The organism is Dietzia sp. NPDC055340 (assembly GCF_053645335.1).
The window spans coordinates 1-56,647 of record NZ_JBSHML010000019.1 but is presented as its reverse complement, the minus strand read 5'-3'; the positions used below and the strand labels follow the sequence as shown (position 1 = coordinate 56,647).

General features: G+C 70.8%; 51 protein-coding genes and 1 tRNA gene (1 of these 52 cut by a window edge). 37 read left to right on the top strand and 15 right to left on the bottom strand.

Translation table 11 applies throughout. The features are described 5' to 3' along the window. Together ACWIFB_RS14010 and ACWIFB_RS14005 are read left to right on the top strand one after the other, a co-directional pair. Positions 1–149, top strand: partial view of an NCS2 family permease gene (locus tag ACWIFB_RS14010; protein ID WP_452099109.1) — the 3' portion only. It extends 1,321 nt beyond the left edge of the window; 149 of the gene's 1,470 nt are visible here — the last part of the coding sequence; its start codon lies off the left edge, out of view; its stop codon occupies positions 147–149. Positions 150–201: 52 nt separating this feature from the next. Next, on the top strand, positions 202–1,038 hold the full coding sequence (locus tag ACWIFB_RS14005; protein ID WP_452099110.1) for a TrmH family RNA methyltransferase: 837 nt from the start codon (positions 202–204) through the stop codon (positions 1,036–1,038). A 31-nt stretch (positions 1,039–1,069) separates the two neighbouring features. Here ACWIFB_RS14005 and ACWIFB_RS14000 read toward each other — a convergent pair whose 3' ends face one another. The 4 genes from ACWIFB_RS14000 to serC all read right to left on the bottom strand — a co-directional run bounded on the left by ACWIFB_RS14000 (position 1,070) and on the right by serC (position 4,705). Continuing rightward, positions 1,070–1,399, bottom strand: coding sequence for a YnfA family protein (locus tag ACWIFB_RS14000; protein WP_454058573.1), 330 nt, complete (start codon positions 1,397–1,399; stop codon positions 1,070–1,072). Next, positions 1,396–2,370: a DUF6928 family protein gene (locus ACWIFB_RS13995; RefSeq protein WP_454058572.1), complete on the bottom strand. Its 975-nt coding sequence runs from the start codon at positions 2,368–2,370 to the stop codon at positions 1,396–1,398. Before ACWIFB_RS13995 ends, ACWIFB_RS14000 begins: the two co-directional genes overlap by 4 nt. A gap of 9 nt (positions 2,371–2,379) precedes the next feature. Next, on the bottom strand, positions 2,380–3,426 hold the full coding sequence (gene sepH, locus ACWIFB_RS13990) for a septation protein SepH (RefSeq protein ID WP_454058571.1): 1,047 nt from the start codon (positions 3,424–3,426) through the stop codon (positions 2,380–2,382). A gap of 154 nt (positions 3,427–3,580) precedes the next feature. Further along, positions 3,581–4,705, bottom strand: coding sequence for a phosphoserine transaminase (serC, locus tag ACWIFB_RS13985; protein WP_454058570.1), 1,125 nt, complete (start codon positions 4,703–4,705; stop codon positions 3,581–3,583). A gap of 86 nt (positions 4,706–4,791) precedes the next feature. On the opposite strand from serC, the gene pdxH reads away from it, so the two are divergent. From pdxH to ACWIFB_RS13970, 3 genes are all read left to right on the top strand, one after another. Continuing rightward, positions 4,792–5,514, top strand: a complete 723-nt coding sequence (gene pdxH / locus ACWIFB_RS13980; RefSeq protein WP_452099115.1) for a pyridoxamine 5'-phosphate oxidase — start codon at positions 4,792–4,794, stop codon at positions 5,512–5,514. 154 nt (positions 5,515–5,668) lie between these two features. Further along, the gene (locus tag ACWIFB_RS13975) at positions 5,669–6,958 is read left to right on the top strand and encodes a citrate synthase (RefSeq protein WP_452099116.1); all 1,290 of its coding nucleotides are present in this window, start codon (positions 5,669–5,671) and stop codon (positions 6,956–6,958) included. Positions 6,959–7,082: 124 nt separating this feature from the next. After that, the gene (locus tag ACWIFB_RS13970; protein ID WP_230930133.1) at positions 7,083–7,439 is read left to right on the top strand and encodes an FKBP-type peptidyl-prolyl cis-trans isomerase; all 357 of its coding nucleotides are present in this window, start codon (positions 7,083–7,085) and stop codon (positions 7,437–7,439) included. Positions 7,440–7,884: 445 nt separating this feature from the next. Here the strand turns inward: ACWIFB_RS13970 and ACWIFB_RS13965 are convergent, their stop codons facing one another. Both ACWIFB_RS13965 and ACWIFB_RS13960 read right to left on the bottom strand, forming a co-directional pair. Next, entirely contained in the window at positions 7,885–9,807 is a 1,923-nt protein-coding gene (locus tag ACWIFB_RS13965; RefSeq protein WP_454058569.1) for an acetate--CoA ligase, read from the bottom strand. 63 nt (positions 9,808–9,870) lie between these two features. After that, positions 9,871–11,427: a carboxyl transferase domain-containing protein gene (locus tag ACWIFB_RS13960; protein ID WP_454058568.1), complete on the bottom strand. Its 1,557-nt coding sequence runs from the start codon at positions 11,425–11,427 to the stop codon at positions 9,871–9,873. Positions 11,428–11,547: 120 nt separating this feature from the next. Here ACWIFB_RS13960 and ACWIFB_RS13955 point away from each other — a divergent pair, with 120 nt between their 5' ends. The 8 genes from ACWIFB_RS13955 to ACWIFB_RS13920 all read left to right on the top strand — a co-directional run bounded on the left by ACWIFB_RS13955 (position 11,548) and on the right by ACWIFB_RS13920 (position 20,927). After that, on the top strand, positions 11,548–12,294 hold the full coding sequence (locus tag ACWIFB_RS13955) for an enoyl-CoA hydratase (RefSeq protein ID WP_452099119.1): 747 nt from the start codon (positions 11,548–11,550) through the stop codon (positions 12,292–12,294). Between the two features lie 180 nt (positions 12,295–12,474). Further along, positions 12,475–14,112 (top strand): substrate-binding domain-containing protein, encoded by a 1,638-nt coding sequence (locus ACWIFB_RS13950; protein ID WP_452099120.1) that lies wholly within the window; start codon positions 12,475–12,477, stop codon positions 14,110–14,112. Between the two features lie 290 nt (positions 14,113–14,402). Further along, on the top strand, positions 14,403–14,693 hold the full coding sequence (locus ACWIFB_RS13945; protein WP_452099318.1) for a DUF485 domain-containing protein: 291 nt from the start codon (positions 14,403–14,405) through the stop codon (positions 14,691–14,693). Next, a complete protein-coding gene (locus tag ACWIFB_RS13940) occupies positions 14,693–16,312 on the top strand; it encodes a solute symporter family protein (RefSeq protein WP_295649163.1) in 1,620 nt (539 codons plus the stop codon). Before ACWIFB_RS13945 ends, ACWIFB_RS13940 begins: the two co-directional genes overlap by 1 nt. A 138-nt stretch (positions 16,313–16,450) precedes the next feature. Next, the gene (locus ACWIFB_RS13935) at positions 16,451–17,011 is read left to right on the top strand and encodes a hypothetical protein (protein ID WP_295649165.1); all 561 of its coding nucleotides are present in this window, start codon (positions 16,451–16,453) and stop codon (positions 17,009–17,011) included. 212 nt (positions 17,012–17,223) lie between these two features. Next, on the top strand, positions 17,224–18,654 hold the full coding sequence (locus tag ACWIFB_RS13930; protein WP_454058567.1) for an aldehyde dehydrogenase family protein: 1,431 nt from the start codon (positions 17,224–17,226) through the stop codon (positions 18,652–18,654). Positions 18,655–18,769: 115 nt separating this feature from the next. Next, positions 18,770–19,885, top strand: coding sequence for an NDMA-dependent alcohol dehydrogenase (locus ACWIFB_RS13925; protein ID WP_452099122.1), 1,116 nt, complete (start codon positions 18,770–18,772; stop codon positions 19,883–19,885). 79 nt (positions 19,886–19,964) lie between these two features. After that, a complete protein-coding gene (locus ACWIFB_RS13920) occupies positions 19,965–20,927 on the top strand; it encodes a tyrosine-protein phosphatase (protein ID WP_452099123.1) in 963 nt (320 codons plus the stop codon). Positions 20,928–20,954: 27 nt separating this feature from the next. Here the strand turns inward: ACWIFB_RS13920 and ACWIFB_RS13915 are convergent, their stop codons facing one another. The 3 genes from ACWIFB_RS13915 to ACWIFB_RS13905 are packed head-to-tail and all read right to left on the bottom strand — an operon-like array spanning position 20,955 to position 23,144. Then, the gene (locus tag ACWIFB_RS13915; protein ID WP_452099124.1) at positions 20,955–21,458 is read right to left on the bottom strand and encodes a hypothetical protein; all 504 of its coding nucleotides are present in this window, start codon (positions 21,456–21,458) and stop codon (positions 20,955–20,957) included. Between the two features lie 57 nt (positions 21,459–21,515). After that, entirely contained in the window at positions 21,516–21,698 is a 183-nt protein-coding gene (locus tag ACWIFB_RS13910; RefSeq protein ID WP_454058566.1) for a hypothetical protein, read from the bottom strand. Between the two features lie 9 nt (positions 21,699–21,707). After that, positions 21,708–23,144, bottom strand: a complete 1,437-nt coding sequence (locus ACWIFB_RS13905; protein ID WP_454058565.1) for an NAD-dependent epimerase/dehydratase family protein — start codon at positions 23,142–23,144, stop codon at positions 21,708–21,710. A 239-nt stretch (positions 23,145–23,383) separates the two neighbouring features. Between ACWIFB_RS13905 and ACWIFB_RS13900 the strand changes: the two genes are divergently transcribed. From ACWIFB_RS13900 to ACWIFB_RS13885, 4 genes are all read left to right on the top strand, one after another. Then, the gene (locus tag ACWIFB_RS13900; protein WP_452099126.1) at positions 23,384–23,863 is read left to right on the top strand and encodes a cupin domain-containing protein; all 480 of its coding nucleotides are present in this window, start codon (positions 23,384–23,386) and stop codon (positions 23,861–23,863) included. A 380-nt stretch (positions 23,864–24,243) separates the two neighbouring features. Beyond that, positions 24,244–24,957: a YncE family protein gene (locus ACWIFB_RS13895; RefSeq protein WP_454058564.1), complete on the top strand. Its 714-nt coding sequence runs from the start codon at positions 24,244–24,246 to the stop codon at positions 24,955–24,957. Positions 24,958–25,083: 126 nt separating this feature from the next. Next, positions 25,084–25,803, top strand: coding sequence for an alpha/beta fold hydrolase (locus tag ACWIFB_RS13890; RefSeq protein ID WP_454058563.1), 720 nt, complete (start codon positions 25,084–25,086; stop codon positions 25,801–25,803). A 113-nt stretch (positions 25,804–25,916) separates the two neighbouring features. Further along, positions 25,917–26,342, top strand: a complete 426-nt coding sequence (locus ACWIFB_RS13885; protein ID WP_454058562.1) for an organic hydroperoxide resistance protein — start codon at positions 25,917–25,919, stop codon at positions 26,340–26,342. Between the two features lie 6 nt (positions 26,343–26,348). Here the strand turns inward: ACWIFB_RS13885 and ACWIFB_RS13880 are convergent, their stop codons facing one another. Next, entirely contained in the window at positions 26,349–27,824 is a 1,476-nt protein-coding gene (locus ACWIFB_RS13880; RefSeq protein WP_454058561.1) for an alpha-L-fucosidase, read from the bottom strand. Further along, entirely contained in the window at positions 27,821–28,252 is a 432-nt protein-coding gene (locus tag ACWIFB_RS13875) for a hypothetical protein (RefSeq protein ID WP_452099133.1), read from the bottom strand. The genes ACWIFB_RS13880 and ACWIFB_RS13875 overlap by 4 nt, the downstream gene beginning before the upstream one ends. Before the next feature lie 158 nt (positions 28,253–28,410). On the opposite strand from ACWIFB_RS13875, the gene ACWIFB_RS13870 reads away from it, so the two are divergent. Further along, entirely contained in the window at positions 28,411–30,942 is a 2,532-nt protein-coding gene (locus ACWIFB_RS13870) for a helix-turn-helix transcriptional regulator (protein WP_454058560.1), read from the top strand. Positions 30,943–31,074: 132 nt separating this feature from the next. Here ACWIFB_RS13870 and ACWIFB_RS13865 read toward each other — a convergent pair whose 3' ends face one another. Both ACWIFB_RS13865 and ACWIFB_RS13860 read right to left on the bottom strand, forming a co-directional pair. Further along, a complete protein-coding gene (locus ACWIFB_RS13865; protein ID WP_454058559.1) occupies positions 31,075–31,575 on the bottom strand; it encodes an excalibur calcium-binding domain-containing protein in 501 nt (166 codons plus the stop codon). Positions 31,576–32,017: 442 nt separating this feature from the next. Then, positions 32,018–32,090, bottom strand: a tRNA-Arg gene (locus tag ACWIFB_RS13860). Between the two features lie 200 nt (positions 32,091–32,290). Between ACWIFB_RS13860 and rplM the strand changes: the two genes are divergently transcribed. From rplM to glmM, 3 genes are all read left to right on the top strand, one after another. Beyond that, positions 32,291–32,734: a 50S ribosomal protein L13 gene (gene rplM / locus ACWIFB_RS13855; RefSeq protein WP_454058558.1), complete on the top strand. Its 444-nt coding sequence runs from the start codon at positions 32,291–32,293 to the stop codon at positions 32,732–32,734. After that, positions 32,731–33,264 (top strand): 30S ribosomal protein S9, encoded by a 534-nt coding sequence (rpsI, locus tag ACWIFB_RS13850; protein WP_454058557.1) that lies wholly within the window; start codon positions 32,731–32,733, stop codon positions 33,262–33,264. Before rplM ends, rpsI begins: the two co-directional genes overlap by 4 nt. Positions 33,265–33,485: 221 nt before the next feature. Further along, positions 33,486–34,856: a phosphoglucosamine mutase gene (gene glmM / locus ACWIFB_RS13845; RefSeq protein WP_454058556.1), complete on the top strand. Its 1,371-nt coding sequence runs from the start codon at positions 33,486–33,488 to the stop codon at positions 34,854–34,856. Positions 34,857–35,038: 182 nt separating this feature from the next. Here glmM and ACWIFB_RS13840 read toward each other — a convergent pair whose 3' ends face one another. Further along, the gene (locus ACWIFB_RS13840; protein WP_452099136.1) at positions 35,039–35,911 is read right to left on the bottom strand and encodes an alpha/beta fold hydrolase; all 873 of its coding nucleotides are present in this window, start codon (positions 35,909–35,911) and stop codon (positions 35,039–35,041) included. A 74-nt stretch (positions 35,912–35,985) separates the two neighbouring features. On the opposite strand from ACWIFB_RS13840, the gene glmS reads away from it, so the two are divergent. From glmS to ACWIFB_RS13780, 12 genes are all read left to right on the top strand, one after another. Next, positions 35,986–37,845, top strand: coding sequence for a glutamine--fructose-6-phosphate transaminase (isomerizing) (gene glmS / locus ACWIFB_RS13835; RefSeq protein WP_454058555.1), 1,860 nt, complete (start codon positions 35,986–35,988; stop codon positions 37,843–37,845). 49 nt (positions 37,846–37,894) lie between these two features. Further along, positions 37,895–39,508 (top strand): bifunctional ADP-dependent NAD(P)H-hydrate dehydratase/NAD(P)H-hydrate epimerase, encoded by a 1,614-nt coding sequence (locus tag ACWIFB_RS13830; protein ID WP_454058554.1) that lies wholly within the window; start codon positions 37,895–37,897, stop codon positions 39,506–39,508. 259 nt (positions 39,509–39,767) lie between these two features. After that, on the top strand, positions 39,768–40,946 hold the full coding sequence (gene alr / locus ACWIFB_RS13825) for an alanine racemase (RefSeq protein ID WP_454058553.1): 1,179 nt from the start codon (positions 39,768–39,770) through the stop codon (positions 40,944–40,946). Then, entirely contained in the window at positions 40,943–42,295 is a 1,353-nt protein-coding gene (locus ACWIFB_RS13820; protein WP_454058552.1) for an alpha/beta fold hydrolase, read from the top strand. Before alr ends, ACWIFB_RS13820 begins: the two co-directional genes overlap by 4 nt. Beyond that, a complete protein-coding gene (gene tsaE / locus ACWIFB_RS13815; RefSeq protein ID WP_454058551.1) occupies positions 42,292–42,801 on the top strand; it encodes a tRNA (adenosine(37)-N6)-threonylcarbamoyltransferase complex ATPase subunit type 1 TsaE in 510 nt (169 codons plus the stop codon). The genes ACWIFB_RS13820 and tsaE overlap by 4 nt, the downstream gene beginning before the upstream one ends. Positions 42,802–42,805: 4 nt before the next feature. After that, complete coding sequence (gene tsaB, locus ACWIFB_RS13810; protein WP_454058550.1) at positions 42,806–43,600, top strand: tRNA (adenosine(37)-N6)-threonylcarbamoyltransferase complex dimerization subunit type 1 TsaB; 795 nt, start codon at positions 42,806–42,808, stop codon at positions 43,598–43,600. Positions 43,601–43,686: 86 nt separating this feature from the next. Next, the gene (gene rimI, locus ACWIFB_RS13805; protein WP_454058590.1) at positions 43,687–44,205 is read left to right on the top strand and encodes a ribosomal protein S18-alanine N-acetyltransferase; all 519 of its coding nucleotides are present in this window, start codon (positions 43,687–43,689) and stop codon (positions 44,203–44,205) included. Between the two features lie 8 nt (positions 44,206–44,213). Continuing rightward, positions 44,214–45,239 carry a tRNA (adenosine(37)-N6)-threonylcarbamoyltransferase complex transferase subunit TsaD gene (tsaD, locus tag ACWIFB_RS13800; RefSeq protein ID WP_454058589.1) on the top strand — a complete coding sequence of 342 codons (1,026 nt, stop codon included), beginning with the start codon at positions 44,214–44,216 and terminating at the stop codon, positions 45,237–45,239. A 196-nt stretch (positions 45,240–45,435) separates the two neighbouring features. Continuing rightward, on the top strand, positions 45,436–45,723 hold the full coding sequence (gene groES, locus ACWIFB_RS13795; protein ID WP_017837219.1) for a co-chaperone GroES: 288 nt from the start codon (positions 45,436–45,438) through the stop codon (positions 45,721–45,723). A gap of 122 nt (positions 45,724–45,845) precedes the next feature. Next, positions 45,846–47,468 (top strand): chaperonin GroEL, encoded by a 1,623-nt coding sequence (gene groL, locus ACWIFB_RS13790; RefSeq protein ID WP_295649210.1) that lies wholly within the window; start codon positions 45,846–45,848, stop codon positions 47,466–47,468. Between the two features lie 309 nt (positions 47,469–47,777). Further along, positions 47,778–48,359 (top strand): sigma-70 family RNA polymerase sigma factor, encoded by a 582-nt coding sequence (locus ACWIFB_RS13785; protein ID WP_344987803.1) that lies wholly within the window; start codon positions 47,778–47,780, stop codon positions 48,357–48,359. Then, positions 48,356–49,384 carry a hypothetical protein gene (locus tag ACWIFB_RS13780; RefSeq protein WP_454058549.1) on the top strand — a complete coding sequence of 343 codons (1,029 nt, stop codon included), beginning with the start codon at positions 48,356–48,358 and terminating at the stop codon, positions 49,382–49,384. Before ACWIFB_RS13785 ends, ACWIFB_RS13780 begins: the two co-directional genes overlap by 4 nt. A 147-nt stretch (positions 49,385–49,531) precedes the next feature. Here ACWIFB_RS13780 and ACWIFB_RS13775 read toward each other — a convergent pair whose 3' ends face one another. After that, positions 49,532–49,957 (bottom strand): DUF5319 domain-containing protein, encoded by a 426-nt coding sequence (locus ACWIFB_RS13775; RefSeq protein WP_452099144.1) that lies wholly within the window; start codon positions 49,955–49,957, stop codon positions 49,532–49,534. 134 nt (positions 49,958–50,091) lie between these two features. Here ACWIFB_RS13775 and guaB point away from each other — a divergent pair, with 134 nt between their 5' ends. The 4 genes from guaB (at position 50,092) to guaA (ending at position 56,426) form a co-directional block, all read left to right on the top strand. Next, positions 50,092–51,627 carry an IMP dehydrogenase gene (guaB, locus tag ACWIFB_RS13770; RefSeq protein ID WP_452099145.1) on the top strand — a complete coding sequence of 512 codons (1,536 nt, stop codon included), beginning with the start codon at positions 50,092–50,094 and terminating at the stop codon, positions 51,625–51,627. A gap of 7 nt (positions 51,628–51,634) precedes the next feature. After that, positions 51,635–52,774, top strand: coding sequence for a GuaB3 family IMP dehydrogenase-related protein (locus tag ACWIFB_RS13765; RefSeq protein WP_230930161.1), 1,140 nt, complete (start codon positions 51,635–51,637; stop codon positions 52,772–52,774). A 207-nt stretch (positions 52,775–52,981) separates the two neighbouring features. Continuing rightward, a complete protein-coding gene (locus ACWIFB_RS13760; protein ID WP_454058588.1) occupies positions 52,982–54,745 on the top strand; it encodes an FAD-dependent oxidoreductase in 1,764 nt (587 codons plus the stop codon). A gap of 76 nt (positions 54,746–54,821) precedes the next feature. After that, entirely contained in the window at positions 54,822–56,426 is a 1,605-nt protein-coding gene (gene guaA / locus ACWIFB_RS13755) for a glutamine-hydrolyzing GMP synthase (RefSeq protein WP_454058548.1), read from the top strand. Positions 56,427–56,647: the final 221 nt, after the last annotated feature.

Below are 56,647 nucleotides of genomic sequence, written 5' to 3'. Positions count from 1 at the left end.
CCAACGGCATCGGCATCGGGTTCATCGCCTGGGTCGTCATGGCCACCGCGACCGGGAAGGCGCGAACCGTGCACCCGATCCTGTGGATCGTCGCGGCAGCGTTCGTGGTGTTCTTCGGCATCGGGCCGATCACCGACGCGCTGGCCTGAGGGACTGAGTGACTGAATTACCGAAGGTCTCGGCGGGGTTGGAGTGACCGGGATGCGAGTCGTCGACGTCACCGACCCCGCCGACCCACTTCTGGATGACCTGCGGGATCTCAACAAATCCGACCGCCGGCCCGATCTGCCCGGCGGCCGCGGCCTGGTGATCGCCGAGGGCACCTACGTCGTGGGGCGGATGCTGCTCTCGCGATTCGACCCGCACGTCATACTGGGAACCGACTCGCGACTGGCGCAGCTGCGACGCGAGGCGGCCGCCGAGGGCTGGGACGCCGACGAGCGGGCCGGCGACGCGATCTACCTGCGGGCGTCGAAAGATCTGATCAGTGAGGTGATCGGGTTCCGGTCCAGTCGCGACATCCTCGCCGCCGCCGACCGGCCCGAGCCACTGTCCGTCGAGTCCGTGGTGGACGGGGCGCAGACGCTCGTCGTGCTCGAGGGCGTCAACGATCCCGAGAACCTCGGCGCCATCTTCCGCAACTGCGCGGCCCTCGGCGTGGACGGCGTGTTGTTCGGCGCCGCCGCCGGGGACCCGCTGTACCGTCGGGTGGTCCGGGTGTCGATGGGGCACGTGCTGCGGCTGCCGTTCGCGCACCTGCCGGGTACCCCCACCACGTGGCAGCGATCACTCGAGGGACTGCACGAGCAGGGATTCAGGACCGTCGCGCTGACGCCCTACGCCGATACACCGCTGTCCCGGGCCGTGGACGCCGAGAAGGTCGCGTTCCTGCTCGGCGCCGAGGGGCCGGGGCTCACCGAGCACGCGATGAAGGCCTGCGACGTGCGGGCCGCGATCCCGATGGCCGACGGGACCGACTCGCTCAATGTGGCCACGGCGGCCGCGGTGGCGTTCTACGAGCGGGCGCGCGAGGGCTGACGAGGCCGGCTGGGGCTGGGCGGGCCCGGGGTCAGCGGGGGGCGTACATGATCACGCCGACGCCGATCAGGCAGAGGAGCGCACCGGAGATGTCCCAGCGATCGGGCCGGAAGCCGTCCATGGCCATCGCCCAGATCAACGAACCGGCCACGAAGACGCCGCCGTAGGCCGCGAGGATCCGTCCGAAGTTCGCATCAGGCTGCAGCGTCGCCACGAAGCCGTAGGCGCCCAGCGCCGCAACACCCAGGCCGATCCAAATCCAGCCGCGGTGCTCGCGCACGCCCTGCCAGACCAGCCAGGCACCGCCGATCTCCAGTAGCGCCGCGAAGCCGAACAGCAGGATCGACTTGGCAACGGTCATGCCTGGTCCCGGTCGTCTGGGTGCTGTCCATGGTCCCGGTCGCCGGGGTGACTTCTGCGGTCGCGCTTGCCGGCGGAGGCATCGTTCCTCCCGCGGCGCAGCGGGCTGGCGCCCTTGCGGACCACGTCGCCCACGCGACCGGCGAGCCCACCAGCCAGGCCACTCGCGACACCGCGGAGGCCGCGGCCCGAGGAGCGGGCCCGGTCGGCGAAGGGGATGCGCTCGTAGTCGTCGTCGTAATAGGGGGAGGCGGTGGTCTCGTCGTCCTCTCCGGCGTCGCGACGGGCGGCGGCGTGCAACTCCGCGCGGCCCGGGCCGTCGGCCAGGTGCAGGGCGGGGCCCGGCGGCGTGTGCTGGCGGACCTCGCGGCGGCCATCTGTGGCGAAGCCGTCGACCGGCACGTCCAGACCGCCGGGTTCGAGGTCGAAGCCCAGCCAGTCGCGGTGCGCGGCGTGCAGGAGCGCGGACGCGGAGAATGGCAGGGCGAGCGGGTTGTCGTCGGCGCCCTCGAGCGGGAACTCGCCGGCCCAGTACGGGCGCTCGAACGGCAGGGGCATGCCCTCGTCCTCGACGATCCTGTCGTCGGCGGCCGCGAAGGAACGCACCAGCGTGCCCGACTCCCAGCGGCCGAACCCGCTCACGCCCGAGTCGGGATCGTAGGAGAACTCCAGCACGGTGGGGGTGTCGACCAGCCGCAGCCATACCGGGTCGGTCTCCGAGGGCTTGACCGGGTGGCTGATCGTCGTCTGCACCACCGTCAGACCCGGGAACGACCCGATGTAGATCTCGCCCGCGCCCGCCGAGGCCGAGCGATTGAGCGGGAAGTGGCCGAGCGAGGCCACCGTGACCTTGGGATACAGCCGCGACAGGAGACGCCGGGCGAATCCCGGGTCGGAGCGGACGCCCGAGCGGAACAGCGCGGCGGGGTCGTCTGTGGACAGGTACCAGAAGGTCGCGACGTGATGGCCCATGGCGCGGCGTCAGTCGTCCTTGCTCCGGACACCGAGCAGGACGTCCTCCCACGACGGCATCGTCGGATGACGGCGCGAGGGACGACGCTCGGGTTCGGTGGGGGTGTGCTGGAGGAAGTCGTCGGCGTCGTCGTCGGACTCCTCGCGGTCCTTGTCGGAGGCGCCGGCGCGCCGGGGCTCGCCCGCGGCGGGTGCGGGACGGTCATCTCGGTCATCCCGCGAGACGGCCGGGCGCGGGGAGTCCGACCGCTCGGATGCGGGGCGCTCGTCGCGGGAGTCCGGCGGTGTCACGGCGGCCGGCGGCACGGCCGCGGGTCTGCCGCCGGCCGACGACATCCGCGGCGCGGCGGGAGGCTCGACGGCGGGGGTGGGCCGATCGGATTCCACGCGGGCCAACGAAGGAACGGAGCGTACGGGCGGCGGACCGGCCGGCAGCGGGGGCCGCGAGGACACGGTGCGCAATGCGGCCGCCTTGGACGGGTCGAGGACCCGCTCGGCCTCCTCGTCGAGCGGGCGAGCCGAACCGCCGTGGGAGTCGGGGACGAAGGACCAGGTGGCGCGGGCGTCGTCCGACAGCCCGGCTGGCCACGAGATGGCCACCACCCAGCCGCCCGAGCGGTCGCGCCAGGCGTCCCACTTCACGAGCTCCGGGTCGATGCCGCGTTGGTCGAGGGCCGCGTCCACCTTGTCCGCGAGCGTGTCCAGCGACGGCCCGTCCGACATCACCAGGTGCGCGGACCGGGCCAGGTCAGCGGCGTTCGAGCGCTCCAGCAACACCGGGATCGCGAACCCCTCGATGCGGGACAGTGACACCCCGGCGTCGGCGGCCACCTCCTCGGGGGAGGCGCCGTGCCGGATGCGGTCCTGGATCTCGCGGGGCCGGAGCGTGCCGGTCACCGGCGCACGATCAGCTCCACCGCCGGCGACGTACTCGCCACGGGCGGCAGCACGGAAGCGGTCGTCGAGCGGAACGGAGAACTTCTCGCCGGAGTCCGGGACCTCGCATTCGACCAGCGATGACTCGGTGTCGACCCCGATGATCCTCAGCTTCCGCATGCCGCCTCCTGACTCCTCACGGCCCCACCGGGGACTCGAACGGTCCACTACCCGGGGCCTGGGCGTTGGACCACATGGTAGGGCAGCGCAGCCCACCCGGCGCGCGGACGGGCCGGGTGGGCTGCGGAAATCTGCAGATCTAGAGTGACAGGCGTCAGGAGAGCTCGCCCACCACGTGGTCGATGCAGCGGGTCAGCTGCGTGACGTCCTCGGGGTCGATGGCCGGGAACATGCCGATGCGCAGCTGGTTGCGCCCGAGCTTGCGGTACGGCTCGGTGTCGAGGATGCCGTTCGCGCGCAGGGTCTTGGCGACCTTGGCGGCGTCGATCTTCTCGTCGAGGTCGATCGTGCCCACGACCTGCGAGCGGTGCGCCGGCTCCGTGACGAACGGGGTGGCGTACTCGCTGGCCTCGGCCCAGTCGTACAGGCGCGAGGAGGAGTCCTTGGTCCGCGCGACGCACCAGTCGAGGCCGCCCTGGGCGTTCATCCACTCGACCTGGTTGGCGAACATCAGCAGCGTGGCCACCGCGGGGGTGTTGTACGTCTGGTTCTTGGCCGAGTTGTCCACGGCGGTGGGCAGCGACAGGAAGTCGGGGCACCAGCGGTCGGTCGCGGCGATCTCGGCCACGCGCTCGAGCGCGGCCGGGCTCATGATGGACACCCAGATCCCGCCGTCGGAGGCGAAGCACTTCTGCGGGGCGAAGTAGTAGACGTCCGTGTCGGCGATGTCGACGGGCAGCCCGCCGGCGCCGGAGGTGGCGTCGATCGCGACCAGCGCGTTCTCCGAGCCCGCCGGGCGCGACACGGGCAGCATGACGCCGGTCGAGGTCTCGTTGTGCGCCCAGCCGATCAGGTCGACGGACGGGTCGGAGGTCGGCTCGGGGGCGGAGCCCGGGTCGGCGGAGATGACGATCGGGTCCGCCAGGAACGGCGCGCCGCCGGTGACCTTGGCGAACTTCGAGGAGAACTCGCCGTAGGTCAGGTGCAGCGACTTCTCGCGCACGAGCCCGAACGCGGCGGCGTCCCAGAACGCCGTGGTGCCGCCGTTGCCCAGGACGACCTCGTAACCCTCTGGCAGGGAGAACAGCGACGACAGTCCATCGCGCACGCGGCCCACGACGTCCTTGACCGGCGCCTGGCGGTGGCTGGTGCCCATCACGGTGGTGGCGGCCTCGGACACGGCCTCGATCTGCTCGGGGCGGACCTTGGACGGGCCGCAGCCGAAGCGGCCGTCGGCGGGCTTCAGGTCGGCGGGGATGGTGGGCAGCTGATCGCTCATGCTTCTGGGGTGCCGTTCCTTGTCGAGGGTTGGGATAGGGACATCGTAGTCGGGGGTCGCCCCCGCGCCGAGTAGCGTCTGAGGGCATGGAGGAATCCGCCCCCGATCGGGTCGCCGGAGACGACGTCGTCGTCGTCACTCCGGAGGCCCCCACCGACGTCCTCGAGCCCACCGACTTCGACACGATGCGCGTCGGGTACGGCCTGCACGAACGCCTGGACGTGGCCGACCTGCACGGCGGGTGGTTGCCGCTGTTCACCGACTGGCTCGACGAGGCCGGGCGCCGCGGCGTGCGCGAGCCCAACGCGATGGTGCTGGGCACCGTCGCGGACGGACGGCCGTCGACCCGCACCGTCCTGTGTAAGGGCGCCGACGAGCAGGGGGTGACCTTCTTCACGACGACGACGTCGCGCAAAGGCGCCCAGTTGGCCGTCTCGGGGTTCGCGTCCGTGACGTTCCCGTGGCTGGTCGCCGAACGGCAGGTCCACATGGAAGGGCCCTGCCATCGGATGAGCCGTGTGGACTCGCTCGCGTACTGGCGCACCAGGCCGCGCGGGTCGCAGGTGGCGGCATGGGCCTCGGAGCAGTCGCGGCAGGTCGGGTCGGTCGCGGAGTTGGAGGCGCGGTTCGCCGAGGCCGAGCGGAGGTTCGCGGGGCACGAGGAGATCCCGATGCCCGACAGGTGGGGCGGCTACCGACTCGAGCCCGAGCGCGTGGAGTTCTGGCAGGGCGGACGCGACCGTTTCCATGATCGCGTGGAATGCCGCCTCGACGGCGGGCGGTGGGTGGTCGCGCGGCTGCAGCCGTGATGGCGCGGCTGTAACGGGTGGGGCGCCTGTGACGATCGGGGGGAACGCGTGCCAACGCTCTTCGAAGGGTGGGTAGGCGTCACGGTAGGGTGTGGCACAGCACATTCGTGGCGGGACACAGGCCGCCGGGACCAGTCGTCGGAGAGGTAATCGCGTGACCGCAGGCTCGAACGGTTCGGACCGCAATGCAACACTGTCGTACCCCGGCGGTGAGCTGGAACTTGACGTGGTCGATGCCACCTGCGGTAGCGATGCCGTCCAGCTCGGCCCGATGCTGGCCAAGACGGGGATGACCACCCTGGACGTGGGTTTCGTCAACACGTCCTCGTGCACCTCGTCGATCACCTACATCGACGGTGGCGAGGGCATCCTGCGCCACCGCGGTTACCCCATCGACCAGCTGGCGGAGAAGTCCTCGTTCCTCGAGGTCTCCTACCTCCTCATCTACGGCGAGGACCCCACCGAGGCCCAGCTCGCCGAGTTCACCGAGAAGATTATGGGCGAGACGGCCCTGCCCGGTCAGATGATGCCGCTGCTCAAGGCCTTCCCGCTGGACACCCACCCCATGCCCGTGTTCTCGGCCGGCGTGAGCCTGTTCGGCACCCACGGCGACGACTTGGACATCGATGACCCGAAGGCCGTCGACCTGGCGACCGCGCGCCTGCTGGGCCGCGGCCCGACGCTGGCCGCCGCGACCGAGCGGATCCGTACCGGCAACGAGGCCATCGACCCGGATCCCTCGCTCGGCTACGTCGGCAACTTCCTTCGCATGACCTTCGGTCCGGAGTACGAGATCACGGACGAGGTCGTCAAGGCGCTGGACATGCTCCTGCTGCTGCACGCCGATCACGAGCAGAACTGCTCCACCTCGACCGTCCGCATGGTCGGCTCGTCCGAGGCACCGCTGTACGCCTCCATCACCGGCGGCGTGAACGCCCTGTACGGCCCGCTGCACGGTGGCGCCAACCAGGCCGTACTCGAGATGCTCGAGCGCATCCAGTCGGAGGGCGGCGACGCCACCGATTACATGGACCGCGTCAAGAATAAGGTCGACGGCGTGAAGCTCATGGGCTTCGGTCACCGCGTCTACAAGAGCTACGACCCGCGTGCGGCGATCGCCAAGAAGCACGCGCACGCGCTGCTGTCGAAGAGCAACGATCCGCTGCTCGAGATCGCGCTGAAGCTCGAGGAGACGGCGCTGGCCGACGACTACTTCGTCGAGCGCAAGCTCTACCCGAACGTGGACTTCTACACGGGCCTGATCTACCGGGCGATGGGCTTCCCGACCGACATGTTCACCGTGCTGTTCGCGCTCGGTCGCATGCCGGGTTGGATTGCGCACTGGCGCGAGATGCGCGAGGATCCTTCCACCAAGATCAACCGCCCGCGCCAGGTCTACACCGGCCAGGACGAGCGGAACTTCACCCCGATCAGCGAGCGCTGACCGGACTTGTGTCCGGTCGGCCAGAAGCCGGGCGGACCACGACCCGGTCGGCCTGGCGTCGATCGGACATGATCCCGGGCAGTTGACGCTGACCTCGGGACCCCGGACTCCAGGAGGAGAGACCATGGAGAAGCCCGAGATCGACATGCCGGAGGGCCCCGCGCCCACCGAGCTCGTCACCGAGGACATCACGGTGGGCGAGGGCAACGAGGCCGTCGCCGGCGGAAACGTCACCGTCCACTACGTGGGTGTCGACTTCGAGAACGGTGAGCAGTTCGACTCCTCCTGGGATCGTGGTGAATCCATCACCTTCCCGCTGAACGGCCTGATCCAGGGCTGGCAGGAGGGCATCCCGGGAATGAAGGTCGGCGGTCGCCGCAAGCTGGTGATCCCGCCGGACAAGGCCTACGGCACCTCCGCGGCCCTGCACCCGCTGGGCGGCAAGACGCTGGTCTTCGTGATCGACCTGCTCGACGCCTGACCTGCCGGCTGCTGTTAGCGGCCAGGACCGGCTCGTCTGGCCACCGCTGGTTTCGCCCAGCCCCCGCACGACACGACGCCCCGCTTCCTTCCGAGGAGGCGGGGCGTCGCGCATGTGCCGAGCACAGATCCCGTGACGCCGAAACACCGGGCCGCAGCGCGAGATACTCGGGACCCACGTGCGTGCAGCCCGCGCAGCTTCTGGGGATCCGCTGGCTCTGTGCCGCGGCGTGGACTCCCGCCGGGAAGATGCGCGCCGGGCGCGCCCAGCAGTACACCGAGCCAGCGCATCCGGCCGCAGATGTGCTGGCGCTGTGGCCTGCGCTGGCTGAGCGTACGCAGATGGGGCACTTGCGCTGGGGAGCTGGACCACCGGGGCAGCGCAAGACACCGAGCCAGCGCATCCGAGCCGGCTTGCGCTGGCCGACTGACCACCCGGCGTCCGGCTACTTCTCCCCGCGGAGGAACGGCGCGAGGACGTCCAGCACGGCCGGGTCCTCGATCGTCGACGGCACCGCCACGTCGTCCTGGCCGTCCGCGATCTGCCGCATCGTCTTGCGCAGGATCTTTCCGGAGCGGGTCTTCGGCAGCCCCTGCACCACCGTGCAGTCCCGGAACGTGGCCACGGCGCCGATCTCGTCGCGCACCATGGCGACGAGCTCCGCACGGAGTTCTTCGGGATCGCGCACCTCGCCCGACTTGAGCACGACGTAGCCGACCGGCCGCTGCCCCTTGAGCTGATCCTTCACGCCGATCACCGCGGCCTCGGCCACTGCCGGATGCTTGGCGATGACGGCCTCCATCGACCCGGTCGACAGCCGGTGCCCGGCCACGTTGATCACGTCGTCGGTCCGTCCCATGACGAAGACGTACCCGTCGGCGTCGATGTACCCGCCGTCGCCGGTCGCGTAGTAGCCCTCGAAGGTCGACATGTACGAGCTGATGAACCGCTCGTCGTCGTTCCACAGTCCGGCGAGCGTGCCCGGCGCCATCGGCAGCCGGATGGCCAGGTTGCCCTCCTGCCCGGCGGGCACCTCGATGCCCTCCCCGTCGAGCACGACCAGCGCGTAGCCGGGCACGGGCACGGTCGGCGACCCGGGCTTGATGGGCATGGGCTCGAGTCCGCGCAGGTTGGAGGCGATGGGCCAGCCGGTCTCGGTCTGCCACCAGTTGTCGATCACCGGCTTGCCGAGTTTGTCGGTGGCCCACTGGTAGGTGTCGGGGTCGAGGCGTTCGCCGGCGCAGAACAGGGTGCGCATGCTGCTCAGGTCGTACTTGCCGACCTCCTCGCCGTGGGGGTCTTCCTTGCGGATGGCGCGGATGGCGGTGGGGGCGGTGAACAGGGCGGTGGCCTTGTGTTCGGAGATGACGCGCCAGAAGGCGCCGGCGTCGGGGGTTCCGACGGGCTTGCCCTCGTAGATGATCGAGGTGGCGCCGACGAGTAAGGGCGCGTAGACGATGTAGGAGTGGCCCACGACCCAGCCGACGTCGGAGGCGGTCCACCACACGTCACCGGGCCGGACGCCGTACACGTTGCCCATGGACCAGGCCAGGGCCACCGCGTGGCCGCCGTTGTCGCGGACGACGCCCTTGGGCAGGCCGGTCGTACCGGAGGTGTAGAGGATGTAGAGCGGGTCGGTGGCGGCGACCGGCACGGGGTCGGCGGGGGAGACGCCGACGACGACGTCGTCCCAGTAGCTCCACGTGGTTCCCGGGGTCTCAGGCAGCGTCTCGTCCGGGAACTGCTCGTGCCGTGGCGCCACGATGACAGAGCCCGGGGTGTGGCTGGTCAGCTCGAGTGCCTTGGTCACCATCGGGAAGTAGGGCACCTTGCGGGTGGGCTCGATCCCACCGTGGGAGGTGACGATGACCTTGGGCCGGGCGTCGTCGATGCGGATCGCCAGCTCGGGGGCGGCGAACCCGCCGAAGACGACCGAGTGCACGGCGCCGAGGCGGGCGCAGGCGAGCATCGCGATGGCGGCGCGGGGCACCATCGGCATGTAGATCACCACGCGGTCGCCCTTGCCCACGCCCTCGGCGGCCAGGGCGCCGGCGAACGCGGCGACCTGCTCCTGCAGCTGGGCGTAGGTAATGGTCTCCTTGACGCCGGTCACGGCGGAGTCCCAGATGTAGGCGGCCTGGTCGCCGCGGCCGGCGGCCACGTGCCGGTCGACGGCGTTGTAGCAGGTGTTGAGTTGGCCGTCGGGGAACCAGTGGTAGAAGGGTGCCTCGCTACCGTCGACGGCCCGCGTGGGCGGGGTGGTCCACTGGATCTCCTCGCGGGCGACCCCGAGCCAGAACGAGTCCGGATCGGTGATCGACTGCCGGTAGGCGGTGGCGTAGGCCGACGAGGCGGTGGTGTCCGACATCGCGTGTTCCCCTCACGTGCGCGGGTGCGGCCGCCGACTACGTCGACGGTCTTGTGACGAGCTTCACTCTAGTGGCAGTCCGAGGCCGCGATAGCGGGAGATCCGTTCCGCGTACCTCCGCTCAGGGGGACGCCGGCGCACCTCCACGACGGCGTTCGCCACGGCGTCGGCCAGGCGGTCGCAGAAGGCGGCGGGCTCGTCGGCGGCGTCGGGGAGCTCGGGCACCACGACGTCCACGATCCCGGCCTCCTGCAGGTCGGCGGACGTGATGCCCTGCGAGCGCGCGACCTCGGGGGCGCGGTCGGTCTCGTGGTACAGGATCGCGCTGGCGCCCTCGGGCGGGAGCGGGGCGAGCCAGCCGTGGCGCGCGCAGAGGACCCGGTCGGCCGGCAGGAGCGCGAGAGCCCCGCCGCCGGTGCCCTGGCCCATGATCACCGAGACGGTGGGGGTGGGCAGCGTGACGAGGTCGGCGAGACTACGGGCGATCTCCCCGGCCAGGCCACCCTCCTCGGCCTCGCGGGACAGCGCGGCGCCGCGGGTGTCGATGAGCAGGACCAGAGGGACGCCCATCTCCGCGGCGATCCGCATGCCGCGGCGAGCCGACCGCAGGGCTGAGGGGCCGAGCGGGTTCTTCTCGCTCTCGGCGTCGCGGTCCTGGGCGAGCACCACGGCCGACTGGCCCCGGAAGCGGGCCAACGAGAGCAGAAGTGCGCCGCTGTCCTCGCCCTGGCCGGTGCCCGAGAGCGGGACGCGGTCGGGGGCGACGCGGGCCAGGAAGTCACGGGCGCCGGGGCGGTCGGGGCGGCGGGAGCGGGTGATGGCGTCCCAGGCGTCGGGCCGGGCGGGTTCGTCGGCTGCGGCGGCCCCGGCAGGCGCGGCCTCGGCGGTCGGGCCGGTGAGCGGGCCGCGGGGAGGGGCGGGTTCGTCGTCGCTCGGTGGGTCCTGGCACAGCACGCGCAGCGCGCGGGCGGTGAGGTCGCGGACCCCCTCGGGCGGCAGGACGCCGTCGATCATCCCGCGCTCGGCGAGGTTCTCCGAGACCTGAACGCCCTCGGGGAACGGCGCGTCGTACAGGGCCTCGTAGACGCGGGGGCCGAGGAAGCCGATGAGCGCGCCGGGCTCGGCCACCGACACGTGCCCGAGCGAGCCCCAGGAGGCGAACACGCCGCCGGTCGTGGGGTGGCGCAGGTAGACGAGGTACGGCAGGCCCGCGGTCTTGTGGCCGGCCACCGCGGCGGAGATCTTGACCATCTGCAGGAAGGCGACGGTGCCCTCCTGCATGCGCGTGCCGCCTGAGGTGGGGGAGGCCAGGATCGGCAGTTCCTCGGCCGTGGCGCGCTCGATCGCGCCCACGATCCGCTCCGCGGCGGCGATGCCGATCGAGCCGGCGAGGAAGTCGAACTCGCACGCGATGATCACCACGCGCCGGCCCTCGAGCGTGCCCTCGCCGGTGATCACGGACTCGTCGACCCCCGACTTCTCCGCCGCGCGCTCGAGCGACTCGGAGTAGCCGGGGACCGAATCGACCTGCGCGGAGCGCAGCGGCGGGCCGTCCCAGGAGTGGAACGAGCCGTCGTCGAGGACCAGGTCGAGGATCTGCCGCGCACCGATACGAGCCATGTCCACAATCGTACGGTGGCGCCCCGTCACCAGCGCCGACGGTCGATCCGCCGCTCGTGCCACCAAATCCGATTCGCGGCCTGTCCCGCGGTGCCGCTCCACCGAAGTATCGTTTCGGTCATGATCGTCTCCCGCCGAGATGGCGCCGTCGTCGTCGTCACCATCGACCGTCACGAGTCCCGCAACTCCCTCGACGCCCGGGTCTGTACCGCCCTACGCGAGGCCGTCGAGGCGGCGGCCGCCGAGGCCGACGCCGAGGATCCGGTGCGGGCGATCGTCATCACCGGGGCCGGGACCGCGTTCTGCGCGGGCGCGGACCTGTCCGGCGGCGTCTACAACTCGGACTTCGTCGACGCCCACGCCGCCATGCTGCGGGCCGTCGAGGCGGTGCCGGTGCCGGTGATCGCGGCGGTCAACGGGCCGGCGATCGGCGCGGGCGTCCAGTTGGCGCTGGCCGCGGACCTGCGCGTTGTGGTGCCCGGCGCGGTCTTCGCGGTGCCGGTGGTCAAGGTGGGGCTCGCGCTGGACAACTGGACCATCAAGCGCCTGGCCAACGTCGTGGGTGGCGGGCACGCCCGCTCGGTGCTCATGACCGCGCGCCCGGTGGGGGCGGAGGAGGCGGCCCGGATCGGGCTCGCCAACGAGATCGGCGACCTGGACACCGCGATGGAACTCGCCGCGGAGCTCGCGCGCTCCGCGCCGCTGAGCCTCCGGCACATCAAGACCGTGATCAATGACGACGACGCCCGCCTGCTCCCGCGCGACGAGCACACCGAACTGCAGCAGAAGGCGTGGTACAGCGAGGACATGGCCGAGGCGCGGGCGGCGCGGCAGGAGAAGCGGCCGCCGGTTTTCCGGGGACGCTGACCGGCGCGGAACCGTCTTGCGCGGTAAGGGCCGCGCTCGTCCCCTCCGCGCGCGTAGAGAGAGGTGGTGCCTCCGGTGGCGCGGCACGCTGGGTACTATTCCAGCGCCCGACCCGGATCCCCCTGACGTGGGCGAGTGGCACGGCCCCGGGTACCGCGTGATCAGAAAGGCCGCCACCTGATGGCCAGGCACAGTTCGTCGCCGCAGAGCTCCAATCCGACCGCCCGGCGGGTCGTGATCGTGGGGGCGGTGATCCTCGCCGTCGCAGTGGTCGCAGGGCTGCTGATCTCCGGTTTGGCCAAGGCGGGGATCGGCGGCTTCTGTGGCGATTCCGCCACGATCAGTGTGGCCGCGGAGCCGGACATCGCCGAGCATGTGCGCACGCTGGCCGAGCAGGCCGACAGCTGCCACGACTTCCGGGTGGAGGCCCTGAGTTCGGCCGATATCTCCGCCCGCGTCGCTGACCGCGGGGAGCTGCCCGACCTGTGGGTGCCCGATTCGGCGGTGCGGCTGTCCCAGGTCTCGCACGAGGTTCAGGTGCCGTTTGTCACCGTCCTCAATTCCGTGGCTGCCACGCCCGTGGTGATCGCCGCCCGCGACACCCCGCTCGACTCCTCCACGTGGGCCGCCGCACTGGCCACCCCCGGCCTGACGATGGGCGACCCGGTGCGCTCCGGAATCGCCGACGCCCCGATCCTCGCCGCCACCTCCGAGGTCGAGGCGATGCGCTCGACCGACGACGCCCTGGGGGCGTCCATGGCGGCGCTCGCCCAGGGACAGGCCGGCCGTATGGAGGTGCCGCCGTCCCAGCGCGAGATGCTCGACGCCGTGGTGGCCGACGGCGGGGCCGCGGTGGTGAGCGAGCAGCAGGCGGTGCTGGTGCAGAAGGACGCCCCCGACGCCGGGCTCGAGTTGGTGGTGCCCAGGACCGGCGCGGTGTTCCTCACCTATCCGATGGCCGTGACGGTCCAGGACCCCACCCGTCGCGACGAGGTGACCGGTGCGGCCGAGGCACTGCGTGCGGCCACCACCTCCGAGGAGCACCTCGAGGCCCTGTCCGCGGACGGGTTTCGCACCGCCGACCGCGCTCCGCTCGCCGGCGGCGCCGGGGTGGGCGAGGTCGACGCGCTCGTGGTCCGCGACCCCAACCGTGTGCACACCACGTTGCAGCGATGGCGGCTGCTGTCCATGCCGGGCCGCTCGTTGGTGTTGGTGGACACCTCCGGCTCCATGGACTTCGTGATGCCCGGCACCGACCAGACCCGCATCCAGGCGCTGGTGGGCACCGCCACCGCCGGGCTGGGGCAGTTCCCCGACGACGCCGCGCTGGGCCTGTGGGCCTTCGGCGGGGCCGCCGGCCGGAACGGGCTGCCGTATTCCGAGGTGGCGCCGCTCCAACGACTGGACGTCCCGGTCGACGGGGGTGGCACGTACCGCGACACACTCGCCGGCGCGCTCGGCACGCTGCCGGGCCTGGTGGGCGGGGAGACCGACCTCTACCGCACCGTGCTCGATGCCCACGACATGGTCCGGGACTCCTACGACCCCAACATGATCAACTCGATCATCGTGATCTCCGACGGCGCCAACGACGCCACGTCCTCGCTCGGTCGGGAGGACTTCCTGGCGCAGCTGCGCGAACGCGTGGACCCCTCCCGCCCGGTCGTGGTGGTGACGATCGGCCTGCTCGAGGACGCCGACCCCGCGACCCTGGCCGAGATCAGCCAGGCCACCGGCGGCAGCAGCCACATCGCCAGGACCCCGGACGAGATCGTCCGGGTGTTCGCCCAGGCGATCGGCCAGAGGGGCGGTGCCTGAGGCAGCCTCAGGTAGCCCTCAGGGCGAGCCCGCCCCCATGTGAGGTGGCCGCATCCCCATGATGGGGGTGCGGCCACCGGGCATTTCGCGACGGTCGGCGGAAACTGTGCGTTTTGTGTGGGCGTCATCATGTGTTGCGTGTCACACTTCCCGGGTCAATGTCTGTGAGTCGCATCACTACCCCGGTGTGGCTTGAGAACCTGAAACGGAGGATCTCCGTGTCCCAACCACAAGACCCGGCGGCCGGGGGCGCCTCACGGCGCACACCGGATGCGGCGGAGTTCGCGGCCATGCAGGCCAGCCCAGAATTCCAGGAACTGCGCAGCAGATTCCGGGCGTTCGTGTTCCCCATGACGATCGCGTTCCTCGTCTGGTACTTCCTCTACGTGCTCCTGTCGATCTACGCGACGGGCTTCATGGGCACCAAGGTGTTCGGCAACATCACCTGGGGCCTGATCATCGGCCTCGGGCAGTTCGTCACCACGTTCCTCATCACCTTCCTGTACATCCGGTTCGCCAACCGGCAGATCGACCCCCGCGCGGAAGCCATCCGCCTCGAGCTGGAAGGTGAGGCTGCCTGATGGACTGGCTGATCAACATTCGTGAACTGGCGCCCGGCGAAGAGGTGGGCAGCACGCTGCTCAACATGGTCGTCTTCGGCATCTTCATCGTGGTGACCATGGCCCTGGTGCTGCGGGCCTCCAAGTCCACAAAGTCCGCCAAGGACTTCTACACCGGCGGCTCGAGCTTCACCGGACCCCAGAACGGCTTCGCCATCGCCGGCGACTACCTGTCGGCCGCCTCGTTCCTCGGCATCGCCGGCGCCATCGCCATCAACGGCTACGACGGGTTCCTGTACTCGATCGGCTTCCTGGTGGCCTGGCTCGTCGCCCTCATGCTGGTGGCCGAGCTCATGCGCAATACCGGCCGCTTCACCATGGCCGACGTGCTGAGCTTCCGTCTCCAGCAGCGGCCCGTCCGCATGGCGGCCGCCCTGGCCACCCTCGCGGTGTGCCTGTTCTACCTGATCGCGCAGATGGCGGGCGCCGGCGGCCTGGTGGCGCTGCTGCTCAACATCAACGACTCCACCGGCCAGGCTCTCGTCGTGGCCGCGGTCGGCGTCCTGATGATCGTGTACGTCCTGGTGGGCGGCATGAAGGGCACCACCTATGTGCAGATGGTCAAGGCCGTCCTGCTCGTCGGCGGCGTGCTGATCATGTGCCTGCTCGTGCTGGTCGCGGTCCGCGGTAACTTCTCGGCGCTGCTGGGTGAGGCCGTGGCCAACTCCGGTAAGGACCTTCTCCAGCCGGGCCAGCAGTACGGCGCCACCGAGACCTCCAAGCTGGACTTCATCTCGCTGTCCATCGCGCTGGTCTTCGGCACCGCCGGCCTACCGCACGTGCTGATGCGCTTCTACACCGTGCCCACGGCCAAGGAGGCCCGTCGTTCGGTGACCTGGGCGATCGCACTCATCGGCGCCTTCTACCTCTTCACCCTCGTCCTGGGCTTCGGCGCTGCCGCCATGGTGGGGCCTGAGGTCATCAGCTCCGCGCCCGGTGGCGTGAACTCGGCGGCCCCGCTGCTGGCCTTCGCTCTGGGCGGCGAGATCTTCCTGGGCATCATCTCCGCGGTGGCGTTCGCGACGATCCTCGCCGTGGTGGCGGGCCTGGCGATCACCGCCTCGGCCTCGTTCGCACACGACATCTACAACGGCGTGATCAAGCACGGTCAGGCGTCGGAGCAGTCGCAGCTGCGGGTTTCGCGGATCACCGTGGTGGTGATCGGCATCCTGTCGATCGTCATGGGCATCGGCGCCATGGGCCAGAACATCGCGTTCCTCGTCGCCCTGGCCTTCGCCGTGGCGGCCTCGGCCAACCTGCCGACGATCCTGTACTCGCTGTTCTGGAAGCGGTTCAACACGACCGGCGCGCTGTTCTCGATGTACGGCGGCCTGATCAGCACGCTGGTGCTGATCGCGCTCTCGCCGGCCGTGTCCGGCAGCGAGAAGTCGATGATCTCGAGCGTGGACTTCTCGATCTTCCCGCTCTCGAACCCGGGCATCATCTCGATCCCGCTGGCGTTCCTGCTGGGCATCATCGGCACGTTCCTCGGGAAGAAGGACGAGTTCCCGGAGAAGCGCGCCGAGATGGAGGTTCGCTCCCTCACGGGTGTGGGCGTGGAGAAGACGATCTCTCACTGATCGCCCACTCCACACGGGGATTTCCCACCGGCCCGCCCGGTCGTCACGAGACGGCCGGGCGGGCCGCGTCATGTCGCGAGGTGGGTGCGAGCGACTACCCTCGGTGAGCACCACAGGAGAATCGGAGGCGGTAAGACGATGTATCCCGGACAGGACGACCAGACCCGACGCATGGGGCACCAGCCTGATTCGCGCGCCTATTCGCAGATGGGCGGCGGCCAGGGTTACGACGACGGTTACGCGACAGGTAGCTACCCGGCCGATGCCGGCTACGAGCCGACCCCCGAACCCAGGCGCGGCCCGCCGGTGGACGTGGGCAAGTTCGTCGGCAGCGTGGTGGCCACCGCGCTGGTCGCGGCAATCGCCGGCTGGCTGATCGCCTGGGTGGTGGAGGCGGTGTTCAACCGCTTCGGCCAACCGTGGGCCAATGGCGGCAATACGCCCACCATGTACGCGATCTACGGTGCGGTAGCGGCGATCCTGGCCGGCCTGCTCTGGTATCTCCTGCTGGTGGGCACGGCCAACCCGCAGCAGTTCTTCTCCTGGACCGTGGGACTGCTGACCGTGGCCGCGGTGGCGCTGCCGCTACTACTGACGGTTCCGTTCCTCGACGGTGTGGCGGCGGCGATCGTCAACCTGTGTATCGGTCTGCCGATCCTGGCGCTGACGAGCGCGTTCTCGTCGACGATCAGGCGGTAGTAACCGCCGGTCGCCGAGCCCGGGGTCGGCCTCCTCGGGGACGTTCGAGCGCGGCTCAGCGCACCGCTGGGTCGCGCTCGCCGCGTGTCCCGGTCCTGGACCGCTGAACTTCTCATTTGCATCGGTTAGCGGATCAACGCTGTTCACGCGGGCCGAATCGCGGATTCGACGTTTTCCAGACACCTGTCAAACTCCGGTGCTACTTTCCGCTGATGACCCTCATCAACGCGGCCTCGGAGTCGCTGTCCGAGCCCCTTCAGCGGCAGCGCGCCGCCCACGTCGCCATCGACCCCGCCACCGCAGAGGAGCGTCGCGCCCGGATCCAATCCGTGATCAACCTCGTGGTGGACCACCACGACGAGCTGGCAGAGGCCATGGACGCCGACTTCGGCGGGCGCCACCACGGCTACTCGCTCATGAACGACGTCGTGGGCTCCCTGGGCGCTCTCAAGCACGCGCGCGACAACCTCGAGACCTGGATGTCCGCCGACCGGCGTCCCGCCTTCGCTCCCTACGATCAGATGGGCGCGCGCTGCGAGGTGCAGTACCAGCCCAAGGGCAGCGTGCTCATCCTCGGCACCTGGAACGCCCCGCTGTTCACCCTGCTCAGCCCTCTCGCCGGGGTGCTGGCCGCCGGTAACCGGGCCGTACTCAAGCCGTCCGAGATCACCTGCCGCACTGCCGAGCTGCTCGCGCGCCTGTCCGCCGACGGGCTGGACCCGGACGTGGTGGCCGTGGTTACCGGCGACGCCGAGGTGGCCCGCGAACTCACCTCTCAGCCGTTCGACCACATCGTGGTGACCGGCAGCAGCGCCGTGGGCCGGGCCGTCATGGGCGCCGCAGCTGACAACCTGGTGCCCGTCACCCTGGAGCTCGGCGGCAAGTCTCCCGTGATCGTGGGCCGCAGCGCCGACCTCGCCGGCACAGCCATGAAGATCGCCGTCGCCAAAGCCACCAACGGTGGGCAGATCTGCGTCAGCCCCGACACCGTGTACGTGGCGCGCGAGAGCGTCGACTCTCTGGTTGACGCCGTGGCCGAGGCGTTCACGACGTTGCACCCCACCGCCGGCGGGAACGCGGACGTGGTGGCCGCCGTCAACGACCGGCACGCCCAGCGCGTCGACGCCTACGTGCGCGACGCCGCCGATCGCGGCGCCCGCGTCGTCACGGCCCCGGCGGAAGAGTCGGTCGCGGGGGACCGCCGGCGCCCCCTGCGGATCGTGGTGGACCCGCCCTCGGGTACCGCGATCCGCGCCGACGAGATCTTCGGCGCCGCCATGATCGTGCAGCCCTACGACACGGTCGACGAGGTGGTGGCCGAGGTGGCCGCCGGCCCCACGCCGCTCGCGTTGTACTACTTCGGGAGCGACGACGACGAGCGCGACTCCGTCCTGGCACGCACCCGATCGGGCGGCGTCACGGTCAACAACGTGATGTTGCACCCCGGCATGAACGACGCCCCCTTCGGCGGATCCGGCGCTTCCGGGATGGGGCACTACAACGGGCGGGAGGGCTTCCTGGAGTTCAGCCACGCCCGCACCGTGTTCTTCGCACCTGACGCCGACCCGCGCGGGGAGTGGGGAATGCTGCCGCCGTACGGGGAGCACTTCACCGCCGCTATGCGGGCACAGATCACGCCCTGACCGGACCTGTTCCACTTTCGACCACCGCGGCGGTCTCCGTCTGACGCTGCTCGTTCATCGCGGTGGCGCCGAGCCGGCGCCGCCGCGGACCCACCCGTACCCCGAAGGGACACATATGAAGACCCGTGGCGCGATCATCCGCCAGGCACCCGGCACCTACGAGGTGGTCGACCTCGAACTCGACGACCCGCGGCAGGGGGAGATCACCGTCCGCATGGTCGCGGCCGGGCTGTGCCACTCCGACGACCACATCGCGAGCGGCGACCACGCCGTTGGCTCCTACCCGATCTGTGGCGGCCACGAGGGCGCCGGCGTGGTGGTGGCCGTGGGACCTGAGACACACGGCTGGACCGAGGGCGACCACGTGGTGTTCTCGTTCCTCGCCGCCTGCGGCCGCTGCCGCTGGTGCGCCCAGGGACTGCAGAACCTGTGCGACCGCGGCGCCGCGATCATGGGCGGAACCCGGCCCGACGACCCCACCAGCTTCCGTATGGACCTCGACGGCGCGCCCGTCGCGCAGACGTGCGGGCTGTCCACCTTCAGTGAATACACGACCGTGAGCACCGACTCCGCCGTCAAGGTGGACCCCGAGCTGCCGCTCGAGGTGCTGTGCCTGCTCGGCTGTGGCGTGGGCACCGGCTGGGGTGCCGCCGTGAATTCCGCCGAGGTGTACCCGGGGCAGACGGTGATCGTGCAGGGGATCGGCGGGATCGGAATCAACGCTGTGCAGGGCGCGGCCCACGCCGGGGCCTCACGGATCATCGCCGTCGACCCGGTCGAATTCAAGCGGTCCAGCGCGCTGGAGTTCGGCGCCACCCACGCCGTCGCCGGGATGGACGAGGCCACGGAACTGGCCCGATCGTTCACCAACGGGCAGGGCGCCGACGCCGCGATCGTCACCGTGGGCGTGACCACCGGTGAGCACATCGCGCAGGCGTTCTCCGCGATCCGTAAGGCGGGCACGTGCGTGGTGACCGGGCTCGGCTCGATGACCGACGTGGGGATCCCCATCAGCCCCATGGAGCTGACGCTCTATCAGAAGCGACTGCAGGGATCGCTGTACGGCTCGTGCGCTCCGACGTCCGACATCCCGTGGCTGATCGACCTCTACGGGGCCGGCAAGCTCAAGCTCGACGAGCTGATCACCCGGACCTACACGCTTGATGAGATCAACCAGGGCTTCACCGACATGCGTGAGGGTCGCAACCTCCGCGGCGTCATCAGCTTCTGACCCGTGCCCGCCCGGGGCGTATGACTTCCCGGGCGGGCGGCGGCCCCCTCTTATCCTCGACGCCTCTCGAAAGGCACTCGTGAACACGTCGTCCATCCGCACCGTCTCCGCGCTCGGATTCACCGCTGCACTGGTCCTGGCCTCCGGTGGCACTGCAGGCGCCGCCGATATCGCGACCAGCGCCGTCACCGCGTCGGGATCCGTCGAGACCGCCTCGGGCAGCATCGGCAGCTCCGAGCTGGTGGACGATCACGCGCGGCAGATCGTACTGAAGGGCGCCATCAACGTGCGCGAGCTCGGCGGGTACGCGACCGCGGACGGTCGGTCCGTCGCCTGGGGCGAGGTCTTCCGCGGCGGGGACCTGAGCGGCCTCACCACCACGGACGTCGAGAAGCTGCAGTCGGCGGGCTTGACGACGGTGGTGGACTTCCGCGGCGCCGATGAGATCGCGAAGGACGGCTCGGCCCCCGTGCCGGGCACCATCGATCTGGTCAACATCCCGGTGCTGGACGAGACCACCCAGGCACTGGCCGAGGCGCTGACCGGTGTGCTGCAGGGCGGAGACCCGGCGGTGGTCGAGGAGATGCTCGGTGGCGGCGAGTCCCAACGGATCAAGGACGAGAGCTTCGTGGCGCAGCTCGACCAGCCCGAGGCCATGGCCGGCTATGCCCGCACTCTCGAGTTGATCGCCGAGCGGCCGGGCGCGCTGATCTTCCATTGCACCGCGGGTAAGGACCGCACCGGCATGATGAGCGCGATCCTCCTGGGGATCCTGGGCGTGCCCGATCAGACGATCATCGACGACTTCGTCCTGTCCAACGAGTACCTCCGGGAGCACTACGCCAAGACGTACGCGTTCCTCGAGAGCAAGGGCGTGGACGTGGAGTTGATCCGCCCGCTCACCGAACAGTCGCCGAGCAACATCCAACCGGTGTTGGACGCCGTCCACTACCAGTACGGCGGGTGGGACGCATTCGCCACCGAAGTCATGGGGCTGGACTCGGCCACCCTGGACACGCTGCGGACCACACTCCTGGTGTGAGGGGGCGGGGCGAGCCCGGCGTGGGGACTACGACGGCGTGGGGTTGGTGAGCCACCAGACCACCACCTCGTTCGCCAGCTTTCGGATGGGGTCTTCGCCTGTCGAGCCGTCGCCCCATCGCGGGAGGTCCACCCAGAGTCGCATCGGTGCTCCACTGCCCGCCGGGAGATCGACGTGGGCGAGCGGGCGCGGCGTCGACCCCAGATCGTGTCGGCTATCAGTCCAGCAATTGATCACCGGCACGAAGCCGGTCAGGCAGATCACCTCATCGCGAGGGCCCACCGGTGTCAGGACCCGGGTGCCGGGGACAGCCGGATTCCAGAACGCCGGGTCCGCCGGCCCCAGCACATCGTTCACGGCCTGGGGCAGACCGCGGGCCGGGCCCGGCATCGGCGCCGCTGCGGTTACCGGAGCGGCCACAGCGGCAGCGGAGGCCAGAAGGCCCACCGCCGCGGCGGACGCCACGGCGATACGGAGTCGATTCCGCGAACGGCCGAGTGTGCGGGCCTGCGGCCCGGGGCGGTTTCTCATTCACCTACTGTCACAGAGTTGATCAGGCAGTGGGGCTGATTCCTTGACCAGCGATCATCACTCCGCAGAGATGCGGAAGGCGTCGCCGGCGACGTGATGGTGGAGTCGACCGAAGATGTCGGCGTGCTCACGGGCACGGTCGGCGAGGGAGGTGAACAGCTCCGCCGGCAGGCCCAGGTCCGGCGCGAGCGCGGCGAGGGTTTCCCAGCCGCCGAGCTTGCCCACCACGGCGCTACGCATGAGCTCCACCTACAGCACGGGGGTCATGGGGGAGCTGGTCAGGCGCTCGTTGAGCTTGAGCCGCCCCGCCTTCTCCGCGACCGCGGCTACGGCCTGCCGGTGGGGGCGCCGGCGCAGGTGTAGGGAATCGATCAGCTCGGCCAGGAACTGGCGTTCGCTGGCGATGTCCTCGGCGACCGTGGCCAGGTCCGGGCCCAGGTCGGTGTCGGAGAAGTCCCGGGCCATCCGGCGGGCCCGGCCCAGGCCGGCCGTCGCGCCCGTGAGGTGGTCCGACAGGTACAAGGCCAGCACGTCGCGCTCCAGGTGTGCCGGCAGACGATGGGCCGAGGATTCCTCGCCAGGGCCCGTGACCCCGGACGGGTCGGCCCCGCCGGGCGGCGACTGATCCACCGGCCACTGCTCACGCGGCCGCATCGGCGGGCTCGCGGTGCCCTGTCCGTCAGCGATCCCGGTCAACAACTCACGCAGCGTCTCCGCTGCCTCGTGCTGCGGCTGCCACCCCAGCTCGTCGCGGGCCCGCGAGCAATCCATCAACGGAACCCGCATCCCCATGTCCAGCCAGCCCGGATTCGCGGCCACCGCCCGGGCCTTCCACGCGACCGCCACCGCGGGACGGATCAGCGCGGCAGGCACCTCGAGGTACCGGCCGCTGTCCACGACGTCGGCCAGCTCCTGCGCCCGGAGTACCGGCTCTGTCGCCACGTTGAACGCCCCCGTGACCCCCTGCACCAATACCCGACAGAACGCGTCGGCCAGATCGTCCGCGTGTACCACCTGCACCCGGATCCCCGCCGGCACCGGCAACAGTGGGAGAGTGCCCGGCCGCAGCGCCGCCGCCGGCACCAACGCGCCCAGGAAGTAGCGGGTGATCTCGGCGCCGGCATCGGCATCGAACACCAGCGCCGGGCGAACCCGGGTGATCAGCAGGTCAGGGTGCTCGGTCTGCATCTCGTCCAGGACCCGCTCCTGCGCCGCCTTGTCCACCGCGTAGTGCGATGACTCCGCATCGCCGCCCACGGGCCACGATTCGGGGCGCGGGTCGTCGTCGTCGACACCCGAGTACGCTCCCACCGACGACGACACCACCAGATGCCCGACATCCGCTCGCACGCAGGCCTCGGCTACGCGGCGCGTGCCCTCCACATTCACGCGGCGTAGCAGTTCGCGCTGGTGATTCGGCTGGATCAGCCACGCCAGATGCACCACCGCGTCGCAGCCCCGCAGCACCTCGGCCAGGTGGTCGACCACCCGGTCCTCGTCCCGGTCGTCGCGCGTGGGGACGGCCAGATCCACCGACTCCCACCGCGCTTGGTCGTACGGCGCACGGCCTGCATCCGGCAAACGGCGGGCCACACCAAGCACCTCCGTGACCTTTGGCTCCTGGCCCAACGCCCGCACGACCGCCGTACCGACGTTGCCCGTTGCCCCGATGACCGCGACCTTCATGACCGCCACCCCTCACGAAGTTGGCTGTTCGTTGCTGCGCGTGGTTTCAGTGTGCGGGCGGCCGGGCTGATGAGCATCCGGTCGAGAGGGCGCGCACTCGGTTCGGCAGAGCCCTAGGCTCCGGGTTCGGATCCATCTCGCCTTTCGTGACGTTTTCTTTACGCTATGCGGCGAACTGCACTAATGTTTGACCGAGCTGGCCAAACCTAGTCAGTCCGAGCGGACGCGAGGAGTCGGCCATGCCGCACCCACCGATACGAGTCGGCGTCGCGCTGGCCGGCGGGGCTCTCGCGCTGGCTCTGGCCGCGTGCAGTCCCGAACCCGTTCCGGACCCCGCGGTGGGGCTTGAGCCCGTCCGAGTCCTCGACATCGCCGAGGGCGACCAGGACCAGGCCGTTGAGGTGGACGTAGACGGCGGCACCGACGGAGTGCAGGTGATGTTCCGCCAGATCACCATCGAACCGGGATCCGGAACAGGCCTGCACTGCCACCACGGACAACTCGTCGTGGTGGTGGAAGAGGGCCAGCTCACCCACTACGCCGACGTCTATCCCGGCGGCGTCCACGTCTATCGCGCCGGCGACTCGGTGGTCGAAGGCGCCCGCTACGTCCACGAGGGGATCAACGAGGGGCCTGAAAACCTGGTCCTGATGGTCACCTACATCACGCCCGAGGGAAAGCCGCTCGCGGAAACGGATCTGACGCAATGCGAGGGGTGAGAAGGCGGCGGTGCCGCTCCGCAGTGCTTGCCGCCGCCGTGGCTCTCTCGCTCGCTCTTGCTCCCATGGCGTCCGCCGCCAGACTCATAGGGCCGGTTGAGGGATCGCCCGGGGGCTACTACGTCGATACTGCGGTATCCCCGAACGGGGCGTTTGTCTATGCCGCCCACGGTGACGAGGGACAGCCGCGGATCTCCATGGTGGAGACGGCCACCGGACGGGTGGCCTCGCAGCACTCCTACCCGGGTTAGACAACCAGAAAGCTGCGCGACCTGGCCGTCTCGCCAGACGGCGCCACCGTTTACGCCACTTCCTTCGGGCAGCAAGGCGAGCTTCTGAAACTCGACGCCACCACTCTCGACCTGATCAACGACGTCAGTGTGATCAGTACCGAGCCCACCGGCGTAGTGATCTCTCCGGATGGTGCAGAGGCCTATGTTTCGAGCCCGACCGGGGTCACAGTGGTGGACACCGCGACCATGAACCAGGTCGGCTACATCAGGACGGCCGGGTCGGTTTACGGCATGGCCATTTCCCAAAATGGGAATCGACTGTCTGTCTCCTCCCGTCGCGAACGGGGGTCCCGCACCTCGATCCTCGAGATCGCCGACACCCGGACCCGAGACGTCGTCAGCACCGTCGACGGCCCACCCTCGCCGCCGTTCGACCTCGGCTGGAGGTTTGATTACTTCCGAGAATCCGTAGCGCTGAGCCCCGATGAATCGCTGGCGTACGTCGCGATCGACACCACCGTGCTGGCGTATGACGTGCGGTTCGGAACGGTGACCGCCCTGGACACCGCGGGTTACACTACCTTTGACCTGGCGATCCATCCCGGGGGAGACGAGCTCTATGTGGTGACTGACCAGGGTCTGCGGATTGTTGATGCGGTGACCGGCAGCGCCGAGGTTATCGGGGAACTGGGAGTCCGCGATGCGGGCACGATTGCGGTGACCCCCAGTGGGCAGCGCGCGTACGTCTCTACGGGGCACCAAGGCGCGATCATGGAGTTCGCGCTCGATCACGCGCCGGAATTTGGAGACGGCCATGAATCCGCCGGATCACTCGATCGAATCTTCACATTAGGCAGTTGATCTTTCGGCTCGTGTCGCTCTGACGGAGTGAGCGGGATGCGGGTGACGGCGTCGTCGTACTCGCAGGGCCACCGGAGCGTGCGCGGCCGGTGTCCCGAGAGATGTGTCCCGCGTAGGGTCCCGGGCATGACCGAGCTTGTCCTTCTCCCTGGCCTGCACGGCGATGCGCAATCGTGGTCTCCCGTGATCCATGCCCTGCCGAAGGACCTCACGGCGAGGGCTCTGGACCTGCCAGCGGCGCCAGACCTCGACGTACTCGTGGACGAGGTGGCAGGACAGATTGCGCCCGACAGTGTGGTGGTGGGGCATTCGCTCGGCGCAGTGGTGGCCATGCACCTCGCCGAACGGCACCCGACTCTGGTGGCCGGGCTCGTGCTGGTGACCGCGCCCGTGGGGGCGGAGGATCCGGATGCGGCTGCCTCCCGGGTGGCTCGAGCGGCGGGGTTGAGCTCGGACGCGTATGAGGAGATCGCCCTCGACGGCATGGAACTTGTGTACTTCGACGACCGTGGCCTGGACCCGCAGGTGCGGGCCGAGCGGCTGCGCGCAGCACGCGGGTACGGCCCGGCGCGATTTGCGGCCCACTCAGTGGCGCTGGGGGCGCGGGCAGATCGCAGCTCGTTCCCCGCGCAGGCTCCGTGCCCCGTGCTGATCGTCGGTGCGTCCGACGACCAGGTGGTGCCGACCGCCGCGCAGCGCGCGTGGGCAGTGGCCAATGACGCTTTTGGCGGGGACGGCCCGGTCTCGTACGTGGAGATCCGCGAGACCGGGCACATGCTGCCGGTGGAGGCGCCGGAGGAACTGGCTCGCGAGATCCACGCATGGGTGCGCGAGGCAGTGGGCTGAGCCCGGCGGTTGCTCGCCGGTGGTCGCGGGTTCCGTCCTAATCCGGTCGGCGACCCCACCTGCCGCCGCGGCGTACGTTTGGCGGCAGCACACCCATCACGAAGGAGACTGTCATGGCAGACGCGTTGTACTCCGTCGAGGCATTGTCCACCGGCGGAGGCCGGGACGGGCACGTGGCCACCGCCGACAAGGCCGTGGACCTGGAGATGGCCCCGCCCACAGAACTCGGCGGGTCAGGCAAGGGCAACAACCCCGAGCAATTGTTCGCCGCAGGATTCGCCGCCTGCTTCCACTCGGCGCTGCAGAGCGCCGCGAGGACCAGGAAGGTCGCTATCGACGGCTCGTCCGTGGGAGCGCGGGTCTCGCTCCTTCGCTCCGGTGAAGCCAGCATCGACCTGGCCGTGGACCTCGAGGTGATCCTGCCCGGGGTCGAGACCGAGCAGGCGAACGAGCTGGCCAAACTCGCCCATGAAATGTGCCCCTACTCCCGGGCCACCGCCGGCAATATCGAGGTCTCCGTGAGCGTCGCCGAGGACTGACTTCAATCAAGCCGGAGCGTTTGCGTTCACCTGCCCCGACAGCCGGATCACGTGCGCCGGCGACACCGGCAGACGCTCCGGCAGTCGCACGCGGACACCATCGTCGTTGGCGGTGATCTCCAGCGGCTGCCCGGTCGACACCAGCAACGCCGAGGCATCCGGCCCGGCAGAGACACCCGGCACCACCAGCTCACGGGAGGTGGGGGTTCCCAGGGTGATCACGTTGACGTCCGTGCCGGTGAGGGTGAACCGCAGCTCGGTGCCCTCGCTCGCGGTGGCGGCGGGACGGACCCACGGGCGGCTGCCGCGAATCGCGCTGCCGTTCTCGTGCAACCAGCGCCCCAACGCCCGTAGAGGGGCCTGCTGCTCGGGCGGCACCGACCCGTCAGGCAAGGGACCCACCCCGATCAGCAGGTTGCCGTTCTTGCTCACCACGTCCACGAGCATGTGGACCAACTCATGCGCCGGCACAATGTCCGCCGGATCCTCGTTACGGTTCGCGGCGAAGGAGTTGCCGATCCCGCGCGTGGTCTCCCACTTCTTGGCCACGATCTCCTCGTAGCGGGCGTACTCGGGAGTCGTGAAATCGTGGTGCGGGGTCGCGGGGAAGGTCAGCTCGCGGTGCTCGGCCGGGATCAGCTTCCACACCAACTGCACCAGGCCGGCCACCCCGCGGACCACCGCCTCGGTCCCGCCGCCGCGCTTGAGATCCGTCTGCGCCCAGCGGTCGTTCACCACCCCGTCGGGCACCGCGTCGTAGAAGTCGGAGAACAGGCTCGGCAGGTCGGTTGTGGCCGGCCAGCCGATGTCGTTCCACAGGATGGCGGGGGAGTAGCGGTCGATCAGCTCCCGGACGTGGTCCTCGGCGTAGCGGGCGTAGCCCGGATCGGCCGGCACCGCGAGCACCGAGTCGGCCGGGCCCGTCAGGACCGCATCGTTGAACGGCCAGTCGTACCCGCCCGAGTAGTACAGCCCCGTGCGCATGCCGCGGGCCCGGACCGCCCGGTCTACGTCGCCCACCAGGTCGCGCGGCGAACCGTACGTACCGAGCTTCGGGTGCGGATGGTCCGACGGCCACAGCGTGTAGCCGTCGTGATGCTTGGTCGTGAGCACCACATACCCGGCGCCCGCAGCCTGGGCCAGCTCGGCGATCTGGTCCACGTCCGCCGTCTCGGCCTGACGCGAGAACTCCTCCGAGAAGCGGCGGTAGCTGTAGTCGGCGCCGTACGTGGCCTCGTGATGCTCCTGGGTAGGACTGCCCGGGATCTGCATCGTGTTGAGGTACCACTCGGCGTACGGGTTCTCCTTGAGCATCCGGCTCGGCCCGCCGTCGCGCAACAGTTCCTGGATGTCCGGCACCCGCGGCGCCCACTGGGGCACCGAATACGGGCCCCAGTGGATGAACACGCCGAGCTTGACGTCGTCGTACCAGGCAGGAAGCCTGCGGCCCTCGAGCCGCTCCCAACCGGCGGCGTCACTCATGCCGACACGAGGGTGTTGAGGCGCTGCTCCAGGAACTCCGACGCCGACTGTCCGTACGCCAGCACCAGCGCCACCACGTTGGCGGCCAGGAGCAGCCACGCCGAGACCATTGTGAAGTCCGCGAGCACGCCCAGCAGCGAGAAGAACGCGAACACCGACAGAACCAGCCGGGCCCAGCCCGCGCCGTCACGGAGCTTGACCGCGGCCACCACCTGGACGGCCATCGCGATCATCGCGGCGATCGCCAGCATCCAGCCGAACCAACTGAACGCCTCGCCGGGCGGGAGGTCGTCCATGCCGGCGTTGAGGTCGGCGAAGACCACCAGGATCTCGGTGGCGGTGAGGATGTTGGCGACGGTGAATGTGGTGAACAGGGCGGTGAACATCCAGATCCAGGACGCTGCGGAGACGGAAGAGGGACGTGCCATGAGAACTCCTCGAGAGGGGAAGGGGTCGCGCCGGGCCCGGGTCGGTCGTCTCGATCGCCGGCCCTGGCGCGGTAAGAGTGAACTCATCGTGCGTGGTGGGGCGGGCATGGGTATAGAGTGCGACACACCTGTTTTTTCGCCGGACGGGAGAGCCGACTGTGACCGCGTGGAAGAGGACCCGTGCGGTACTGCGGCAGGACACCGTGTCGCGGGCGGTCACCCTGGCCGTCGAAACACGCCGTGGCGTGCTGGTGGTGGGCCCGCCGGGCACCGGCGCCAGCGGATGTGCGGCCGACATCGCGGACGGCCTGCGCGCCGCCGGCGTCCCCGTGGTGCTGTGGGACGACCTCGACCGCCGTGCCCCGGCTTCGCCCGAGCTACCCGACCGCGCCGTGGTCGTGGGCTCCGCGCGGCTGGGCGCCGCGCTCCCGCCGGGCCTGGCCGACCAGGTGTCAGCCCGCACCACGCGCCTGCCCCTGCGCGCCCTCACGCGCGGAGAATCCGAGGCCGCGGTCTCCGCGGCCGTGGGACGATCCCTCTCGACGCGCCTGGTCGAGGCACTCTGGGCGGGATCACACGGCAACCTCACCGCCCTCCGCGTGACGTTCGACGACCTCGCCGCCCGCGGCCTCGTCCGCCGCGCGGGTGATCGCCTGGACCTGACGGTTGATCCCGCCGCAGCCGTCGCCGGCGTCGCCGCGGATCCACGCCTGTGGGTCGACGACGACAACCTCACCACCACGACCACCGCTGCACTCGCCCGGCGGATCAATCTCGCCGATCTCGAGGCGATTCACGGCGAGAGCGCGGTCAGCGACGCGGTGGCCCGCTCTCTGCTCGTCACCCGCACCGATGACGGCGTGGAGATGCTCACAGTGCAGCCGCCGATCCTGGCCGGTGCGCTGCGGGACGGGGCCGATGGTCTTCGTCGTCGTCAGGTCTACGACGCCGTTCTCCGCGGCGCGGCGATCGGCGGCCGGGGTGGCACCCGCAGCGAACACGGCGACGCCCGCGGTGACCACGGCAGCGCTCTCGGCGCGCTCCTGCGGCCGGGCCGTGCGCTGCCGGACCCGCGGATCATCCTGTGGGCGCTCGCGCAGGGGCGCGACGTCGACGCCGCGGCCACCCTCGCCGCCGCGCGCGCCGCGCTCGACGCGCACGACTATCGCACCGGCGTCGACCTCCGCCCCGCCGCCCGCCGCGCGGGGCTCGCCATGACCGCACTGCAGGAGGCCGAGCTCGCGCTGGTCGGCGCCTCGTGCCTGCGGCTGCTCGACCGGCTGCAGGAGACCGCTGCCGCGCTCGACGAGGCGCAGGTGTTACTCGAGGGGATCACCGGCACCGGCACCGGCCCCGACGCCAGCGAATACGTCCGCGTGCTGATCGGCACGGTCACCGCGCGTGCCGACCTGGCCCACTACCGCGACCGTCACCCCGACAACGCCCTGCCCATGATCCGCGACGCCCACCGCCTCCTCCCGCCCGGACATGAGGCCCACGCCGTGCTCGACACCCTCACCGTGGTGCACCTGACCTACTCGGGGCGGCACCGCGAGGCGGCCCGCGCCTACGCCGAGTTGACCTCCCCGCCGCCGGCTGACTGGGAGCGGCGTCTCGAGGCGGTCCACGCGCTGGCGCTCGACGCGCTCGGCAGGCCCGACGAGGCGCGGGCCGTCCTGCGTCGGCTCGCCCGCCGGGCCCGCACGATGGACCATCATGCGTGGGCGTCGGAGGAGTACTTGTCGGCGCTGTTGTCCGTGGTGCTGCACGGCTACGGGGTCACCGCGCTGCTGGCCGAGCTCGCGCCGTTCTACGAGGTGGAGCAGGACGCTTCAGTGCGCATCGACCACGGCATGCGCCGCGTGGCCGAGGCCGAGATCGCGCTCAGTGCCGGCGACCTGACCGGCGCCGTGGCCGCCGCTGCCGACGCCGTGGACACCATGGAGGTCGACGGCCCCGAGGACTTCCTGCCCCGCGCAGTCTCCCTGTACGCACTGGCCTGCGCCCAGTCCGGCCGGGGCGCCGACGCGCGGGCGGCGCTGCGCCGGGTGCACGCCGTGCCCTCGTACACCAACTCGCCCGTCGGGCCCGAGATCCGGGCGGCCGAGGCGGGGGTGCTCTACTGCGAGGGGCGGGCGGACGACGCGCGCGGAATCGTCCGCGAGCTCATCGCCGACGGGGTCCACGGCGCAGCGGTGCGGGCCGCGTGGATCGGCGTCCTGATGGGCGATCCCGAGACGTGCCGGATGGTGGGGGAGGTGGTCGTCGGCGGTGATGTGGCGCCGCTGATGCAGGACCTGGCGGCGATGACGCTGGCCGCGAACCCCCGGCGACTCCTCGACGTGGCCCAGCGGTCCCGCGGATTCGGGCTGCTCATGGTGGCCGCGGCGGCCGCCGAACGTGCCCGCACGCTCGCGACGCCGGGATCGCAGACGTGCACTCTGGCCGAGCGGATGTTGGCGACCACCGAGATCCGCAGTCCCCACGCCGGCCTCGTCGGGCTGGGCGGGCTGGCCGCGACGATTCCCGCTGGCGTCTCGCTGACGCGCCGCGAGTCCGAGATCGCCGACCTCGTGGGCGGGGGCCTGACCAACGCCGAGATCGCAGCGGAGCTGCATCTGTCCAAGCGCACGGTCGAAGGGCACCTCAACCGCATCTACGCCAAGACGGGGACGCGGCTGAGGGGGTGACCGTGTGCTCGATGGCGGGATTCTGGCAGCCGCCGAACACCCATCAGAGGTCGCCGCACTTCCTGCTGCCCAGCGGCCCAACTCCCCGAGGTTTGTCTGCCGACTCGAGGTGCGTGTCCGGGTCGATGGAATCTAGGTGTCGCAGCCGATCCCGTCGCCGTCTCTATCAAGATGCGTGCCGTAGCCAGGCTCGCCCTGCAAGATCGGCGCGGCACCTGCTGCTCGCACCGCCGTGCAGTTCTGAAAATAGACCGGAGCCAGCTGGGCCGCTGGTTGAGGCACGGAAGCGGGGTCGGCGACAGGCGCCGGTGGAGGGACAGGGTCGGGCTCAGGGTAAAGCGCGGGGTCCGGAGCGGGCTCAGGTGCAGGCGCAGGCCCCGGAGGAACAACGGGATCCGGGACAGCGTCGGCTGGCGCGACGGGGTCTGCTGCAGGCGGGGGAGCGGCGTCGTCCTGCTCCTGGTCCGGAGCCGGAGCTTCTGGCGGAAAGTCCTCAGCAAGCCTCGGCTGCGTGGCCACCGGTAGCGGTGCCTCGTCGGTGCCCCCGTCCGGGAGGACATAGCCGATTCCGATTCCGACCGCCGCCACTACGGCGAGGATCCCGGCGGAGAGTGCGCGCTCGTCTCGGGACATCGATGTGAGGTTGGGGAACCGGCCAGGCTGCGGGGGCGGAGGGGTCGGCACAGGAGCCTTTGAGGGAAGCCAGCGGCTGAATCCTGATCGAGGCTCGGAGGCCGGAGCCGGCTCCGGAACGGGGGGCGCCGGGTAGGGCGCCGAAGGGCGAGTGCCCGCTGAACTCCTGCTCCGCGACCTCGTCCAGACCGTGTTGTCTCCACGCTTGAAATCGACCATGTCTCTCCCGGTGTAAATGCCCCACGGCGAAGATCGGCTGCCGCGAGGGGAAGGAGTGCGACCGGCCAGATTTGAATAAGCAGCATTTTAACTCGGGAGGCGAATTCTGCCTAGACCGAATGGTGCGTGTGCGCCGCGGTGCAGGTATTCGGACACGGGATCCGACTGAATCGGCGGGCGAGGCGGGAGTTCTCGCGCGGCCGACCTGGTACGTCCAACAGAGTGCCCTCGAGAGGAATCGAACCTCCGACACCGGCTTTAGGAGAGCCGTGCTCTATCCACTGAGCTACGAGGGCGGGAACCGGGGAGAGTCTAGCGGATCCACGTGACGACTTGGAGGTGGAGGCCATCGGTCGGTAAAGTGAACCCTCGGCGTTCGTGTCGGTCCCGCTTGTCGGGTCGGTCGATCGCCTCGCGCGGGTCACCACCGGCCGCCGCGCGAGGGGGAGAGCGCCCGCCCGGCCGGCAGCCCACTAGACAGACAGAGGTATCGCCTGTGTCCACGTACACCCCCAAGCCCGGGGACGTGACGCGCGCCTGGTACGTCATCGACGCCACTGATGTGGTGCTCGGTCGACTTGCCGTCCAGGCCGCGAACATCCTCCGTGGCAAGCACAAGCCGCAGTTCGCCCCGAACGCCGACACCGGCGACTTCGTCGTCATCATCAACGCCGACAAGGTCGCGATCTCGTCGAACAAGCGCGAGCGCGTGAACCAGTACCGCCACTCGGGTTTCCCCGGTGGCCTGAAGTCGCGCACCCTCGGTGAGGCCATGGACTCGCGTCCGGACCGCGTCGTCGAGAAGGCCATCAAGGGCATGCTGCCGAGCAACAAGCTCGGCCGCTCCGTCGCCTCCAAGCTGAAGGTGTACGCCGGTGCCGAGCACCCGCACGCCGCCCAGCAGCCCGTGCCCTACGAGATCAAGCAGGTGGCCCAGTGACCGACGAGAACATCACCCCCGAGGCCGACGTGGCCGATGATCTGGTGGCCGACCTCGCCGCCGAGGTCGCCGAGGACTACTCCGAGGCCGACTACGCCGGTGGCACCGAGTTCGTCGCCGACGTCGAGACGCAGCTCGTCTCCAGCGGGCCCGCCCAGGCCGTCGGCCGCCGCAAGGAAGCCGTCGCCCGCGTGCGCCTGGTTCCCGGTTCCGGTCAGTTCACGCTCAACGGCCGCACCCTCGAGGAGTACTTCCCGAACAAGGTGCACCAGCAGCTCGTCAAGTCGCCGCTGGTTCTCGTCGAGCGCGAGGAGCAGTTCGACATCGTGGGCCTGCTCCACGGTGGCGGCCCGTCGGGTCAGGCCGGTGCTCTGCGCCTGGCCATCGCCCGCGCCCTCACCGAGTACTCGGGCGAGGACCGTCCGGCCCTGAAGAAGGCCGGCTTCCTCACCCGTGACGCCCGCGCCGTCGAGCGCAAGAAGGCCGGCCTCAAGAAGGCCCGTAAGGCCCCGCAGTACTCGAAGCGCTGATCTCCCCGAGATCACACACTCCAGAGCAGGTTTCCGCAGCTTCGCGGGGGCCTGCTCTGGGGCGTTTCAGGGAGGGGAGCCGAGCGCTCACCGCGCAGTGGTTATCCTGTCTGGACGTCTCGACCAGCCCGGTCGAAAGCCGGCGGCCGCACCTCTGCGGTCGCACACCAGTGGCCGCGTCTCAGCGGTAGGGCACCCACGACCCCGGAGGAATCCACCACATGACCCGACTGTTCGGCACCGACGGCGTCCGCGGACTCGCCAACCGGACGCTCACCGCCGACCTGGCCCTGCGTCTCGGCGCCGCGGCCGCAGCGGTCCTGGCGGCCGAAGCCGACCCCGCCCGCACGGGTGGCGCCTCCACCGGATCCCCCCGCCCCCTCGCGGTGGTCGGCCGCGACCCGCGGGTCTCCGGCGAGATGCTCGAAGCCGCCCTCTCCGCCGGGCTGGCCAGTCAGGGAGTCGACGTCCTGCTCGTCGGCGAGCTGCCCACCCCGGCCGTCGCCCACCTGACAGCCCAGCACGGCGCGGCCCTCGGTGCGATGATCTCCGCCTCGCACAACGCCATGCCGGACAACGGCATCAAGTTCTTCGCCGCCGGCGGCCACAAGCTCGGCGACCACATCGAGGACGCCATCGAGTCCGCGCTCACCGACGAGCCCATCACCGGACCCACCGGGGACGCGATCGGCCGGATACGTCGTGCCCCGTCCGCAGACGCCCTGGACGGTTACGTGCGGCACCTCCTGACGTCGACGCCGGGCCGGTTGGACGGTCTCGTCGTCGTCGTGGACTGCGCCAACGGCGCCGCCAGCGAGGCCGCGCCCCGCGCCTACCGCGAGGCCGGTGCCAGGGTCATCGAGATCCACGCCGCGCCCGACGGCTACAACATCAACCACGAGTGCGGCTCCACCCACCTCGGCGCCGTGCAGGCCGCCGTGCGCGAGCATGACGCCGACCTGGGTCTGGCGCACGACGGCGACGCCGACCGCTGCCTGGCCGTCGACGCCGACGGGAACGTCGTGGACGGTGATCAGATCATGGCCATCCTCGCCCTCGCCATGCGCGACGCCGGCGAGCTCGCCGAGGACACGCTCGTCGCGACCGTGATGAGCAACCTGGGCCTCAAGGTGGCCATGCGCGCGGCCGGGATCGAGATCGCCGAGACCAAGGTCGGCGACCGGTACGTGCTCGAGCGGCTGCGCGACGGCGGCTACAGCCTCGGCGGCGAACAGTCCGGGCACCTTGTGCTCCCCGGGCACGCCACCACGGGCGACGGGCTGCTCACCGGGCTGCGGATCATGGCGCGCATGGCCGAGACCGGCAGCTCGCTCGCCGAGCTGGCCGGGGTGATGACCGTGCTACCGCAGATCCTCGTCAACGTCCCGGTCGACGACAAGGCCGCCGTCGCCGCATCCGGCTCGGTCGCCGAGGCCGTCGCCCAGGAGGAGGGCGCGCTCGGCGCGACCGGCCGCGTCCTGCTGCGGCCCTCGGGTACCGAGCAGCTCGTGCGCGTTATGGTCGAGGCGCAGGACCCCGACCTGGCGCGCGAGGTGGCCGAGCGGCTCGCCGGGGTCGTCGCGGCGGTCTGACCGGGCCAGGGCTCCACCTCGGCTGCTCACCGCCTCCACACGGCCCGGCGATCCTGGCCGGCCCGAGCCGGTCGGTTGCAAGACCTCCCATTCCGATTGCACGACGATCTGTGCGAAGTTCTAGCCAGAAATCGCACCTGAGGTCAGGCATCCGGTGACGCGTGTCTTGCAACCGCCGTGGGTCAGCCGCCGGTGAACCCCTTGACCAGCTTGAGGAGCGGGGGAGTCGAGGGAACCAGATCGTCGGCCTCCTCGGCCAACATCTCCTCGGTGACCAAGACGGAGTTCTTGAACTTAGCCTCCGGATCGGCGAACGCCGCGTAGTCGTCGTCGCCCCCGAGGGTGGCCAACAGGTAACCCGCCAGGAGCGGGCGGACAGTACGGTGCGTCCGGCGGTCCGGATCGGCGAGGCCGACGCCCTGGAGCCATGAGTTGCGCTCCACCAGACCTGTCTCGATGGCCTTCTCCAGGCGGCGGTGCACCAGCTCGCCGCGCCAGGCCTCGTGCAGTGCGCGGGCGTCCTCGCCGTGCACCCCACCCGCCGCGGACAGCAGCAGCGCGGGGGAGTCGATCAGCATCGCGCGCTCGGCGGCGGAGGGCACCGTCTCGGTGGGGAAGACCATGGCCACCGCATCGATGTCCGTGCGCTGGGAGGCGAGCAGTGCGGCGATCCCGCCACCGAGGCCGTGCCCAGCCAGCGCGATGCGACGCGGATCGGCGCGGACCTTCCCGCGCCCGAGCCGGGCCTGAAGGACGTCCTCGATCGCGTTCGACACGTGATCGGCGAAGTGCTGGTGGTTCGGCCGGCCGCCGTGATCGGTGGCCGGCGCCACCACCACGAAACCCCAGGACGCGAGGTGCTTGAGAGTGTCGGTGTAGTACCGCGGCCCCTTGGTCCAGTCGTGGGCCCAGCCCACCACCGGGGCGGGCGACGGGGCGCCTCGCGGCACGAAGACCGCGCCCGGGGTGCCGGTGAAGCCGAGATCGCCGGTATCCACCCCGTAGGGGCCGCGCCGACCCACCTTTGCGTGCAGTTCCTTGGTCTTGATGGCCACGGAGGTAACAGTATCCCCTCTCGGAGGGTTGAGGGTGTCAGGGCGGGCGACCGGGCTGGCTACACTTGGCGACCATGTGCGGAATCGTCGGTTATGTGGGCCAGCAGGCTGCTCTTCCTGTCGTCGTCGAGGCCCTGCGGAGGATGGAATACCGCGGCTATGACTCGGCGGGAGTCGCCATCCTCGACGGCGCCGGCGGGGTGCGGGTCGAGAAGAGGGCGGGCAAGCTCGCCAACCTCGAGGAGGCGCTCGCCGCGGACGGCGGCGAGGCCGGATTCGCCGGCACCACCGGTATCGGCCACACGCGCTGGGCGACCCACGGGCGCCCCAACGACCGGAACGCGCACCCGCACGTGTCCGGCGACGTGGCGATCGTCCACAACGGGATCATCGAGAACTTCGCGCCGCTGCGCGCCGAGCTCGAGGCCGCCGGCGTCGAGCTGGTCTCGGACACCGACTCCGAGGTGGCCGCGCACCTGCTGACGCGCGCGATGGAGTCAGGCGTGACCGCCGGCGACTTCGTGGCCTCGTGCCGTGCGGTGCTGGCCCGCCTGGAGGGCGCGTTCACCCTCGTTTTCAGCCACGCGAAGCACCCCGACGTGCTGGTGGCCGCCCGCCGCTCCACCCCGCTCGTGCTGGGCGTCGGCCAGGGCGAGATGTTCCTCGGCTCGGACGTGGCCGCGTTCATCGAGCACACCCGCGACGCGGTCGAGCTGGGCCAGGACAACGTCGTGGTGATGCGCGCCGACGGCTACGAGGTCACGAACTTCGACGGCGAGCCCACCGAGGGGCGCCCGTTCCGCATCGACTGGGACCTCGAGGCCGCCGAGAAGGGCGGATACGACTACTTCATGCTCAAGGAGATCGCCGAGCAGCCGCAGGCCGTCGCCGACACTCTCCTGGGCAAGTTCCAGGACGGCCGGATCGTGCTGGACGAGCAGCGCATCTCCGACCAGGAGCTGCGCGACATCGACAAGGTGTTCATCATCGCCTGCGGCAGCGCCTACCACTCGGGGCTGGTCGCCAAGTACGCGATCGAGCACTGGACCCGGCTCCCATGCGAGGTCGAGATCGCCTCGGAGTTCCGCTACCGCGACCCGGTTCTGGACCGCTCCACGCTCGTCGTGGCGATCTCGCAGTCCGGTGAGACGGCCGACACCCTGGAGGCCGTGCGCCACGCCAAGTCGCAGAAGGCGCGCGTGCTGGCGGTGTGCAACACCAACGGTTCGCAGATCCCGCGCGAGGCCGACGCCGTGCTGTACACCCACGCCGGCCCGGAGATCGGTGTGGCCTCCACCAAGGCCTACCTCGCCCAGATCACCGCCAACTACCTGGTCGGCCTGGCGCTGGCGCAGGCGCGCGGCACCAAGTTCCCCGACGAGGTGGCCGCCGAGTTCCGCCAGCTCGAGCGCATGCCCGAGTCCATCCAGCAGGTCGTGGACTCCCTCGAGCCGGTGCGTGAGATCGCCCGCGAGCTCGCCGACTCCAAGTCGGTGCTGTTCCTGGGCCGCCACGTCGGCTATCCGACGGCACTGGAGGGCGCGCTCAAGCTCAAGGAGCTCGCGTACATGCACGCCGAGGGCTTCCCGGCCGGCGAGCTCAAGCACGGCCCGATCGCCCTGATCGAGGACGATCTGCCGGTCTTCGTGGTGATGCCGCCGGTCGAGGGCCGCGGGGTGCTGCACTCCAAGCTCGTCAGCAACATCCAGGAGATCAAGGCGCGTGGGGCGCGCACCATCGTCATTGCCGAGGAGGGCGACGAGCTGGTCAAGCCGCTGTCGGACTACTTCATCCCCATCCCGCCGTCGACCACGTTGCTGCAGCCGCTGCTGGCCACCATCCCGTACCAGGCGTTCGCCGCCGAGGTCGCGGCCGCGCGGGGGTACGACGTGGACAAGCCGCGCAACCTGGCTAAGTCCGTCACGGTGGAATAGGAGCCGTGGGCGTGGCGGTCACCGTGGACTGACGGGAGGGACGACGACGATGCGACGTGCGCACCCGGTCGAGGTCATTCGGGCCGCGGAAGCACCACTCCTCGCGGCCGCCGAGGCCTCCGGCGACCCGGACGTCGTCATGCGCCGGGCCGCCGCTGGCGTCGCCCACCACACCGCGGCCCTGCTGGGCGAGCGCACGGGCGGCGTCTACGGCCGCACGGTAGAGCTGCTCGTGGGCGCCGGCGACAACGGGGGTGACGCCCTCTACGCCGGCGCCATGTTGCGGGCCCGCGGCTGCCGCGTCGACGCGGTTCTGCTCGACCCCGACCGCGCCCACCCCCGGGGATTGGCCGCGCTACGCCGTGCGGGCGGGCGGATCCACCGCGCGGAGGATTTGGGTTCACGCGTTCCGGTCCCGGACGTGGCTATCGACGGCGTGGTCGGACTGGGTGGGCGCGGCCCGTTGCGTGCGCCTGCCGATCGGATCGTGACCGGCCTGGCCGAGGCCGGCGTCCCGTGGGTGGCCGTCGATCTGCCCAGTGGCGTGGATGCCGACACCGGCACCGCCCACGACGCCCACGTGCCCGCCACCCTCACCGTCACCTTCGGTCTGCTGCGCCGCGCGCATCTATTGGCCTCGCCGGTGTGCGGCCGAGTCGAGGTGGTGGACATCGGACTGTCCGACCCGCCGGCCGGCCCCGAGACCGTCTACGCCCCGGACCCCGCGGACGTGGGCCGCAGGTGGCCGGTGCCCGGACCCGCCGACGACAAGTACACCCAGGGCGTGGTGGCCATCCGCGCCGGCTCGGAGCGCTTCCCGGGCGCGGCGGTCCTCTGCACGAGCGCCGCCGTGGCCGCGACCTCCGGCATGGTCCGCTACGTCGGCTCCGGCGCCGATCCGGTGCTCGCCGCGCGGCCCGAGGTCGTGTGCCATCCGTCGGTCGCGGAGGCCGGAAAGGCGCAGGCATGGGTGGTAGGCCCGGGCGCCGGCACCGGTGCGGAGGCGATCGCCGACATCGACGCGGTCCTGGCCCGCGGCCGCCCCACGCTGCTGGACGCCGATGCCCTGACCTGCGTCTCCTCCCATCCGGTGCTCCTTCGCAGCGCCACCGCGCCCGTGCTGCTCACCCCGCACGGCGGCGAGTTCGACCGACTCACCGGTGGCTGGGACCGCGCCGATCGCCCCGGCGCGCTGCGCCGGTACGTCGCCGGACTGCGCGAGCGCGGGATCGAGGCGACGGTGCTGCTCAAGGGTCGCGTCACACTGATCGACGACGGCGAGACCACCTACTCCGTCGACGCCGGCTCGTCGTGGGCCGCCACCGCGGGCTCCGGGGATGTGCTGTCCGGGATCGCGGGAGCTCTCATGGCGCACGCCGCGGCCGTGCATGAGGCGGCTGCCCCGGAGACGACGCTGGATCTGGCCCGCGCCGCTGCCGCCGCGGCGACGCTGCACGGCGAGGCCGCCCGCCTGGCCGCGCACCGCTTCGCCCCGGGCCGGCTCGGCCTGCACCACCTCGGCGAGAGGCCCGGTGCGGACGTCGATGCAGCCCGCGGTGGCGGTGGGCGGCCGTGTGCCGAGGGGCCCGGCGCACCGATCGGCGCCTCGGATCTGCTGGCCGCCGTGCCCGCAGCCGTTGCCGCCCTGCGCTCTTCGCGGTAGCCCCGAGGTCGTCTGCGCGGTCAGGGCCACGCTCGCCTATCCGATGTCGCGCCACCTACCGGATCACGTAGGCGGCGCGACATCCGATAGGTGAATCGGGGGCAGCCGACCGGTCCAGCGGGCTCGGCCGACACGGGGGCGGCCCCGCGTGGCGGCCCCGCTCTGCACGGCACCCCCGACGCGGCACCACGGCCAGCGTTGCCGACGTCGCGGGGCGCGGAAATCGCCCCCCGTCGGCCCGTTTGGCAGAATTGACGAAATGGCTCCGATTGTCCCCCCGGCTCCGTGCCGTGCCGAGATCGATCTGGACGCGGTCGAGCACAACGCCCGCGTCCTGGTCCGGCATGCAAGCGGCTCCCGGGTCATGGCTGTGGTCAAGGCTGACGCCTATGGCCACGGCGCCGTTCCCGTCTCCCTCGCCGCCCTGCGCGGGGGCGCGACCGCGCTGGGCGTCACCACGATCGGCGAGGCGCTGGAACTCCGCTCGGCCGGCATCGATGCCGAGATCCTGGCCTGGCTGTACCTGCCGTCCGACGACGCGCGTGCGGCCGTCGAGGCCGACGTCGACCTGGCGATCCCCAGCCCCGCGCACCTGGACACGGTGCTGGAGGCGGCGCGCCGCTCGGGCCGCAGGGCGCGCGTGACCCCCAAGATCGACACCGGCCTGGCCCGCTCCGGCATCTCTCTTGAGGAGTGGCCAGCGGTTCTCGAGCGGCTGGTCGCGGCCACCGCCGGCGGTCTGGTGGAGGTCACGGGCCTGATGGCGCATTTCGCGCACGCCGATGACCCCGGCAACCCGGTCATCGACCTGCAGGTCGCGCGCCTGCACGAGTGCGTGGCTCAAGCCCGGGCCCGCGGCCTGGAGTGCCCGGTCAACCACCACGCCAACTCGGCGGCCACGTTGACCCGGCCCGAGGACGGCTTCGAGATGGTCCGCCCCGGGATCGCCCTGTACGGGCTCGACCCGGTCGGCGACCTGGGTGCGGATCTGATCCCGGCCATGACCTTCTCGGCCGACATCCTCATGGTCAAGCGGCTGGCGAAGGGGCAGGGCGTGAGTTACGGCCACACCTGGTACGCGCCGCACGACACGACGGTGGCGCTCATCGCGGCCGGGTACGCGGACGGTGTCTGGCGGATGCTGTCGGGACGCCTGGACGTGGGCATCGCCGGCCGCCGCTACCCGAACGTGGGGCGGGTCTGTATGGACCAGTTCGTCGTCGACCTCGGACCCGACCCCGACCGCACCATCCGCGCGGGCGACACCGCCGTTCTGTTCGGTACCGGCGCGGGCGGGGGGCCCACCGCCGCCGAGTGGGCCGACGAATTGGGCACCATCCACTACGAGGTCGTCACCGCCGTGCGGGGGCGCGCGAGCAGGGACCACGTGCTCCGGGGGCGCCACGCCACCGGGGACCGACAGGGGGACGCACGATGACGGGGTTCGAGGGGGCCGACGGCGATGCCGCCGGAAAAGCTGCCGATGAGGCCGCCCGCCAGGGCGGGATAGAGAACGACGACGACAACGCCCACACCGAGGGCGCGCCCAAGCGCGGTCGGCCGCGGCTGCGGTTCCCGCGGCGCCCGTCGCGGTCGTCGACGCGGACCCCGGTCGAGGTCCGGCCACCGGAGGTTCTCGGCGGCGACCCGGACGAGGTCGAGGCGGTCGCGAAGAAGATCCGCACCCCCGGCGGTCTTGCGGCGGGGGTGAGCGCGCTCGGCGCCGCGACCCTCGGCTCGGTCGGCACGCTCATGCCGGGCAGGAGGGCGAGCGACCCGTGGGCCGGTGAGGACATGGATGAGCTCGGCGTCGACCGCGGTTCGATGGTCGCCGCCACCGACGGCGTGCCGCTGGCGGTCCGTGAGGCCGGGCCCACCGACGCGCCCATGACCGTCGTGTTCGTGCACGGCTATACGCTCACCATGGACACCTGGCATTTCCAGCGCCGACACCTGGCGGACCGGTTCGGCTCCGAGATCCGCATGGTGTTCTACGACCAGCGTGGCCACGGGCTCAGCGGCAAGAGCTCGATCGAGAACTCGACCATCGACCAGCTGGCCCGCGACCTGAGCACCGTCATCTCGGCGACCGCGCCGACCGGGCCGGTCGTGGTGATAGGACACTCGATGGGCGGCATGACCGCCATGGGCTACGCGGCGCGGCACCCCGAGGCCGTGCGCGACCGCGTGATGGGTGTGGGGTTGGTGGCCACCGCCATGGCGGAGCTGTCGGAGTCGGGGTTGGGCTCCGTACTGGACAGCAAAGCAATGGCCCGGGTAGCCGCGCTGATCAATCGCTCGCCGGGCGTGTTCACCAGCGGCCGCAAGGCGCTCGGCGCGATCATCTCGCCGTTCATCTACGGCGGCTCGTTCGGCGATCCGGCCTCGATGAGCCCCACGGTGGCGCGGTTCGTCGACAAGACCATCAACTCCACCGACGTGCTGACCATCGCGAATTTCTTCGAGACGCTCACGCAGCACGACGAGTCCGAGGCGATGCCTATTCTGCGAAATGTGCGCACCACCGTGCTCTGCGGTGACCGCGACCTGCTCACCCCGCTCGACCGATCCGTCGACATCGTCGAGGAGTTGCCCGACGCCGAGTTCGTGGTGGTCCCGGGGGCCGGCCACATGGTGATGCTCGAGGAGCCCGCGCACGTGTCCGAGGTGCTGGGCGATCTCGTGGCCGACGCGATCGTCGAGTGGCGCGAGCGTGAGCGACACGTGAAGGCGGGCGGACGCAGCCGCGACGCCGGCGCCGCCGGCCGGAGCGCGAAGGCCTCGTGACGCTACAGGTGCCGGGCCGGCGTGAGTTGGCCACCGTCGACGACACCCGCGCGCTGGGCGAGGAGATCGCCGGCCTGCTCTCGGCCGGTGACGTGGTGGTCCTCGACGGACCGCTCGGCGCCGGCAAGACCGCGCTGACCACCGGCATCGCCGCCGGACTCGGGGTGCGCGGGCGGGTCACCTCGCCGACCTTCGTGATCGCCCGTCGGCACGCCCCGGCCACCCCCGGCGGCCCCGGCCTCGTGCACGTCGACGCCTACCGACTGCTCGGCCAGGACCCCGACGGGGAGCAGCCCACCCGCCGCGACCTCGCCGACGAACTCGAGTCCCTCGACCTGGACTCCGCGCTCGAGCGCGACGTGGTGGTGGTCGAGTGGGGCGCCGGGTTCGTGGAGTCGCTCGTCGAGGCCCCGCTGATCGTCACCCTGCACCGCGAGGACGAGGGCGACGTCCGCTCCGCCGCCTGGCACCGCGACGGTGGACCCGCGGCCCCGGCGGTACCCTGACCTCGTGCTGGTCCTCGCCCTCGACACCTCCACCCCCGCCGTCACCGCGGGGGTGTGCCGCCTCGAACCCGCTGACCAGGGTCACGCCGAAGGCAGGTCCGAACCCGCAGGCGAGACCGAGCGCGCAGGCGAGACCGAACCCGCAGCCGAGGCCGGCCCGCAGGTCACGACCCTGGCCGCGCGGGTCACGGAGGACGCCCGGGCCCACGCCGAGCTGCTCACCCCGCACATCCTCGAGTGCCTGGACGTCGCCGGGCTGACGGCCGCCGAGCTGGACGCCGTGGTGGTGGGGGTCGGGCCCGGCCCGTTCACCGGACTACGCGTGGGCATGGCCACCGCCGCGGCGTTTGCCGATGCGATCGGAAAACCCGTCCACGGGGTCTGTTCGCTCGACGGGCTCGCGGCCCGGGCGCGCGCCGCCGGGGTGGAGGGGGACCTCGTCGTCGTCACCGATGCCCGGCGCCGCGAGGCGTACCACGCCCGCTACGACGGTGAGGGCGTGCGGACCTCGGGGCCGATCGTGGGCCCCGCCGCCGAGATCGCGTTGGACGGCGCGCGTGCGGTCGGGGACCAGGCGCGGTTGGCCGAGATCCCGGACGGCGGATCCTTGACGGACGTAAAGGCCGCGGTGGCCGCTCTGACCTCCCCGGACCCGGCCGGGCTCGTCTCGGTGGCGGCCGCGGGCCTGCTCGCCGACGACACGCCCGACCCGCTCGAGCCTCTCTACCTGCGGCGACCCGACGCCGTCCCGCCCAAGCGCGTCGAGCCGTCATCCGCACTACGCGGGGTGCAGCGATGAGCGCGGGGGACACCGGCGCCGGTGGGCCGCGATACGGCTCCACCCCGACCGGCGTGCAGTACGGGCGGCTCGTCGCGGACGACGCGATGCGCTGCGCCGAGCTCGAGACGATCCTGTTCGCCGGGGACGGGCCGTGGTCGGCGGTCGCGTTCGTGTCCGAGATCTCCTCGCGGCACAACACGTGCTTCGCGGCGAGGCTGAACGGCGAATTGGTGGGCTACGCGGTGCTCGCGGGGCTCGGGCCGGTCGGCGACCGCGACTTCGAGGTGCACACCATCGGCGTGGACCCGCAGCGGCAGGGCCTCGGCATCGGGCGGACGCTGCTGCGCCAGATGCTGGACGTGGCCGACCGCGAGGGCGCGCCCGTCGTACTGGACGTGCGGACCGACAATGTGCCCGCGCGGACGCTGTACGAGGCGCACGGATTCGAGATCGTGGGGGTCCGGCCGCGGTACTACCGGCCGAGCATGGCCGATGCGTATCTGATGACGCGGCCGGCCCGGCCTGCTGGCGCCGCGGGCCCGGGCGCAGGTGCCGGGACGAACCCGGGTGCTGGGCCGGCGCCGGGTGCGCGCGAGAACAGGGGAGAGGTGGGCGGCTCGTGAAGACCGTCATGGGGATCGAGAGCTCCTGCGACGAGACCGGCGTGGCCGTGGCGCGGATCCACGACGACGGGCGGGCCGAGCTGCTGTCGGACATGGTCGCGTCGTCGATGTCCGAGCACGCGCGGTTCGGTGGGGTGGTGCCCGAGATCGCCTCACGTGCGCACCTGGAGTCGCTCGTTCCGACCGTGCGCGCGGCGCTGGCCGAGGCCGGGGTCTCCCGGCCCGACGCCGTGGCCACGACGATCGGGCCGGGGCTGTCGGGCGCACTGCTCGTCGGCTCGTCCGGGGCCAAGGCCTACGCTGCGGCGTGGGGGGTGCCGTTCTACGCCGTCAACCACCTGGTCGGGCACGTGGCCGTGGCCGGTTTCGACGGCGACCCGCTGCCCGAGTGCGTGGCGCTGCTCGTCTCCGGCGGTCACACGCAGCTGCTGCACGTGCGCTCCCTGACCGAGCCGGTGGTGGAGCTGGGCTCGACCGTCGACGACGCGGCGGGGGAGGCCTACGACAAGGTCGCCAGACTGCTCGGGCTCGGGTATCCGGGTGGGCCGGTCATCGACCGGCTCGCGGCCACCGGCGATCCGGCCGCGATCGCGTTCCCGCGCGGGATGACCGGGCCGCGTGACGCCCGGCACGACTTCTCCTTCTCCGGTCTCAAGACCTCCGTCGCCCGGCGGATCGAGGCGGCCGAACGAGACGGTGTCCAGCTCGACGTGGCGGACGTGGCGGCGTCGTTCCAGGAGGCCGTGGCCGATGTGCTGACGATGAAGGCCGTGCGCGCGTGCTCCGACCTCGGGGTCGGCACGCTGCTCATCGGCGGCGGCGTGGCGGCCAACTCGAGGCTGCGGGAACTGGCGGGCCACAGGTGCGCGGCGGCGGGGATCACCCTGCGCGTGCCGCGGGCCCGGCTGTGCACCGACAACGGCGCGATGGTCGTGGGCGTGGCGTCCGCGCTGCTGGCCGGCGGAGTGGCGCCCAGCCCGTTGACCGTGGCGGCCGACCCGGGGCTGCCGGTCGAGACGACGCAGGTGGTCTGACGACGACGTCGTCCGGGGGCGTGGGTGCGTGTTCGCCGATCGCGAACGCGTCCCGATCGGGCACACGGGACACTTGAGTGCTGGCACTCGCGCATATAGAGTGCCAATAGGCATGGAACCGGCGGCGTCACCCGCGACGACGCTTCTCCGGACCCCGCCGCACATTCATCAGCCATCTACACACGGAGGATCCATCGTGGCGATCAAGCCGCTTGAGGACAAGATTCTCGTCGAGGCCACCGCTGCCGAGACCACCACGGCGTCCGGCCTCGTCATTCCGGACACCGCCAAGGAGAAGCCCCAGGAGGGCACCGTCGTCGCGGTCGGTAAGGGCCGCTTCGACGAGGACGGCGACCGCATCCCCATGGACATCAAGGAGGGGGACAAGGTCATCTACTCGAAGTACGGCGGCACCGAGATCAAGTACGAGGGCAAGGAATACCTGATCCTCTCCTCGCGTGACGTTCTCGCAGTCATCGACTGACGTGAGCTGCTGAACCCCGCCCCGACGGCGCCGGCCAGAAGGCCGGTCCCGCCGGGGCGGTGGTGTCTCACGCCTGCCGAACCGTCTGATCAGACCCCTTCTTCCTCCCAGGAGTTCCATCCATGTCCAAGTTGATCGCATTCGACGAGGAGGCCCGCAAGGGCATGCTCGCCGGTGTCGACGAGCTCGCCGACACCGTCAAGGTCACGCTCGGCCCCAAGGGCCGGCACGTCGTCCTGTCCAAGGCCTTCGGCGGCCCGACCGTCACCAACGACGGCGTCTCCATCGCCCGCGAGATCGAGCTCTCCGATCCGTTCGCGAACCTCGGCGCCCAGCTGGTCAAGAGCGTCGCCACCAAGACCAACGACGTCGCCGGCGACGGCACGACCACCGCCACCGTCCTGGCACAGGCACTCATCCGTGAGGGGCTGCGCAACGTGGTGGCCGGCTCCAACCCCATGGCCATGGGCAAGGGCATCGAGAAGGCCGCTGCCGCCGCCGTGGAGTACCTGCGCTCGGCCGCGACCCCCGTCTCCGGTTCCGAGGCCGTCGCGCAGGTCGCCACCGTGTCCTCGCGTGACCCTGAGATCGGCCGCATGGTCGCCGAGGCCATGGACGCCGTCGGCGTCAACGGCGTCGTCTCCGTGGAGGAGTCGCAGGGCCTGCACACCGAGGTCTCCGTGACCGAGGGCATCGCCTTCGACAAGGGCTACCTGTCGCCGTACTTCGTCACCGACCCGGACGAGCAGAAGGCCATCTACGAGGATGTGCTGATCCTGCTGCACCGCGAGAAGATCAGCTCGCTGCCGGACCTGCTGCCGCTGCTGGAGAAGGTCGCCGAGACCGGCAAGCCGCTGCTCATCGTCGCCGAGGACGTCGACGGCGAGGCGCTGTCGACGCTGGTGGTCAACTCGATCCGTAAGACCATCAAGGTCGTCGCGATCAAGGCGCCGTACTTCGGTGACCGCCGCAAGGCGTTCCAGGAGGACCTGGCGATCGTCACGGGCGGCCAGGTCATCAGCCCAGACCTGGGCATGAAGCTCGCGGAGAGCGGCCTCGAGGTGCTCGGCGGTGCCCGTCGCGTGACCGTCTCCAAGGACGAGACGATCATCGTCGACGGCGCCGGCGAGCAGGCCGACGTCGACGCCCGCGTCGCCCAGCTCCGTCGCGAGGCCGAGGCCACCGACTCGGACTGGGATCGCGAGAAGCTCGAGGAGCGGATCGCCAAGCTCGCCGGCGGCGTCGCGGTTCTCCGCGTCGGTGCCGCAACCGAGACCGAGCTGACCGAGCGCAAGCTCCGCGTCGAGGACGCCGTCAACTCCGCCAAGGCGGCCGTTGAGGAGGGCGTCATCGCCGGTGGCGGATCTGTGCTCGTGCAGGCCGCGGCCGCTCTCGAGCGGCTCGCCGCCGACACCACCGACTCCGATGAGGCAGTCGGCGTGAACGTCGTGCGTAAGGCGCTGGTGGCGCCGCTGTTCTGGATCGCCGCCAACGCCGGCGAGGACGGCGCCGTGGTGGTGAGCAAGGTCACCGAGCTCGGTGCCCGCGACGGGTACAACGCCGCGACCGGCGAGTACGGCGACCTGATCGACCAGGGCGTCATCGACCCGGTCAAGGTCACCTCCTCGGCCGTCGTCAACGCCTGCTCGGTGGCGCGCATGGTGCTGACGACCGAGACCGCGATCGTCGAGAAGCCGGCCGAGCCGGCCGCCGACGCGCACGGCCACCACGGTCACGCGCACTGAGCCAGACGCTCGCGTCAGTCGGCTCACCCGACATGGCCTAGTGAGGATCCCGGGCCCCGCCCCCCGTGTGTCGGGGAGTGGGGCCCGGTGCCGTTCCGGGGCTGTTGTGTGGTCGTCTGACACCCCCAGCAGTTACGCTTGGCGCTCAGCAGTACTCCTACGACACAGGGGTCACGTGCCTCACGCCAGGCACCCACCACGTCGATCGCTCCAGCGTTCGACGAGTCCCCGCCGCGACCTGCGTCGCGTCTACGAGAGAAAGGCCGTGCCCCGCAACACACCCGTGTAACGCGAGGCCCCCCGAATTCGATGACAGGTACAGCAGACGAGTTGGAACTCTCCGTCGCCGCAGCGGTCAAGGGAGACCGGACCGCGGCTGCACGGGTTCTTGAACTCGTTCAGCCCGGTGTGGTGCGGTACTGCCGTTCCCGCGTCGGCGGCTCGGAAAGAGCCAACCTGTCTGCTGACGATGTCGCCCAGGAGGTGCTGATCGCGGTTCTCTCGGCTCTGCCGGGATACCGGGACCAGGGACGCCCCTTCATGGCCTTCGTGTACGGGATCGCGTCCCACAAGGTCGCGGACGCCCACAGGGGCAACGCACGGAACAAGTCCGATCCCGTGGAGTACCTCCCCGAGGTGCTCTCCGATGACACGGGGCCGGAGGAGTACCTCCTCGACGGCGAGGTCTCCAAAGCGGTCAGGTCGCTTCTGGAAACCCTGCCGGAGAAGCAACGGGAGATCGTCCGGCTACGAGTCGTAGTGGGACTGTCTGCGGAAGAGACCGCGGAGATCGTCGACAGTACGGCCGGAGCCGTGCGCGTCGCCCAGCACCGGGCGATGAAGCAGCTTCGCGCAACGATCGAGAAGGATGGAGAGGAGCGATGGCGATGAACGACGACGATGTCGTCCGGGGCACCCGTGACGATGCCGCCTCGCTCGACGCGCATGACGTCGACCCCGCCCGGGTCGACCATGACGACGAGCTCCTCGATCTTCTCGGCAGTGGCGAACGACCCGGCGGTGATGACCCCCTTCTCGCGCTGCTCGCCGACTGGCGCGCCGAGACCGGGGCAGCAGAACTGCCCGCGCTCCCGAGCACCGAAGAGATCGAGGTGGCACTGGCCCCGAACGTGACGCAGTTGCGGCCGCGTCGGGGATGGACGCGCAACGGTGATCACCACCACGGCAAGCGCCCCGCCCTCTGGCAGGCAGCGACCGGCGCGGCCGCTGTCGCCGCCCTGATCGTCGGCGGACTGTCCGTGGCCGCGCACAGCGCGATGCCCGGCGACCCACTGTGGGGCGTGTCCAAGACGATTTTCTCGGACCGCGCCGGCGAAGTGGAGCTGGTCAACGACCTGAGCGAGTACCTGGCCAAGGCCGACGACGCCGCCCGTGGTGGCGACCACGGGGAGGCCGAGCGTCTCCTCGACGAGGTGAGCCAGCGGCTCGATGAGGTCTCGGATGCGTCCGAGCGTGTCGAGTTGATGAAGCGTCGGGACGCGATCCGGCGTGACCTGAGCAGGGTCACCCCGAGCGCCGTGCCGTCGCCCGCGCCGGCCCCCGAGTCCGCGCCACCGGCGGGCCCGGCCACGCTGGTGCCCGGTGCGCCGGTGCCGCTGCCGACGCACCTGATCCCCACGGCGCCCCCGGGTGCTCCGGTGATCCCGCTCCCGCTCGACGGTCTGCGGATCTCCACGACGCTGCAGATCCCGATCGACACCCAGCGGCTGCAGGACTTCCTGGCACCCACCACGGGCCAGCAGGACCAGCTGGATGAGCGGACGATGATGCACCAGCAGCCGTCGCAGTCGCGCACCACCATCACCCAGGTGCCCACGACCACGCAGCAGCAGCCGAAGTCGACCAACAATCAGCAGCCGGCGCCCACGAGCCCGCCCACCTCGGGCGGCAACTGAGCGACCCACGGGTGCCGACGCCCTGAACGTCGGGACCCTCCGGTCACGCTGACCGGGCGCAGACGGGCACAGAGAAACGGACCGGCCCCAGCTCCTCCTCCTGAGGGCTGGGGCCGGTTCGGCGTATCGGGCGCCGGTCCGAGCGGATCAGCGGCGCCAGTTCAACTTGCGCGGGGGCCGCAGCGCGCGAGCCGCATCCGCGTAGCCGCGGCAGTACTCCCACGTCACATAATCGTCCGGGACGGGATCGAAGGCCGGCTCGTGCGGCAGGAGAGAACCGTCCTGGAGGAGCTGCATGAGGTTCGCGCGCAGCATGTCCCACTCGTGGTAGTGCTCCTCGGCGCAGTCCTCGCACTGCACGGCCACGCCCTTGACCCCGATCGGGGCGAGCAGGCGGCGGAACTCCACGAGATCCGCCAGGTCCTCCTCGATGGCCAGTCGCTCATCCGGATCGAGAGGGCCGGCCGGGATCTCGTCGTCAACCGGGTCGAACTCGGCCAGCTCCGCGGCCGGATCATCCGGGTCGCCGGCGAACGGGTCGGGCGGCATGCCATGCCGAAGGGGATCGTCCACGACTCCACCGTACCCGTGCTCACCGGCCTGTGGGGACCACGGACCACGCGCAACGGGGTCGACGGTTCGAGCCTGGGGCCCGGAAGCCACTATCCTCGGAACGACTACCGAGACGACCCCCAGGAGGACGGCAGATGAGCGAGTCGCATGGCCCCGTGCGCACCGGCGGCGACGACCCGACCAAGGTCGCGATGGTCGGCCTGACCTTCGACGATGTGCTGCTGCTCCCGGCCGCTTCCGAGGTGGTCCCGAGCGAGGTCGACACGAGCACCCAGTTGACGCGCGAGATCACTCTGCGGGTGCCGCTCGTCTCGTCTGCCATGGACACGGTCACCGAGGCGCGGATGGCCATCGCGATGGCCCGACAGGGCGGCATCGGCGTGCTCCACCGCAACCTCTCGGTCGCGGACCAGGCAGCTCAGGTCGACACCGTCAAGCGGTCCGAGGCGGGCATGGTCACTGACCCGGTCACCTGCAAGCCCTCCGCCACGCTGGCGGAGGTCGACCAGTTGTGTGCCCGTTACCGCATCTCCGGCCTGCCGGTGACCGACGAGCGCGGGGAGCTGGTGGGCATCATCACCAACCGCGACATGCGTTTCGAGGTGGACAAGTCGCGCCGGGTGGACGAGGTCATGACGCGAGCGCCTCTCGTCGTCGCCCGTGAGGGGGTCACTGCTGAGGCCGCACTGGGCCTGCTGCGCCGCCACAAGATCGAGAAGCTCCCGATCGTGGACGGCGACGGCCGTCTCACCGGCCTGATCACCGTCAAGGACTTCGTCAAGACCGAGAAGCACCCTGACGCCACCAAGGACGCCGACGGCCGCCTGCGTGTGGCCGCCGCGATCGGCACCGGCGAGGACGCCTGGCAGCGCGCCGGCGCCCTCGCGGAGGCCGGCGTCGACGCCCTCGTCGTGGACACCGCGCACGCCCACAACCGCAACGCGCTCGACATGGTCGCCCGCGTCAAGCGTGAGTTCGGCGACCGTGTCCAGGTCATCGGCGGCAATCTCGCCACCCGCGGCGCCGCGCAGGCCATGATCGACGCCGGCGCGGACGCCATCAAGGTGGGCATCGGCCCCGGCTCGATCTGCACGACCCGCGTCGTGGCCGGCGTGGGGGCCCCGCAGATCACCGCCCTGCTCGAGGCGTCGGTGGCGGCCAAGGCGGCGGGCATCCCCGTGATCGCCGACGGCGGCATGCAGTACTCGGGCGACGTGGCCAAGGCGATCGCCGCTGGGGCGTCGGCCTGCATGTTCGGCTCGCTCCTGGCCGGTTGTACCGAGTCGCCAGGAGAGCTGATCTTCGTCGACGGCAAGCAGTTCAAGGTCTACCGGGGCATGGGCTCGCTCGGCGCGATGCGCGGACGCGGGAAGCCGGGCGCCGAGCAGTCCTTCTCCAAGGACCGCTACTTCCAGGACGATGTGCTGTCCGAGGAGAAGCTGGTGCCGGAGGGCATCGAGGGACGGGTGCCGTTCCGCGGCGATGTGGGGCAGGTCCTCCACCAGCTCAACGGCGGCTTGCGCGCGGGCATGGGCTACACCGGCTCCGCCACGATCCCCGAGATGAACCGTGCACAGTTCGTCCAGATCACGGCCGCGGGGCTCAAGGAGAGCCACCCGCACGCGATCCAGATGACCGTCGAGGCACCCAACTACAACGTCAAGGACTGAGACCACCGTGCGAGATGTCGTTGAGATCGGCCTGGGCCGCGAGGCCCGCCGCATGTACGGGCTGGGCGAGGTCGACCTCGTCCCGTCGCGACGCACCCGCAGCTCCAAGGAGGTGTCGACCTCCTGGCAGATCGACGCCTATCAGATGGACATCCCCGTGATGACCCACCCGACGGACGCGGTCGTCTCGCCGTCGTCGGCGGTGGCCTTCTCCAACCTGGGTGGACTGGCCGTGCTCAACGGCGAGGGCCTGTGGGGCCGCCACGCCGACCCCGAGGCGGCCATCGCCGAGCTGCGCGACATCGCGCTGGAGGACATGACCGGCCACCGCGCCGTCGCGCGCCTGCAGGAGCTGCACCGGGCGCCCATCGACCGGGAGCTGCTCGCCGGCGCCGTCCAGAAGATCCGCGACGAGGGGGCGACGGTCGCCGTGCGCGTCTCGCCGCAGCACGCGCGTGAGCTCACGCCGGGCCTCATCGCGGCCGGTATCGACATGCTGGTCGTGCAGGGCACGATCATCTCCGCCGAGCACGTCAGCGGCGAGGACGAGCCGCTCAACCTCAAGGATTTCATCGGCGGGCTGGACGTGCCGGTGATCGCCGGCGGCGTGGTGGACTACAAGACCGCGCTACACCTCATGCGCACCGGTGCGGCCGGGGTGATCGTGGGCTACGGCGGTGTCGAGGGTGTCACCACCACCGGACCCGTGCTCGGCATGGAGGTTCACATGGCCTCCGCGATCGCCGACGCCGCCGCCGCCCGCCGCGACTACCTCGACGAGACCGGCGGGCGCTACGTCCACGTGATCGCCGACGGCGACATCTACACCTCCGGTGACATCGCCCGCGCCGTCGCGTGCGGTGCCGACGCCGTGGCGCTGGGCCCGCTGCTCGCCGGAGCCTTGGAGTCCCCGGGCCGGGGCGTGTACTGGGACGCCGTCTCCGCGCACCCCAACGTGCCCCGCGGCCACGTGGCCGAGACGGATGACGAGAACCACCTCGCGCCGCTCACCGAGGTGCTGGAGGGACCCACGAACGTGCCCGACGGCACCCGCAACCTCATGGGCGGTCTGCGTCGAGCCATGGCCAAGTGTGGTTACACCGACGTCAAGGGCTTTCAGAAGGCGGACCTGTCGGTCCGCACCTGACACCCCGGTCGACTTCGCGCACCCCGCAGCCGCCACGGCTGCGGGGTGCGGTCGTTCGCGCGGCGTAGGGGAGGGCCGAGCCGAAAATGGTCGTGTGTCCAGTTGACCGCAGGGCGCCTGACAAAAGGCGACCTACTGTCGGGTAGGTTCAGGTGACCGGGTAGTAATGTGACCCACACCATTGATCTCGATCCGGAGAGTTTCGCCATGACGTCGTCCCCACAGCAGCCAACCGATCCCGCGGCCACCTCGCCCACCGACACGGACGTGATCGTCGTCGGCTCCGGCTTCGGTGGCAGCGTCACCGCGCTGCGGCTGACGGAGAAGGGTTACCGGGTCACGGTCGTGGAGGCCGGCCGACGGTTTGCCGACTCCGACTTCGCCAAGACCTCCTGGCGGCTCAACAAGTTCGTGTGGGCCCCCAAGCTCGGCCTGTTCGGGGTGCAGCGCCTGCATATGCTGCGCGACGTCCTGGTTATGGCCGGGGCCGGCGTGGGCGGCGGCTCGCTCAACTACGCCAACACCCTGTACAAACCGTCGGAGCCGTTCTTCACTGATCCCCAGTGGGCGCACATCACCGACTGGGACGAGGAACTGTCCCCGTTCTACGACCAGGGCCGCCGCATGCTTGGCGTCGTCACCAACCCCAGCCACACGCACTCCGACACGGTCGTCAAGGAGGTCGCGCGCGACATGGGGGCCGAGGACACGTTTGTCTACACCCCGGTCGGCGTCTTTTTCGGCGAGAAGACCGGCGGCCAGGGCAAGCGGGGCGAGACCGTCCCCGACCCGTTCTTCGGCGGCGTGGGCCCGGACCGCACGGCCTGCATCGAGTGCGGCGAGTGCATGACCGGTTGCCGGCACGGCGCCAAGAACACGCTCGTCAAGAACTACCTCGGCCTGGCAGAGCGCGCCGGCGCCCGCATCCTGGACCGCACCACGGTCAGCGGGCTGCGCGAGCGCGGCGACGGCACGTGGGAGGTGACCGTCGAGCGCACGGGCGCCTGGACCAGGCGAGGTAAGCGACCCGGCACCATGACCGCGGCCCACGTGGTGGTCGCCGCGGGAACCTGGGGCACCCAGCACCTGCTGCACTACGCCAAGGACGACGGCTCGCTGCCGCGGCTGTCGGGCGCGCTCGGCGGGCTCACCCGCACCAACTCCGAGTCGATACTCGGGGCGATGGGTGACGAGTACATCCCGGAGCGGGACTTCTCCGAGGGCGTGGCCATCACCTCCTCGTTCCATCCGCGCCCCGACACCCACATCGAGCCCGTCCGCTACGGCAAGGGCTCCAACGCCATCGCGATGCTGCAGACCCTGCTCACCGACGGCAAGGACGGCGTCCCGCGCTGGCTGTCGCTCCTGCTCGAGATCGTGCGCAACCCCCTGCGGGCCGCCAAGATGTTCAACTACCGCCGGTGGAGCCAGCGCACGGTGATCGTGCTGGTCATGCAGAACCTGGACAACTCGCTGCAGACCTTCGTCAAGCGCTTCGGGCCGTTCCGGTACGTCTCCAGTAGGCAGGGGCACGGCGAGCCCAACCCGACCTGGATCCCCCAGGGCAACGAGGCCACCCGGCGGATCGCGGACAAGATCGACGGCACGCCCGGCGGCACTGTCGGCGACATCTTCAACATGCCGATGACCGCGCACTTCCTCGGCGGCTGCGCCATCTCGGACTCGCCCGAGAGCGGCGTGGTGGACCCGTACCACCGTGTGTGGAACTACCCGACCATGCACATCGTCGACGGCTCCGCGATCTCGGCGAACCTCGGCGTCAACCCGGCGCTGAGCATCACCGCGCAGGCCGAGCGCGCCATGTCGCTGTGGCCCAACAAGGGCGAGGCCGACGCGCGGCCGGCGCAGGGCGAGGCCTACCAGAGGATCGCGCCGGTGGCGCCGAGGTCGCCGGTCGTGCCCGAGGCGGCGCCGGGCGCGCTGCGGCTGCCGATCGTCGGGGTGAGCTGAGCTCCGAGCGCGACGTGGGGGCGGGCGGGGACGACCTGAGTACGACGACGACGACGTGGCGCATAGACTCGAGCGCGTGGCCGAGAACGCAACGACCGATTCCCAGCTCACCGCAGAGGCGGCGGCACCGCGACCGGTGCTCGTCGTCGACTTCGGCGCCCAGTACGCGCAGCTCATCGCGCGGCGCGTGCGTGAGGCCCGCGTCTACTCCGAGGTGATCCCGCACACCGCGACGGTGGAGGAGATCCGGGCCAAGAACCCGGTCGCCCTGATCCTGTCCGGTGGGCCGTCCAGCGTGTACGCCGAGGACGCGCCGTCGCTCGACCCGGCCGTGTTCGAGCTGGGCCTGCCGGTGTTCGGCATCTGCTACGGCTTCCAGGCGATGGCCCGGGCGCTCGGCGGCGAGGTGGCGCAGACCGGGAACCGCGAGTACGGCCGCACCGACATGACGGTGGACGGGGGCGTGCTGCACGCGGGGATGCCCGGGCACCACCCGGTGTGGATGAGCCACGGCGATGCCGTGACCGCCGCGCCCGAGGGCTTCGCCGTGACCGCTTCCTCGCCGGGCGCACCGGTCGCCGCCTTCGAGTGCCCCGAGCGCCGGATGGCCGGGGTGCAGTACCACCCCGAGGTGCTGCACTCGCCGCACGGCCAGCAGGTGCTGAGCCGCTTCCTCACCGAGGTCGCCGGACTCGAGCCCTCGTGGACCGCGGCCAACATCGCCGAGCAGCTCATCGAGGCCGTGCGCGAGCAGGTCGGCGACGGCCGCGCGATCTGCGGTCTGTCCGGCGGCGTGGACTCGGCCGTCGCGGCCGCGCTCGTGCAGCGCGCGATCGGCGATCGCCTCACCTGTGTGTTCGTCGACCACGGACTGCTGCGTGCGGGGGAGCGGGAGCAGGTCGAGACCGACTTCGCCGCCGCCATCGGCGCCCCGCTCATCACGCTGGACGATGCGGACGTGTTCCTCGGCCACCTGGCCGGGGTCACCGATCCCGAGACCAAGCGCAAGATCATCGGCCGCGAGTTCATCCGGTCCTTCGAGCGCGCCGTCGCCCGGGCGCTGGAGCTCCAGGGGGACGACGCCGAGTCCGTCGACTTTCTCGTCCAGGGCACCCTCTACCCGGACGTCGTGGAGTCCGGCGGCGGCTCCGGAACGGCCACCATCAAGAGCCATCACAACGTGGGCGGCCTGCCCGACGACGTGGAGTTCACCCTCGTCGAGCCGCTGCGACTGCTGTTCAAGGACGAGGTCCGGGCCGTGGGCCGGGAGCTCGGCCTGCCCGAGGCGATCGTCGGCCGCCACCCGTTCCCCGGCCCGGGGCTGGGGATCCGCATCGTCGGCGCGGTGGACAAGCAACGACTCGACACGCTGCGCGCTGCCGACGCGATCGCGCGCGAGGAGATGACCGCCGCCGGCCTGGACTCCACCGTGTGGCAGTGCCCGGTCGTGCTCCTGGCAGACGTGCGCTCGGTGGGCGTGCAGGGCGACGGCCGCACCTACGGGCACCCGATCGTGCTGCGGCCGGTGAGCTCCGAGGACGCGATGACCGCCGACTGGACCCGGGTGCCGTACGAGACGCTGGCCCTGATCTCGAACCGCATCACCAACGAGGTCCCGGACGTCAACCGCGTCGTGCTGGACATCACGAGCAAGCCGCCGGGGACCATCGAGTGGGAGTGACGGCTCCGGCCTGACCCCCGGCACCCACCCCGCGACGGGCATCCGCTCCTGCGGATGAACTCGCGCTCGCGCGCTTGTCCGTTCACACCGCAGCCGCTCCTGAACATGGCATCTCGCGTGCGCACAGCGTTTGTTGCCAAGCTGTTCTTGGACAGTTGGTCGCGGATTCGGGGATCGGAGTTTGCATGAAAATTAGTGCGCCAATCGGTGCCACAGCCACG

What these genes read in the sequence shown, in the direction of transcription:
- ACWIFB_RS14005 (WP_452099110.1), top strand. Translation starts at nt 202, where the DNA reads ATGCGAGTCGTCGACGTCACCGACCCCGCCGACCCACTTCTGGATGAC.
- ACWIFB_RS14000 (WP_454058573.1), bottom strand. Translation starts at nt 1,399, where the DNA reads ATGACCGTTGCCAAGTCGATCCTGCTGTTCGGCTTCGCGGCGCTACTG.
- ACWIFB_RS13995 (WP_454058572.1), bottom strand. Translation starts at nt 2,370, where the DNA reads ATGGGCCATCACGTCGCGACCTTCTGGTACCTGTCCACAGACGACCCC.
- sepH (WP_454058571.1), bottom strand. Translation starts at nt 3,426, where the DNA reads ATGCGGAAGCTGAGGATCATCGGGGTCGACACCGAGTCATCGCTGGTC.
- serC (WP_454058570.1), bottom strand. Translation starts at nt 4,705, where the DNA reads ATGAGCGATCAGCTGCCCACCATCCCCGCCGACCTGAAGCCCGCCGAC.
- pdxH (WP_452099115.1), top strand. Translation starts at nt 4,792, where the DNA reads ATGGAGGAATCCGCCCCCGATCGGGTCGCCGGAGACGACGTCGTCGTC.
- ACWIFB_RS13970 (WP_230930133.1), top strand. Translation starts at nt 7,083, where the DNA reads ATGGAGAAGCCCGAGATCGACATGCCGGAGGGCCCCGCGCCCACCGAG.
- ACWIFB_RS13965 (WP_454058569.1), bottom strand. Translation starts at nt 9,807, where the DNA reads ATGTCGGACACCACCGCCTCGTCGGCCTACGCCACCGCCTACCGGCAG.
- ACWIFB_RS13960 (WP_454058568.1), bottom strand. Translation starts at nt 11,427, where the DNA reads ATGGCTCGTATCGGTGCGCGGCAGATCCTCGACCTGGTCCTCGACGAC.
- ACWIFB_RS13955 (WP_452099119.1), top strand. Translation starts at nt 11,548, where the DNA reads ATGATCGTCTCCCGCCGAGATGGCGCCGTCGTCGTCGTCACCATCGAC.
- ACWIFB_RS13950 (WP_452099120.1), top strand. Translation starts at nt 12,475, where the DNA reads ATGGCCAGGCACAGTTCGTCGCCGCAGAGCTCCAATCCGACCGCCCGG.
- ACWIFB_RS13945 (WP_452099318.1), top strand. Translation starts at nt 14,403, where the DNA reads ATGCAGGCCAGCCCAGAATTCCAGGAACTGCGCAGCAGATTCCGGGCG.
- ACWIFB_RS13940 (WP_295649163.1), top strand. Translation starts at nt 14,693, where the DNA reads ATGGACTGGCTGATCAACATTCGTGAACTGGCGCCCGGCGAAGAGGTG.
- ACWIFB_RS13935 (WP_295649165.1), top strand. Translation starts at nt 16,451, where the DNA reads ATGTATCCCGGACAGGACGACCAGACCCGACGCATGGGGCACCAGCCT.
- ACWIFB_RS13930 (WP_454058567.1), top strand. Translation starts at nt 17,224, where the DNA reads ATGACCCTCATCAACGCGGCCTCGGAGTCGCTGTCCGAGCCCCTTCAG.
- ACWIFB_RS13925 (WP_452099122.1), top strand. Translation starts at nt 18,770, where the DNA reads ATGAAGACCCGTGGCGCGATCATCCGCCAGGCACCCGGCACCTACGAG.
- ACWIFB_RS13915 (WP_452099124.1), bottom strand. Translation starts at nt 21,458, where the DNA reads ATGAGAAACCGCCCCGGGCCGCAGGCCCGCACACTCGGCCGTTCGCGG.
- ACWIFB_RS13910 (WP_454058566.1), bottom strand. Translation starts at nt 21,698, where the DNA reads ATGCGTAGCGCCGTGGTGGGCAAGCTCGGCGGCTGGGAAACCCTCGCC.
- ACWIFB_RS13905 (WP_454058565.1), bottom strand. Translation starts at nt 23,144, where the DNA reads ATGAAGGTCGCGGTCATCGGGGCAACGGGCAACGTCGGTACGGCGGTC.
- ACWIFB_RS13900 (WP_452099126.1), top strand. Translation starts at nt 23,384, where the DNA reads ATGCCGCACCCACCGATACGAGTCGGCGTCGCGCTGGCCGGCGGGGCT.
- ACWIFB_RS13890 (WP_454058563.1), top strand. Translation starts at nt 25,084, where the DNA reads ATGACCGAGCTTGTCCTTCTCCCTGGCCTGCACGGCGATGCGCAATCG.
- ACWIFB_RS13885 (WP_454058562.1), top strand. Translation starts at nt 25,917, where the DNA reads ATGGCAGACGCGTTGTACTCCGTCGAGGCATTGTCCACCGGCGGAGGC.
- ACWIFB_RS13880 (WP_454058561.1), bottom strand. Translation starts at nt 27,824, where the DNA reads ATGAGTGACGCCGCCGGTTGGGAGCGGCTCGAGGGCCGCAGGCTTCCT.
- ACWIFB_RS13875 (WP_452099133.1), bottom strand. Translation starts at nt 28,252, where the DNA reads ATGGCACGTCCCTCTTCCGTCTCCGCAGCGTCCTGGATCTGGATGTTC.
- ACWIFB_RS13865 (WP_454058559.1), bottom strand. Translation starts at nt 31,575, where the DNA reads ATGTCCCGAGACGAGCGCGCACTCTCCGCCGGGATCCTCGCCGTAGTG.
- glmM (WP_454058556.1), top strand. Translation starts at nt 33,486, where the DNA reads ATGACCCGACTGTTCGGCACCGACGGCGTCCGCGGACTCGCCAACCGG.
- glmS (WP_454058555.1), top strand. Translation starts at nt 35,986, where the DNA reads ATGTGCGGAATCGTCGGTTATGTGGGCCAGCAGGCTGCTCTTCCTGTC.
- ACWIFB_RS13830 (WP_454058554.1), top strand. Translation starts at nt 37,895, where the DNA reads ATGCGACGTGCGCACCCGGTCGAGGTCATTCGGGCCGCGGAAGCACCA.
- alr (WP_454058553.1), top strand. Translation starts at nt 39,768, where the DNA reads ATGGCTCCGATTGTCCCCCCGGCTCCGTGCCGTGCCGAGATCGATCTG.
- ACWIFB_RS13820 (WP_454058552.1), top strand. Translation starts at nt 40,943, where the DNA reads ATGACGGGGTTCGAGGGGGCCGACGGCGATGCCGCCGGAAAAGCTGCC.
- rimI (WP_454058590.1), top strand. Translation starts at nt 43,687, where the DNA reads ATGCGCTGCGCCGAGCTCGAGACGATCCTGTTCGCCGGGGACGGGCCG.
- tsaD (WP_454058589.1), top strand. Translation starts at nt 44,214, where the DNA reads ATGGGGATCGAGAGCTCCTGCGACGAGACCGGCGTGGCCGTGGCGCGG.
- groL (WP_295649210.1), top strand. Translation starts at nt 45,846, where the DNA reads ATGTCCAAGTTGATCGCATTCGACGAGGAGGCCCGCAAGGGCATGCTC.
- ACWIFB_RS13785 (WP_344987803.1), top strand. Translation starts at nt 47,778, where the DNA reads ATGACAGGTACAGCAGACGAGTTGGAACTCTCCGTCGCCGCAGCGGTC.
- ACWIFB_RS13780 (WP_454058549.1), top strand. Translation starts at nt 48,356, where the DNA reads ATGAACGACGACGATGTCGTCCGGGGCACCCGTGACGATGCCGCCTCG.
- guaB (WP_452099145.1), top strand. Translation starts at nt 50,092, where the DNA reads ATGAGCGAGTCGCATGGCCCCGTGCGCACCGGCGGCGACGACCCGACC.
- ACWIFB_RS13760 (WP_454058588.1), top strand. Translation starts at nt 52,982, where the DNA reads ATGACGTCGTCCCCACAGCAGCCAACCGATCCCGCGGCCACCTCGCCC.